General features: G+C 67.3%; 50 protein-coding genes and 1 tRNA gene (1 of these 51 running past the window's edge). 33 read left to right on the plus strand and 18 right to left on the minus strand.

The window, feature by feature from the left end; genetic code table 11:
- Positions 1 to 29 carry the 3' portion of a ferritin gene (locus tag ACFWPH_RS13200; protein WP_378750502.1) on the plus strand. 526 nt of this gene lie to the left of the window's left edge, so 29 of the gene's 555 nt are visible here — the last part of the coding sequence; the start codon falls outside the window, past its left edge; it ends in the stop codon at positions 27 to 29.
- Positions 30 to 121: 92 nt separating this feature from the next.
- The gene (locus ACFWPH_RS13205) at positions 122 to 673 is read left to right on the plus strand and encodes a ferritin (protein ID WP_033243815.1); all 552 of its coding nucleotides are present in this window, start codon (positions 122 to 124) and stop codon (positions 671 to 673) included.
- 271 nt (positions 674 to 944) lie between these two features.
- On the opposite strand, the gene ACFWPH_RS13210 is transcribed toward ACFWPH_RS13205, so the two are convergent.
- From ACFWPH_RS13210 to ACFWPH_RS13225, 4 genes are all read right to left on the minus strand, one after another.
- Positions 945 to 1,865: a DUF5926 family protein gene (locus ACFWPH_RS13210; RefSeq protein ID WP_378750505.1), complete on the minus strand. Its 921-nt coding sequence runs from the start codon at positions 1,863 to 1,865 to the stop codon at positions 945 to 947.
- A gap of 74 nt (positions 1,866 to 1,939) precedes the next feature.
- Positions 1,940 to 2,725 (minus strand): glycerophosphodiester phosphodiesterase, encoded by a 786-nt coding sequence (locus tag ACFWPH_RS13215; RefSeq protein ID WP_378750507.1) that lies wholly within the window; start codon positions 2,723 to 2,725, stop codon positions 1,940 to 1,942.
- On the minus strand, positions 2,722 to 3,774 hold the full coding sequence (locus ACFWPH_RS13220) for a DUF4328 domain-containing protein (protein WP_378750509.1): 1,053 nt from the start codon (positions 3,772 to 3,774) through the stop codon (positions 2,722 to 2,724). The genes ACFWPH_RS13215 and ACFWPH_RS13220 overlap by 4 nt, the downstream gene beginning before the upstream one ends.
- An 18-nt stretch (positions 3,775 to 3,792) precedes the next feature.
- Positions 3,793 to 4,161 carry a rhodanese-like domain-containing protein gene (locus tag ACFWPH_RS13225; protein ID WP_280415898.1) on the minus strand — a complete coding sequence of 123 codons (369 nt, stop codon included), beginning with the start codon at positions 4,159 to 4,161 and terminating at the stop codon, positions 3,793 to 3,795.
- Positions 4,162 to 4,651: 490 nt separating this feature from the next.
- On the opposite strand from ACFWPH_RS13225, the gene ACFWPH_RS13230 reads away from it, so the two are divergent.
- The 3 genes from ACFWPH_RS13230 to ACFWPH_RS13240 all read left to right on the plus strand — a co-directional run bounded on the left by ACFWPH_RS13230 (position 4,652) and on the right by ACFWPH_RS13240 (position 7,012).
- Positions 4,652 to 5,290 (plus strand): hypothetical protein, encoded by a 639-nt coding sequence (locus tag ACFWPH_RS13230; protein ID WP_378750511.1) that lies wholly within the window; start codon positions 4,652 to 4,654, stop codon positions 5,288 to 5,290.
- Between the two features lie 343 nt (positions 5,291 to 5,633).
- Positions 5,634 to 6,257 (plus strand): superoxide dismutase, encoded by a 624-nt coding sequence (locus ACFWPH_RS13235; protein WP_033243809.1) that lies wholly within the window; start codon positions 5,634 to 5,636, stop codon positions 6,255 to 6,257.
- 227 nt (positions 6,258 to 6,484) lie between these two features.
- Positions 6,485 to 7,012: a peptidase gene (locus ACFWPH_RS13240; protein ID WP_378750514.1), complete on the plus strand. Its 528-nt coding sequence runs from the start codon at positions 6,485 to 6,487 to the stop codon at positions 7,010 to 7,012.
- Between the two features lie 84 nt (positions 7,013 to 7,096).
- Here ACFWPH_RS13240 and ACFWPH_RS13245 read toward each other — a convergent pair whose 3' ends face one another.
- Positions 7,097 to 7,471: a hypothetical protein gene (locus tag ACFWPH_RS13245; protein ID WP_378750516.1), complete on the minus strand. Its 375-nt coding sequence runs from the start codon at positions 7,469 to 7,471 to the stop codon at positions 7,097 to 7,099.
- A 540-nt stretch (positions 7,472 to 8,011) separates the two neighbouring features.
- Between ACFWPH_RS13245 and ACFWPH_RS13250 the strand changes: the two genes are divergently transcribed.
- Positions 8,012 to 8,746 (plus strand): TMEM165/GDT1 family protein, encoded by a 735-nt coding sequence (locus ACFWPH_RS13250; protein WP_378750745.1) that lies wholly within the window; start codon positions 8,012 to 8,014, stop codon positions 8,744 to 8,746.
- 110 nt (positions 8,747 to 8,856) lie between these two features.
- A complete protein-coding gene (locus ACFWPH_RS13255; protein ID WP_062971686.1) occupies positions 8,857 to 9,624 on the plus strand; it encodes an SDR family NAD(P)-dependent oxidoreductase in 768 nt (255 codons plus the stop codon).
- A gap of 345 nt (positions 9,625 to 9,969) precedes the next feature.
- Here ACFWPH_RS13255 and ACFWPH_RS13260 read toward each other — a convergent pair whose 3' ends face one another.
- The 3 genes from ACFWPH_RS13260 to ACFWPH_RS13270 form a co-directional block, all read right to left on the minus strand.
- Positions 9,970 to 10,725: a hypothetical protein gene (locus tag ACFWPH_RS13260; RefSeq protein ID WP_378750518.1), complete on the minus strand. Its 756-nt coding sequence runs from the start codon at positions 10,723 to 10,725 to the stop codon at positions 9,970 to 9,972.
- 67 nt (positions 10,726 to 10,792) lie between these two features.
- Positions 10,793 to 12,751, minus strand: a complete 1,959-nt coding sequence (htpG, locus tag ACFWPH_RS13265) for a molecular chaperone HtpG (RefSeq protein ID WP_378750520.1) — start codon at positions 12,749 to 12,751, stop codon at positions 10,793 to 10,795.
- Between the two features lie 15 nt (positions 12,752 to 12,766).
- Positions 12,767 to 14,464 carry a TM0106 family RecB-like putative nuclease gene (locus ACFWPH_RS13270; protein WP_378750747.1) on the minus strand — a complete coding sequence of 566 codons (1,698 nt, stop codon included), beginning with the start codon at positions 14,462 to 14,464 and terminating at the stop codon, positions 12,767 to 12,769.
- 442 nt (positions 14,465 to 14,906) lie between these two features.
- Here ACFWPH_RS13270 and ACFWPH_RS13275 point away from each other — a divergent pair, with 442 nt between their 5' ends.
- The 6 genes from ACFWPH_RS13275 to rraA all read left to right on the plus strand — a co-directional run bounded on the left by ACFWPH_RS13275 (position 14,907) and on the right by rraA (position 19,141).
- The gene (locus ACFWPH_RS13275) at positions 14,907 to 15,545 is read left to right on the plus strand and encodes a DUF6474 family protein (protein ID WP_378750522.1); all 639 of its coding nucleotides are present in this window, start codon (positions 14,907 to 14,909) and stop codon (positions 15,543 to 15,545) included.
- A 322-nt stretch (positions 15,546 to 15,867) separates the two neighbouring features.
- Positions 15,868 to 16,527, plus strand: a complete 660-nt coding sequence (locus ACFWPH_RS13280; RefSeq protein ID WP_378750524.1) for a hypothetical protein — start codon at positions 15,868 to 15,870, stop codon at positions 16,525 to 16,527.
- Entirely contained in the window at positions 16,488 to 17,144 is a 657-nt protein-coding gene (locus tag ACFWPH_RS13285) for a YcnI family protein (RefSeq protein ID WP_378750526.1), read from the plus strand. The genes ACFWPH_RS13280 and ACFWPH_RS13285 overlap by 40 nt, the downstream gene beginning before the upstream one ends.
- On the plus strand, positions 17,141 to 17,683 hold the full coding sequence (locus ACFWPH_RS13290; RefSeq protein ID WP_378750528.1) for a copper resistance protein CopC: 543 nt from the start codon (positions 17,141 to 17,143) through the stop codon (positions 17,681 to 17,683). Before ACFWPH_RS13285 ends, ACFWPH_RS13290 begins: the two co-directional genes overlap by 4 nt.
- The gene (locus tag ACFWPH_RS13295; protein ID WP_378750530.1) at positions 17,680 to 18,606 is read left to right on the plus strand and encodes a CopD family protein; all 927 of its coding nucleotides are present in this window, start codon (positions 17,680 to 17,682) and stop codon (positions 18,604 to 18,606) included. Before ACFWPH_RS13290 ends, ACFWPH_RS13295 begins: the two co-directional genes overlap by 4 nt.
- Positions 18,607 to 18,652: 46 nt before the next feature.
- Positions 18,653 to 19,141 carry a ribonuclease E activity regulator RraA gene (gene rraA / locus ACFWPH_RS13300; RefSeq protein ID WP_280415223.1) on the plus strand — a complete coding sequence of 163 codons (489 nt, stop codon included), beginning with the start codon at positions 18,653 to 18,655 and terminating at the stop codon, positions 19,139 to 19,141.
- Positions 19,142 to 19,153: 12 nt separating this feature from the next.
- Here rraA and ACFWPH_RS13305 read toward each other — a convergent pair whose 3' ends face one another.
- Positions 19,154 to 19,375: an RNA-binding S4 domain-containing protein gene (locus ACFWPH_RS13305; protein WP_280415222.1), complete on the minus strand. Its 222-nt coding sequence runs from the start codon at positions 19,373 to 19,375 to the stop codon at positions 19,154 to 19,156.
- 247 nt (positions 19,376 to 19,622) lie between these two features.
- Between ACFWPH_RS13305 and lysX the strand changes: the two genes are divergently transcribed.
- The 3 genes from lysX to ACFWPH_RS13320 all read left to right on the plus strand — a co-directional run bounded on the left by lysX (position 19,623) and on the right by ACFWPH_RS13320 (position 24,411).
- Positions 19,623 to 22,940, plus strand: a complete 3,318-nt coding sequence (gene lysX, locus ACFWPH_RS13310) for a bifunctional lysylphosphatidylglycerol synthetase/lysine--tRNA ligase LysX (protein WP_378750533.1) — start codon at positions 19,623 to 19,625, stop codon at positions 22,938 to 22,940.
- A 117-nt stretch (positions 22,941 to 23,057) separates the two neighbouring features.
- Complete coding sequence (locus tag ACFWPH_RS13315) at positions 23,058 to 23,552, plus strand: hypothetical protein (RefSeq protein ID WP_378750535.1); 495 nt, start codon at positions 23,058 to 23,060, stop codon at positions 23,550 to 23,552.
- Between the two features lie 244 nt (positions 23,553 to 23,796).
- The gene (locus ACFWPH_RS13320; RefSeq protein WP_378750537.1) at positions 23,797 to 24,411 is read left to right on the plus strand and encodes a histidine phosphatase family protein; all 615 of its coding nucleotides are present in this window, start codon (positions 23,797 to 23,799) and stop codon (positions 24,409 to 24,411) included.
- Here ACFWPH_RS13320 and ACFWPH_RS13325 read toward each other — a convergent pair whose 3' ends face one another.
- The 3 genes from ACFWPH_RS13325 to gltB form a co-directional block, all read right to left on the minus strand.
- Positions 24,412 to 25,311 (minus strand): cutinase family protein, encoded by a 900-nt coding sequence (locus ACFWPH_RS13325; RefSeq protein WP_378750539.1) that lies wholly within the window; start codon positions 25,309 to 25,311, stop codon positions 24,412 to 24,414.
- A gap of 280 nt (positions 25,312 to 25,591) precedes the next feature.
- Positions 25,592 to 27,061, minus strand: a complete 1,470-nt coding sequence (locus ACFWPH_RS13330) for a glutamate synthase subunit beta (RefSeq protein ID WP_378750541.1) — start codon at positions 27,059 to 27,061, stop codon at positions 25,592 to 25,594.
- Positions 27,054 to 31,706: a glutamate synthase large subunit gene (gene gltB, locus ACFWPH_RS13335; protein ID WP_378750749.1), complete on the minus strand. Its 4,653-nt coding sequence runs from the start codon at positions 31,704 to 31,706 to the stop codon at positions 27,054 to 27,056. Before gltB ends, ACFWPH_RS13330 begins: the two co-directional genes overlap by 8 nt.
- A 950-nt stretch (positions 31,707 to 32,656) precedes the next feature.
- Here gltB and ACFWPH_RS13340 point away from each other — a divergent pair.
- The 5 genes from ACFWPH_RS13340 to ACFWPH_RS13360 all read left to right on the plus strand — a co-directional run bounded on the left by ACFWPH_RS13340 (position 32,657) and on the right by ACFWPH_RS13360 (position 38,727).
- The gene (locus ACFWPH_RS13340) at positions 32,657 to 34,303 is read left to right on the plus strand and encodes a DUF4407 domain-containing protein (protein ID WP_378750543.1); all 1,647 of its coding nucleotides are present in this window, start codon (positions 32,657 to 32,659) and stop codon (positions 34,301 to 34,303) included.
- 265 nt (positions 34,304 to 34,568) lie between these two features.
- Positions 34,569 to 35,405: a hypothetical protein gene (locus ACFWPH_RS13345; protein ID WP_378750545.1), complete on the plus strand. Its 837-nt coding sequence runs from the start codon at positions 34,569 to 34,571 to the stop codon at positions 35,403 to 35,405.
- Entirely contained in the window at positions 35,402 to 36,427 is a 1,026-nt protein-coding gene (locus ACFWPH_RS13350) for a DUF4129 domain-containing protein (protein ID WP_378750547.1), read from the plus strand. The genes ACFWPH_RS13345 and ACFWPH_RS13350 overlap by 4 nt, the downstream gene beginning before the upstream one ends.
- Before the next feature lie 5 nt (positions 36,428 to 36,432).
- The gene (locus ACFWPH_RS13355) at positions 36,433 to 37,428 is read left to right on the plus strand and encodes an AAA family ATPase (RefSeq protein WP_378750751.1); all 996 of its coding nucleotides are present in this window, start codon (positions 36,433 to 36,435) and stop codon (positions 37,426 to 37,428) included.
- Between the two features lie 3 nt (positions 37,429 to 37,431).
- Complete coding sequence (locus tag ACFWPH_RS13360) at positions 37,432 to 38,727, plus strand: DUF58 domain-containing protein (protein WP_378750549.1); 1,296 nt, start codon at positions 37,432 to 37,434, stop codon at positions 38,725 to 38,727.
- 113 nt (positions 38,728 to 38,840) lie between these two features.
- Here ACFWPH_RS13360 and ACFWPH_RS13365 read toward each other — a convergent pair whose 3' ends face one another.
- On the minus strand, positions 38,841 to 39,659 hold the full coding sequence (locus ACFWPH_RS13365) for an RDD family protein (RefSeq protein WP_378750551.1): 819 nt from the start codon (positions 39,657 to 39,659) through the stop codon (positions 38,841 to 38,843).
- Between the two features lie 107 nt (positions 39,660 to 39,766).
- Between ACFWPH_RS13365 and ACFWPH_RS13370 the strand changes: the two genes are divergently transcribed.
- Positions 39,767 to 40,762, plus strand: a complete 996-nt coding sequence (locus ACFWPH_RS13370) for a stage II sporulation protein M (RefSeq protein WP_378750553.1) — start codon at positions 39,767 to 39,769, stop codon at positions 40,760 to 40,762.
- 812 nt (positions 40,763 to 41,574) lie between these two features.
- On the opposite strand, the gene ACFWPH_RS13375 is transcribed toward ACFWPH_RS13370, so the two are convergent.
- A tRNA-Leu gene (locus tag ACFWPH_RS13375) sits at positions 41,575 to 41,657 on the minus strand.
- A gap of 249 nt (positions 41,658 to 41,906) precedes the next feature.
- Between ACFWPH_RS13375 and ACFWPH_RS13380 the strand changes: the two genes are divergently transcribed.
- The 8 genes from ACFWPH_RS13380 to ACFWPH_RS13415 all read left to right on the plus strand — a co-directional run bounded on the left by ACFWPH_RS13380 (position 41,907) and on the right by ACFWPH_RS13415 (position 52,199).
- Positions 41,907 to 43,274, plus strand: a complete 1,368-nt coding sequence (locus ACFWPH_RS13380) for an FhaA domain-containing protein (RefSeq protein ID WP_378750555.1) — start codon at positions 41,907 to 41,909, stop codon at positions 43,272 to 43,274.
- Between the two features lie 200 nt (positions 43,275 to 43,474).
- Complete coding sequence (locus tag ACFWPH_RS13385) at positions 43,475 to 43,942, plus strand: FHA domain-containing protein (RefSeq protein WP_033243787.1); 468 nt, start codon at positions 43,475 to 43,477, stop codon at positions 43,940 to 43,942.
- Positions 43,939 to 45,429, plus strand: coding sequence for a PP2C family protein-serine/threonine phosphatase (locus tag ACFWPH_RS13390; protein ID WP_378750557.1), 1,491 nt, complete (start codon positions 43,939 to 43,941; stop codon positions 45,427 to 45,429). Before ACFWPH_RS13385 ends, ACFWPH_RS13390 begins: the two co-directional genes overlap by 4 nt.
- Complete coding sequence (locus tag ACFWPH_RS13395; protein WP_378750559.1) at positions 45,429 to 46,907, plus strand: FtsW/RodA/SpoVE family cell cycle protein; 1,479 nt, start codon at positions 45,429 to 45,431, stop codon at positions 46,905 to 46,907. The genes ACFWPH_RS13390 and ACFWPH_RS13395 overlap by 1 nt, the downstream gene beginning before the upstream one ends.
- Entirely contained in the window at positions 46,904 to 48,370 is a 1,467-nt protein-coding gene (locus tag ACFWPH_RS13400; protein ID WP_280418589.1) for a penicillin-binding protein 2, read from the plus strand. Before ACFWPH_RS13395 ends, ACFWPH_RS13400 begins: the two co-directional genes overlap by 4 nt.
- 37 nt (positions 48,371 to 48,407) lie before the next feature.
- Entirely contained in the window at positions 48,408 to 49,907 is a 1,500-nt protein-coding gene (locus tag ACFWPH_RS13405) for a protein kinase (protein WP_378750562.1), read from the plus strand.
- A complete protein-coding gene (pknB, locus tag ACFWPH_RS13410) occupies positions 49,904 to 51,808 on the plus strand; it encodes a Stk1 family PASTA domain-containing Ser/Thr kinase (RefSeq protein ID WP_378750564.1) in 1,905 nt (634 codons plus the stop codon). The genes ACFWPH_RS13405 and pknB overlap by 4 nt, the downstream gene beginning before the upstream one ends.
- 139 nt (positions 51,809 to 51,947) lie before the next feature.
- The gene (locus tag ACFWPH_RS13415) at positions 51,948 to 52,199 is read left to right on the plus strand and encodes an inorganic diphosphatase (RefSeq protein WP_378750753.1); all 252 of its coding nucleotides are present in this window, start codon (positions 51,948 to 51,950) and stop codon (positions 52,197 to 52,199) included.
- Between the two features lie 46 nt (positions 52,200 to 52,245).
- On the opposite strand, the gene ACFWPH_RS13420 is transcribed toward ACFWPH_RS13415, so the two are convergent.
- Positions 52,246 to 52,890, minus strand: a complete 645-nt coding sequence (locus tag ACFWPH_RS13420; RefSeq protein WP_280418592.1) for an aminodeoxychorismate/anthranilate synthase component II — start codon at positions 52,888 to 52,890, stop codon at positions 52,246 to 52,248.
- Between the two features lie 103 nt (positions 52,891 to 52,993).
- Here ACFWPH_RS13420 and crgA point away from each other — a divergent pair, with 103 nt between their 5' ends.
- Together crgA and ACFWPH_RS13430 are read left to right on the plus strand one after the other, a co-directional pair.
- Positions 52,994 to 53,260 (plus strand): cell division protein CrgA, encoded by a 267-nt coding sequence (gene crgA / locus ACFWPH_RS13425; RefSeq protein WP_280418593.1) that lies wholly within the window; start codon positions 52,994 to 52,996, stop codon positions 53,258 to 53,260.
- An 82-nt stretch (positions 53,261 to 53,342) separates the two neighbouring features.
- On the plus strand, positions 53,343 to 53,804 hold the full coding sequence (locus tag ACFWPH_RS13430) for a PH domain-containing protein (RefSeq protein ID WP_378750567.1): 462 nt from the start codon (positions 53,343 to 53,345) through the stop codon (positions 53,802 to 53,804).
- Positions 53,805 to 53,922: 118 nt separating this feature from the next.
- On the opposite strand, the gene ACFWPH_RS13435 is transcribed toward ACFWPH_RS13430, so the two are convergent.
- Entirely contained in the window at positions 53,923 to 54,801 is an 879-nt protein-coding gene (locus ACFWPH_RS13435; protein WP_378750569.1) for a rhomboid family intramembrane serine protease, read from the minus strand.
- Between the two features lie 194 nt (positions 54,802 to 54,995).
- Here ACFWPH_RS13435 and ACFWPH_RS13440 point away from each other — a divergent pair, with 194 nt between their 5' ends.
- Positions 54,996 to 55,208 (plus strand): hypothetical protein, encoded by a 213-nt coding sequence (locus ACFWPH_RS13440; protein ID WP_378750571.1) that lies wholly within the window; start codon positions 54,996 to 54,998, stop codon positions 55,206 to 55,208.
- A gap of 10 nt (positions 55,209 to 55,218) precedes the next feature.
- Here ACFWPH_RS13440 and ACFWPH_RS13445 read toward each other — a convergent pair whose 3' ends face one another.
- Both ACFWPH_RS13445 and ACFWPH_RS13450 read right to left on the minus strand, forming a co-directional pair.
- Entirely contained in the window at positions 55,219 to 56,031 is an 813-nt protein-coding gene (locus ACFWPH_RS13445) for an ABC transporter permease (protein WP_280464041.1), read from the minus strand.
- 41 nt (positions 56,032 to 56,072) lie between these two features.
- Positions 56,073 to 57,137, minus strand: coding sequence for an ATP-binding cassette domain-containing protein (locus ACFWPH_RS13450; RefSeq protein WP_378750573.1), 1,065 nt, complete (start codon positions 57,135 to 57,137; stop codon positions 56,073 to 56,075).
- Positions 57,138 to 57,671: the final 534 nt, after the last annotated feature.

Here is a 57,671-nt window from a genome sequence, read left to right on the forward strand (position 1 = left end):
AAATAGCCGGAGCCAGCAGAAATAAATAAGGCAACACTATCCTTATTCGAATAAGGCAACACTAGCCTCAATAAGGCTGCACTTGGATGACATAGCCCCTTTGCGGCGTTAATGTCAAGGCATGTCCAATCATCCGGAGAGCCCCCGCAGCAAATTCCACGGATTGCTGCACGATCAAATTCGGCACGAGTTCAACGCCGAGCACCAGTACATCGCCATCGCCGTGTGGTACGACAACGCCGACCTGCCCCAACTCGCGAAGCGGTTCTACGCGCAGGCCGTCGAAGAACGCAATCACGCGATGATGATCGTCCAATATTTCCTGGATCGGGATATCAGCGTCGACATTTCCGGCGTCGATGCAGCAAAGTCGCATTTCGAGAATTCCCGCGAGCCGATCGCGCTGGCACTCGATCAGGAGAAGACCGTTACCGACCAGATTGTTCAGCTGGCGAGCACGGCCCGCGAAGAAGGCGATTATCTGGGCGAGCAGTTCATGCAGTGGTTCCTCAAGGAGCAGGTCGAGGAAGTCGCGAAGATGACCACGCTGCTCACTGTCGCCGACCGCGCCGGTTCGAACCTGTTCGATCTCGAGGAATTCATCGCCCGCGAGATGAGCGACGACCCGACCTATGCGCCGGGCTCGCCGTCGGTGGCCGGCGGCCATATCTGATAACTGGACAGTCCGCCCCGCCGGGTAGCCGCCGCAATGCGGACAGCTCGGACGGGGCTCGTGGACTGTTTCCCGGGTGATGAATTGGGAGCATCGGCCGTCCCGGCCTACTGCGCCGAGGCCGGGCGGCCGATGCTCCAGCACGTCAGCCGGCGCCGGGTCGTGTGTCGGCTGACGTTCGTCGCCGGGGGGTTCCAGAAACGGCGACCCCTGAAACCTAGCGGAGATCAGCTTCGGAAAGAAGGGTTTTTCGGAAATTTCTCCGTTTTATTCAGCGAAGGGTCACCTGACGCGACCGCAGCCCGTCCCGTGAACGCCGCTGCTCCGAGGTCAGCGGGGCGTCGACCGCCAGCGCCTCGGTCAAGCGCTCTCCGAATTCCGTTGCCGGAGTAGCCCATTCGCTCACATGACGGTCCGGGTCGAGATCGAAGACCGGTACCAGCAGCCCGTGCGTACGGAACGAACCGGCAAACCGCGAACCCTCACCGAGATGCAGCCCGCCCGCCGCGTGCAACCTGGCCAGCGCCAGCATCAGATCGTCTTCCGACTCCGGCCGGACCCAGCGCAGATGAGCTTTCTCGCCGGCATCCACCCACCAGGGCGCACCGATCGACGCGGGCCCCAGATCCAGTCGATCCGACGGCATGATGGCCTCTTTGGCCTGCTCGATGGTGGCGGCGATCTGCGGATCGGGCTGCACCCCTTCCGGCACCCACCAATCGAAATCCTGGTGCACCACCAGATCCAGTGCAGCGTCGGCCACGATCACATCGGAAAGCGCGGGCCCGCCCGGCGCGGCATGCGCCACGGCCAGCGAATCACCGGGTTCGGCGGATTGCGCCCAGAGAATCGACGCCGCGATATCCGCGGCCGGATCCGCCGTCGGGGCCTGTACCTGCACACCGATGTATCCGGTCGGTGTATCGGCGGCGCGTACCAGGGCCGCCACCGCACCGGGCAGCACGGTCGCCAGGACTACCGGTCGCTCGGCGGCGACTCCGGGAGCGAGCGCCAACTCGGCGGTCGCCGACGGGACGAACTCGCGCAGCGCGACCAGATCGCATTCCGCGGCCAGTCCCTCGAAAGGACGGGCGACGGCAGTTTCGGCCTCCTGCAACGCCGCCCGCCGCTCGGCCAGACGCTGGGCCCGGTTGCCGCCGGGTTTCGGACTATTGCGTTTGCTCTTACCCACGGCTGGTCAAATTACACGGCATACCGGTCAACCGGCGGCAGGCCACTCGGTTCGGAGCCCGGCGAGTAGCCGCTTCAGCGGTTGGCGAGGACAGCCTTCGCCCGGCCCGGATGGTTCGTCGCCACCCAGCTCACCCCGAGATCCGCGCACAGCGCGATATCGTCGGGTTCGTCGACCGTCCAGCAGTAGGTCGCCCGGCCGGCCGCGGCGGCCTTGTCCACCAGCTCCGGATGTTCGCGCAGTGTTTTCACCGAGGGGCCCACCGCGGTGGCACCCACGGTGGTCGCCGCACTTCCGCCCAGATAGCGGGAGGATTCGCCGAGCAGCACGGTCGGCAGCAACGGCGCCGCCCGCCGAATCCGCCAGACCGCGGTGGCCGCGAACGACATCACCACCGCACGCGAATGGGCCGCCGACGCCGGGGTGGCGATTCCGAAACGCTGTAGTTCGGCCAGCACCTTGTTCTCCACCAGCGACCCGTATCGGACCGGGTGTTTGGTCTCGATGAACAGTTTCGTCGGCCGGCTGCGCCAATCCAGCACCAGGCCGATGAGTTCGCTCAGCGTGAGCACACCGGCCGGGGCTCCGTCACCGAAGTCCAGTTCCTTCAGCTCGGCCAGCGTCAGCTCGCTGACCAATCCGGTACCGCTGGAGGTGCGGTCCACCGTGCGGTCGTGCACGCAGACCAGATGACCGTCGCGGGTGAGCCGCACATCGCATTCGACCCCGTCGGCCCCCTCTTCCAGCGCCAGTTCGTAGGCCGCCAGCGTATGTTCCGGACGCGCGGCCGAGGCGCCGCGGTGCGCGACCACGAACGGCGCACGCGGGCCCTGGACCGACTGGTCGCTGTGCTCGCTCACTGGGCCACAACCTCCTGTGCTGCTCCTCGGTCGGCACCATCCCGGGATTCCGCCGATCCGGCGTCCGGCGCCCTGCTCACCGTAGCGGCACCGCCCGGATGCACCGGTTCGATCAACGGCGTGGCCGGGTCGACGGCCACCACCCAGCGGTGGGCGAGCCGGTCCCGGCCGCGTAGATCGCGGCCCTCGACCGTGCGCACGACCCAGAGTGTCAGCACGGCGACAGCGGCCGCGGCGAGATCGGTCAACGCGGTGAACAGCACGCCGTCGGCCTGGGCCTGCAGCGAGTCGGCGGTCCGCCAGAACAGGGCCCCCACCGCGAGCAGACCGCCGAGAACCCAGACCGCCCACCAGATCCGCACCGCCCGCAACGGGCGCGGATCGCCGCGTTCGGCCAGCACCTCCGAGAGGAAGACGCCTGGCCAGATCAGGTTCACCACCGGAATCAGGCAGCCCAGCGCCAGAATGCGCGGTGAACGCGGGTCCCGGCGGCCGGTCGCGGCGAAGGTGGCGCGACGCACCTCGATCAGCCAGCCCAGCGCGGCCACCGCGGCGACCAGCGCCATGATCAACGCGAACAGCGCGGCAGTGTTCACGAGCGCGTCGGAGAACCACAGCAGCGGCGGTTCGATCAGCCGGGTGCGATTGCGCAGCAGAAGCAGGTATCGGCCGAGTTCGGCCACGGCGGCCAGGCCGAACAGCACCGCGGTGGACAGTAGCGCGGTGTACACCCAGCGGGTGAGCGTGCTCAGCGGACGGGGCTGTTCGCGGTCCTGTGCGGCTACCGGGCGGTCCTGCAGCCCCCAGCGCGGAATCTCGGTATATCGGGGTGTCCCCGCGGAAACCCGGCCCGATCCGGTGACCCGGCCGGAACGGTCGAGGCGACCGGGACGGCGGGCGACCCAGCGGTAATTACGGCGCTGCGGCGGGGCGTCGATCGGGCCCGGGGACAGCAGAACGCCGCGGCACCGCGGGCACCAGTGCATCGGCGTACCCTGCACCGCCCAGCGTGTACCGCAGCGGGCACAAGGCTGCACCACCGTACTCACCGCGCACCTCGCAATTCGTCAGTAGATCGTCGCGGGCCCGGGGCCCTCGCCGGCCAGCGGCCGGCCGAGTTGCTGCCAGGCCACCATGCCGCCGGCCACGTTGACCGCTTCGTATCCGATGTTCACCAGATACTTGACCGCCTCGATCGAGCGTCCGCCCTGCCGGCAGATGACATACAGGTCGGCGTCGGGATCCAGTTCGCCGTAACGCGCCGGGATATCGGACAGTGGGATGTGCACGGCGCCCGGCGCATGGCCGAGCTGCCACTCGTCGTCCTCACGCACATCGAGCAGGACGACGGCAGCCGCCTCCGCCTGCCCGGGCGGCTGATCGAATTCGGCCGGTACGGCCTCGACCGATACCGACGGGACCCCGAAGCTCGTCACGTTACTGATCCTGCCACAACCGCCGGTACCGCCGCCGGGTCCGGGGCGAGCGTCCGCAGGGACGCCCGGTCACCGCCGGCCGATGGTCCGCGACGGTCCGGACCGAACCGACACGCCGGGCGCTGCCGAAAATTCGCCGGATCGGGATAACGCATCGACCCGATCCCACACCGGCCCTGTCCAGAACGGCCGGGTGATGAGTAATATGCATAATTCACACCGTGTCCCGGCGCGATCAGCTACCATTCAGCGCACCATTATCCCAGGTTCCCCGGATCGACGGCTCGACCTGCGGTAACGGTGGATCCGAACGGCCGATCCGGTACTCCCCTCCAAAAAATCCCGGAGCGGCCGTCCGGCCACCGCATCGCGCCGCGCCCCGTCGCGACTCGATAACCAGTTGGACGCCGCCGGCGCCGAATCGGTTCCACCGGAACCGGAAAAATGAAAAATCCCCTGATCCCAGTACTGATCTCGGTAATCTGGCGCCATGACATCGACCAGGGGGTTACTCGACGAATTGGACAAGGCCGGCCTCGACAAAGCACTCTCGGAGGCCGGATGCCTGGGATCGACAGTCGATTCCGAGGCAAAACGACTGGTACTCGACCTCGAGGTGCTGATACTGCCGGAGCAAACCACCGGCATCGCCACCGCCGACGCCGCCCCGGGCGCCCACACGGAACGGGTGCAGCTCATCTTCCACGGGGTCACAAGAATTGCCGCATCGTTGCGGATGCAGCGGTGGGACGATCTGGAACCGCAAATCCTGCCGCTGGAGCTCACCGGCCTCGACGCCGCGGTGGCCAGCTTCGGCGGTAGCCGGCTCCACGGCTGGGAATTCATCGACCTGGACGACAGCAGCTGGACGCTGTGGAGCGAACTGCTCAGTTTCGATACCACCATCGATACCCGGATCTCCCGGCATGTCCTGGAGTTCTCCCAGGAAGAAGGGGTCGATCCGCGCGAACTCGATATCCGGGTCTGGTTCGATTCGGTGACCGCACAGCGCGACGACGGGGAACCCATCCCGCTACCGGATCTGTTCTCCGGTTCGCAACGCTGGTGGGCCGCCCACGACAAGGGCGACCCCCGCGCATCACATCCGGGTATCGCACCGCCGTTGTGAGCCGTCGCCCGGCGGCCCGCAGCGGAGGCCACCGGGAAAGATCTGCCGCACCGCGACTTCCATCGCTCGGAGAGCGCGGCGGGTGGCGGCGGCCGGTGTAGGTGATCTCCGTGCCGGGTCCGGCCGCTATCTTCGCCTTCCGCGCCGGACAGGTCGCGACCCGCATCCGACCAGGTCGGCGCCGGCGGACAGCGGCGGGTGTATCACAGGACCGGAACAAAAATGGTCGGTTTCGGTCCGATGTGGAATGGTGGGGTGTCGGGGCGAGTTGGACCGATCGGGTGTACGAATGGTCGGGAGCATCCCGTACAGGACGCGCTCGACCCGACAAGGAAGGGACATCGTGGCTGAGTACACGCTGCCAGATCTGGATTACGACTACGGCGCCCTGGAGCCGCATATCTCCGGGCAGATCAACGAGATTCACCACTCGAAGCACCACGCGACCTACGTCGCCGGGGTGAACACCGCGCTGGAGAAGCTCGAAGCCGCGCGCGAAGCCGGCGATCACGGCGCCATCTTCCTGCACGAGAAGAACCTCGCATTCCACCTGGGCGGTCACGTCAACCACTCCATCTGGTGGAAGAACCTCTCCCCCAACGGCGGCGACAAGCCGACGGGTGAGCTGGCCGCCGCCATCGACGACCAGTTCGGATCGTTCGACAAGTTCCGCGCGCAGTTCACCGCCGCGGCCAACGGCCTGCAGGGCTCCGGCTGGGCGGTGCTCGGCTACGACACGCTCGGCCAGAAGCTGCTGACCTTCCAGCTCTACGACCAGCAGGCCAATGTCCCGCTGGGCATCATCCCGCTGCTGCAGGTCGATATGTGGGAGCACGCCTTCTACCTGCAGTACAAGAACGTCAAAGCCGACTACGTGAAGGCCTTCTGGAACGTGGTCAACTGGGCCGACGTCCAGGAGCGTTTCGCCAAGGCCACCAGTCAGGCGAAGGGCCTCATCTTCGGCTGATCGCCTACGTCGTATCGCCGGTTTGCTCTCCGGCCGGTGAACGGCCGGCCCCAGGGCCGACGAACGATACAGCGCACCGAGCCCGCGGACCATGGGGTCCGCGGGCATTTCGGTATTTCCAGGTGAACTGGCACTCTCTGGCACTTGTGTGCCAGACGACTTCTGGGAGATGCTCGAAGCGCATAACAGATGGGCAAGGCCGCCCCGGTATCCGTACGGGAGGCATCATGCGCGGCAACGGTCAAATCGGCGTGACGCCATTCCACGCCGGCGGAACACTGCGCGGTTTCGTGATCTCCGGCCGCTGGCCGGACACGACCAAGGAATGGTCACAACTACTGGTGCTCGCGGTACGTGTGGCCTCCATGCCCGGCCTGCTCACCACCTCGACCGTCTTCGGAGTTCGCGAAGACCTACCCGATGATCCGGCACCCGATACGGTCGGGCTGGTGATCGCGGAGGGCCCGGTGCTGGGCGAGGAGGGTGTGCAACCGGGACTTTTCGGCGAGCACACACCGCCCGCCCTGTTCATGCTGCATCCCCCGGCGGAAACCAACCCCTCACTACCGGAATGCACAGGTGCCGCTTCCGGATGCGTACTGCTGCCAGGGCTGCCGCACCTCGGGCTGGAACACCGGGCCGCCTGGGCCGAGGCCGAGGCGGACGGGACGGTTACTTCCCTGGTCAGCAGGGTGGGACTGGACCCGATCAGCGATCCCGATACCGCCGTACTGGCCATGTTGCTCGCCGCCTGATCCGGTGCCGAGCCCGGCAGATCTCCGGGCTCGCGACGATACCGCCATCGGCCGTTCCACAATCGGAGGCGGCCGAACCGCTGGTTACTGCAGCTTCGACAAGATCTCCGCGAGCTTGTCCATGACAGCTTGCTGGCCTTGCTGCAAGGTGGCAACGTCGGCGCGCAGCTCCGCCTGTCCGGTGTCGAGCCGGGCCTGCCCGGTTTCGAGCCGAGACTGCCCCGCCCGCAGCTCCTGAATATCGGCACGCAGCTTGGTCTGCCCGGCTTCGAGCCGAGCTTGGCCGGTCCGCAGATCCTGGACGTCCGCGTGCAGACTGCCGAGCTCCCCCACAACCGCATTGTGGTTGCTATCGATCCGGGCTCGGAGACCCCGGACCGATTCCGGTTCCCGATCGCGCTCGTTGATTATCTGCACAACCTGGGCTTCCAGCACAGCCAAGCGGTTCTCGATCGACATCTGACGTGATCCTCTCGTTGGTCGGTAGTGTACCGAGCGACCGGGCCCATCAGGCTTACGTTCGGTCACACGGCTCACGGTTCTCGGTGATCCGGCCGCTCACCGGCCGGACGCATTTCCCACAACTCGCAAGGACACTTCGGCCACACCTCGGTCCGACCTGGCGAGGACCCCACGCTTCGATTCAGGGCTCGCGATCTGATTGCTGGAGTGATGCCATAAAACCGTTCCGGACGACCGGATAACGGTTATCAGGGTCCCCTAACTATGTCGCTACCTTACCCAAACTTATTGCCGGAAGCCATGTTTCACAGTTGCGTAATTGCGACACCGACGTCGATGCGATAGAGTTGCCGACAGCGAAGGGGAGTAGCCCCCAATCACGCGGTCGACATACTGACCACGCCGCCCCGGGTGGCGGGTCCGGTCGCGTGAACCGGTACCCCGGTGGGCGAGACCTTCGGCCGGACAGCTATCGCGTTGCCGGCCGGAGGCAATCTGTATCCGGCCGGTGAACCGGAGGATCGGGAGCCCCTGGAGATGATCGCCACCATCGGACTCGCCATCGGTATCGTTTTCCTTGCCGAACTGGGCGATAAGTCCCAGCTCATGGCGTTGACCTTTGCCCTGCGCTATCGCTGGTGGGTGGTCCTCGGCGGGATCACCGCGGCGACGGCCGCCGTGCACGTGCTCTCGGTCGCCATCGGCCATTTCCTGGGTTCCGCCCTACCCACGACAGCCATCGCCTGGGTTGCGGCGGTGACCTTCCTCGCAGTCGGTATCTGGACGCTGCGCGAACTTACCGGAGACGATGGCGGCGAACCGTCACCGCCGAGGTTCGCCACCGCCGCGCCCTTCTTCGTCGTCCTCTCCGCCTTCCTGCTGGCCGAACTCGGCGACCGCACCATGTTCGCCACAGCTGCGCTCGCCACCGACAACAACTGGGCGGGGGTCTGGCTGGGCTCGACCATCGGGATGGTCGCGGCCGACGCGCTGGCCATCGCCGCGGGGATTCTGCTGGGCAAACACCTCCCCGAACGGGCCATCGGATTCGGCTCGGGGCTGCTGTTCCTGTTCATCGGCGCACTGACCGCCCTGAACACCGCGGCCCCGGCGATCGGCCTGCTACCGGCGATCGGTCTCGCGCTGGCGGCGCCTGCCGCGGCAGCCCTGACACTGTGGTGGCTGCACACCCGCCGGATGGCCCGGGAAATGGCCGTGACCTCGGCAGACACCGTGGATATCGGCGAGCGACCGGCCGGTGGCCAGCGCTAGCATCCGATGACCGATCGGCGCAAGGGGACCGTCCACGACCCCGGCGCATCCACGGGCTAGGGTGCAATTGACGTTAGGCCAACTGGCTTGTCACGAACGAGAGGACCATCGTGGAGATTTCGGGTTCCGCCGCCATCGTCACCGGGGGCGCGTCCGGTCTGGGCGCCGCCACCGCCAAGCGTTTCGCCGATCTGGGCGCCACCGTCTTCGGGCTCGACGTACCGCAGTCGATCGAGCGCGCCGGCGACAATGTCCCCGACGGGGTCACCCTGCTCGCCGCCGATGTCACCAGCCACGACGAGGTCGCCGCCGCCGTCGCCAAGGTGGTCGAATCGGGTATCCCGCTGCGCATCGTGGTCAACTGCGCCGGCGTCGGCTGGGCCGGGCGCATCCTGTCCAAGAACGGCCCGCACGATCTCGAGCTGTTCCGCACGGTGATCACCGTCAACCTGCTCGGTAGCTTCAACGTCATGCGGCTCGCCGCCGACGCCATCGCCAAGACCGATGCGGTGGACGAGGCCGGACAGCGCGGCGTCGTGATCAACACCGCCTCCGTGGCCGCGTTCGAGGGCCAGATCGGCCAGATCGCCTACTCGGCGTCGAAGGGCGGCGTGCACGGTATGACCGTTCCGGCCGCGCGCGACCTCGCGCAGTTCGGTATCCGCGTCAACACCATCGCCCCCGGCATCATCGACACCCCGATGCTGGCGGGTGTCACCGAGGAATACCGCCAGGGTCTCGAGGCCGGCGTCCCGTTCCCGTCGCGGCTGGGCCGTCCGGACGAGTACGCACAGCTCTCGCAGTACATCGTCGAGCACGACTACCTCAACGGCGAAACGATCCGGATGGACGGCGCGCTGCGTATGGCGCCGCGGTAACCTCCGGCCCGCAATATACGACCGCAACGCCCGCCGCCCGGAAACGGACGGCGGGCGTTGGTTGTACAACGATGGTGTGCAGCTATCCGCTGCCCCCGGCCGGGATCTTCGTCCGCCAGGCGTCACAGGCCGCGCGGAGGGTCAGCCTGCGACACCCCGAGCCGGAGCGGAACCGACTGCGGCACAGCCGCCTCCGGTAGTGGGTACCTCGCCGGACCCTTCAGTTTCTCGTCGGCCGAATCCGCGGTCCTGTATCCGCGTTCGGGTAGGCCGAGGGTCTTGCCCGAGTCGGCACCATCCCGGCCGGAAAGCCGGACGGCGAGCGTTCGCCTTCCAGGTGCGTTACTACAGGAGGCCGGTTCGATCGGCGAAGGGGCCGGCAGCCGCTACGCGTGCCCGCCAGGCATCGCAGATCCGCCGGATTGCCCACTTCTGATCGTTGCCGTCGATACGGCATCCGTCGCGCGTGTAGTCCCACCGGTCGTAACCGTCCTCGTCGTAACCGTCTTCGTCGTAACCCCACGTGTCGAAGCCGTCGCGATCATAGCCTTCGCGGTCATAACCCCACCGGTCGAAGCCTTCCTTGTCGTAACCGCGGTTATCGCGACCGAATCGGTCATAGCCTTCGCGGTCGTACCCCCACCGGTCGTAGCCCTGGCGGTCATAACCCCACCGGTCGTAGCCGGAGGAGTCATAGTCATCGGAGACGGGGGCGAGGTGCGTCGTGATCGGACCGATCCCTGGTTCCGCCGACGCCGGTGCCACTGCCAGGACGGGGGCAGCGAACAGCGCGCCGAGCAGCACGATCCGAAGCGAGGTGTAGCGCAATCCACGGCGCGCCGCAGTGGTGGTCGACATGATCGATCTCCTATCCGGAACACGATTCGCGTGTTCCGGATAATCCATCGCCCGTACCCCTTGACGAATTACAAACCGCAGGTCGAAGTCGGGGCGAAAACCTGTGCGCCCGAAAAGGGTTCGGATGATGTGCCGGTCAGCCCATGCTGCGCCCCGGCCGAACAGAGCCGTTTCCGGTGCTCGACCTCGGGTATGCGATGGCCGCAGCAGCGAAATCGGGAAAGCCGCGTCGTCCTCGGCCACCTCATTCCATGGGTGCCCCTGGGGAATTCGAGAGGAGGCCGCGGGGCACGCCGCGGCCTCCTTCCGGTCAGAGCGTACGCGTCAGCCGGTCGGCGAGGATCTGCGCGAACTTGGCCGGATCCTTCAGTTCCCCGCCTTCGGCCAGCACAGCCGTGCCGTACAGGAGTTCGGCGGTCTCGATGAGCTCGGGGACCTTCCCCTCATCGGCGTCGTCCTTGCGGGTGTCGTAGGCATCGCGAAGCCCGGTCACCAGCGGGTGGGTGGGGTTGAGCTCGAGGATCCGTTTGAACTGCGGCAGTTCCTGCCCCGAGGCCCGATACATGCGTTCCAGCATCGGGGTCATATCGAAGACATCACCGACCAGGCAGACCGGCGAGGAGGTGAGGCGGGAGCTGAGGCGGACCTCTTTGACACTGCCCTCCAGCGTTTTACCCAGCCAGGTCAGCACCTCGGCGAAATCCTTGTCCTGCTGTTCGCGCAGGGCCTCGGATTCCTTCTTCTCCTCCTCGGTTTCCAGATCGACCTCGCCCTTGGCGATCGACTGCAGCGGTTTGCCGTCGAACTCCGTGACCGATCCGACCCACATCTCGTCGACGGGATCGGTGAGGATCAGCACCTCGCGCCCCTTGGCGCGGAACGCCTCCAGATGCGGTGATTTCTCCACCTGTTCCCGGGATTCGCCGGTCATGTAGTAGATCGCGTCCTGGCCCTCGGGCATCCGCTCCACGTACTGCGCCAGTGTGGTGGCCTCGGTATCGGAGTGGGTGGAGGTGAACGACGACACCTCGAGGATGGTGGCCTGGTTGTCGAAATCGGCAAGCAGGCCCTCCTTGAGGACCCGGCCGAATTCCTGCCAGAAGGTGCGGTATTTGGTCTGGTCCTCGGCGCCCTGCAGCTCCTTGACGGTGCTCAGCACCTTCTTGACCAGGCGTTTGCGGATCATCTGGATCTGCCGGTCCTGCTGCAGGATTTCGCGGGACACGTTCAGCGACAGATCCTGCGCATCCACCACACCCTTGACGAAGCGCAGGTACTCCGGCATCAGCTCTTCGCAGTTGTCCATGATGAACACGCGTTTCACGTAGAGCTGCACACCGCGTTTGTGCTCGCGGGTGAACAGGTCGAACGGCGCCTGCGACGGCAGGAACAGCAGCGCCTGATATTCGAAGGTGCCCTCGGCCTTGAGCGGGATGGTCTCCAGCGGCTCGTCCCAGGCGTGGCTGACGTGCTTGTAGAACTCGTGGTACTCCTCCTCGGAGACCTCGCCCTTGGGGCGGGTCCAGAGGGCCTTCATCGAGTTGAGCGTCTGCTCCTCGACGACGGTCTTCTCCTGTTTGTCCTCGCCTTCACCCTCGGTGACGGTCCGCTCGACCTGCATCCGGATCGGCCAGGCGATGAAATCGGAGTACTTCTTGACGATCTCGCGGAGCTTGTACTCCTGCGTGTAGTCGAAGAGGTGATCCTCGGCGTCGGCCGGTTTCAGATGCAGCGTCACCGCGCTGCCCTGCGGCGCCTCGTCGAGGGTTTCGATGGTGTACGAACCGGAGCCGGCCTCGGACTGCCAGCGGGTCGCGGTGGTCTCACCCGCGCGGCGGGTGGTCAGCTCGACCTTGTCGGCCACCATGAACGTCGAATAGAAGCCGATACCGAACTGGCCGATCAGCTCCTCGGCGGCGGCATCGGATTTGGCCTCGTTGAGTTTGCGGCGCAGTTCGGCGGTACCGGACTTCGCCAGGGTTCCGATCAGGTCCACCACTTCGGCACGCGACATGCCGATGCCGTTGTCCCGGACCGTGAGGATCCGCCGATCGGCGTCGACCTCCAGCTCGATATGCAGGTCGTCGGTGTCGACGTGCAGATCCTTGTCCCGATAGGACTCCAGCCGCAGCTTGTCCAGCGCGTCGGAAGCGTTCGAGATCAGCTCCCGCAGGAACGTGTCTTTGTTGGAGTAGACCGAGTGGATCATCAGCTCGAGCAGCTGATGGGTCTCGGCCTGGAACTCGAGTTGTTCGACGTGCTCTGTCACGCTGTCACATGGTAATCAAGCCTGCGCCGGGCTCGGGCTCGGGCTCAGGTCGGTCGGAGCAGTCGGTGCCTGCGCGAAATCCGCGAGCGCGGGCACCTCCCGGTCGGCGCAATGCTCGGTCGGGGTCCGGGGATTCATCCATTCGCGCAGGACAGCGGTCGCGCGGACATCGTCTTCGTTGTATTCGAACAGGCGGGTGCGCTGGGTGAGATCCGGTACCGCGTCGTAGCCGACCGCCCGCCGATACCAGCTCATCGACGCCTCGCCCCCCGCCTCCGGATCGCGCCAGGCGAATCCGGCGACGGGCGCGATCTTCTTCAGCCCTTTACCGCTCGGGCAGATGAACTGATCGGTGACGGCCTGGAACATATCCACCCACTGCGCCGAATCGACGAACTGTGTCACCTGCGCCGCGGTGGGCACCCCTGGACGGCCGGCGAACCGGCGCGCGGACTCGTAGAGCCATTTGTCCTCGGCCGATCGCGAATAGCAGTAGGCGGCAAAAGTCTTACCGGCGGCCATGGCCTGTTCGCGGATCTCCATCAGCCAGGTCCAGAATTCGGCGAAGGACCGGCCCTCGTCCTCGGTCGGCAGCGGATCCCAGGTGACGAACGGCCGGTACTTCCCGTCGAGCAGCGTGCCCCAGAGGTAGGCGCCGTCCTCCTGGTAGCTCTCCAGATCCACATCCACCTCGACATCGGCGCGGCGCACCCACACCCGGTCGGACCGGCGTACCAGCGGTGCGTCCACCAGCCAGGCCCGCGCGGTGACCACCGCCTCTTCGAACGGCCCGTGCTGCCAGTCCTCCGGTTCGGGTGCGGCCCAGGCGGCCAGTTCGTCGATGGTCCGCACACCGTGTGCACGCAGCACCTCGGCCCGCGACCCCGGCGCCACCACACTCACATCACGGTGCTCGTTGAGCCAGGTCTGGCAGCCGCCGGCGGCACCGCGCGTCCACCACGGGCACTGGCGGCATTCGGGAACCTTCGAGGGAACGGTGGCGACCTCGCCGCGCAGCACCGCGATCCGGTCCGCGTAGCGGTTGTCGTAATCGGTGAGCACGGCGGTCAGATCGTGCACCAGGATCCGGTCGAAGTGGAAGCCGATAACGCCGCCGACCGGGGTCGCGGTCGCCAGGCCGAGCCGTTGCAACATTCGGTATACGTGGGCCAGGCGTTGCTGATCGCGGGGTTGCTGGCGGAGTTTGCGGGCCCGGTCGGGTTCGGGGCGCCAATACAGCAGATCCGAGGTCAGCGGGTGGAATTCGGCCGGTTCGGGGCGGCGCGGATCGGTGACCTTGTGGTTGACCACGATCACCGGGATATAGCCGCCGGCCACGTCGCGCAGCAGGATCTCGGCGCCGCCGCGGCGGCCGGTATCGGGTTCCTGCGGCAGCAGCCCACCCCAGATCCGGGCCGCCCCCGCCGCGCACGCCCGCAACGTGGCGTCGGCGCGGACCCGGGCGGGCTGCGCCGGATCGATGATCACCCAGCTGTCGGGGTCCTCGGCGACGAGGGTGTCACGGACCCGGTCGCGATGGGCCTGCGCGGCCGCACGCCGCTGCTGCACCCCGGGATCCTCCCGGACCTCCGCCAGCTGTTCCGGATAGGTGGCGTCGAGCCCGAGCCGATGCCGGCAACCGATCAGCCCGCGGGCATCGAGAAAGACCGTGCGTCCGCGCCCGGCAGCCACACCGGCATCGTCTCCCCCCACGGCAGTGCCCGACCCGGCAACCGGACCGCGGCCTTCGCTACCCGCGTCGACGCCGAACCCGGCAGCCGCACTGCCATCGTCGGCACCTGTTGCGGTGCCGTTCCCGGCACCCACGCGGGCATCGGCGGCACCTATGGCGGCGTCGCTTTCGGCACCCACGTCGGCGCCGGTTTCAGCACCTGCGCCGGCGGGGTCTTCGCGGTCGATACTGCCCGGTTGCACGCAAGCAGTATGGTCTCTACCCCCGACAGTCCGGCGAATCGAGTCCCGTTCGCCCCCTCGCCTACGCCCGAAACGACACCACTGTGCGGTGACCCGGGTGGCGTGTCTCGCCGGTTGGGCGGGGAACCCGATAGGGTGTCGGCGAACCGTGTGACACGGGTGGACGATGCGGTTTCCGTGTCGTATCGCCGCAGCGAACCAGCATGACGGAGGGCCTTCGATGGGGTTGTTCACCAAGCGCAAGCGGCGGCCGAATCGGCGGGCCGAGGCAAAGGCCCTCAAACACAAGGCCGCGATGGAGGCCAAGCTCGGCGCCAAGAACGAGCGCAAACGGCAACGCACCGAGGCCCGCGCCCAGCGCAAGGTCGCCAAAGCGCAGGTCGCGACGCTGCAGGCCGAGGAGAAGGCCGCCCAGAAGGCCGCCGCGCGCGCCGAGCGTGACCCGTTCAGCCCGGGACAGGTCAAGAAGTACATCGGGGTCGCGCGGGTGCTGGTTCCGGTACTCGCCCCGCTGGCCTACCGCGGCGCCACCTATGTGCGCGGACAGCTGGACGCCCGCAAAGCGAAGCAGCTCGGGGTGGGCGTGAACCAGCTCGGCGACTACGCCGGCCACGGGGGCCGGCTCCAGGCCCGGATCACCAATACCGCAGCCGCACTCGACAAGATCGCGAACGGCGACGGGGGCAAGGACACCCAGCAGTTCCTGACCAGTGCCCGCAACCGGCTCGAAGCGCTCGATTCGGCCGTCCGTACCGCCGATCAGATGCCCGCAGCGCGCCGGCGTTCGGTGCACGCGTCGATCGCCACCGAACTGTCCAAGATCGAGGCAGACGTCCTGGCCCGTCTCGGCGTCGCCTGAAATCTGCCACTATCGCCCTCGGCTGCGTCTCGCCCGGACCGCCGACCGCGTTGTTGCTCGGTGAGTGTCGGGGCTCCGCTGGGCCGGCTACGGGGCCGGTCGAGCCGAGCGTTCGGCGTTGCACGGTCGGGCCGGGTCGCCGCCGGTCCCGACGCAGGCTTTTGTTCCAGGAGCGCCGACCGGGCCCACGGACCCGGTGTCGCCGACTCGCAAACCACCGCCTGAACGCCGGGGCCACTGCGGGGGCGGCGTCGCGGCCGAACCGGCCGCCGACGATGATGGACGCCGACCTGCCGTACCCGCGACCTCCCGAAAGTGCTCGATGCCCAGCAACCCGTACACCGGCCCCGCACAACTGCGGGGCTGTGTGGTGGGCGTGGCGACCGGGGCGCTGGCCGTGGCCGCCCACGGCGCGGCGGGTGGCGGGTATCCCACATCGGCCGGAACCGCCCTGCTGTTGCTGACCACACTGGTCACCGGGTGGGTCTCCGGATCGGTCGTCTCGGGGGCGCGCGGCCGGTTCGCGAATCGGGCCGCCGTCCCCGGTCTGAGTATTTTCCTGCCGCTGGCAACGGGCCAGTTCATCGGTCACTGGGCACTGACCGGGCTCACCGGTCACCACACCGGTACGGGTAGCGCGGTCGGTGAATCACCGACCGGCGGCCCGCTCTCCGCGGCGATGTTCGGCGCCCATCTGTTCGCGGTGCTGCTGTGCACCCTGGCGATCACCGTGGCCGAACGGCTGTACCGGGCGGCGTCGGCGGTCTTGCACGTGCTGCTCACACCCGTGCGCCGCTTTCCACCGGCCCCTCGGGTCTGTATCGCGGCGATCGTCGCGACTCCGCGGAATCACGCTCCGAACGGGGCGTCCGGTCCACGCGCGCCACCGCGCCGCGTGATCGCCGACGTTCCCACATCCTTCGGAGAGAAAGTTTTCCGCCCATGTCCCACGGCTTTTCCCCACCCCTGCGCCGCGGTCTGACCGCCGCCGTCGCCGCGGGTTTCCTGCTGGCCGGTGCCGGCACGGCCGCCGCGCATGTCAGCGTAGAGGCCCCGAACGCGACCCCCGGCCGGTCCACCGTCGCGACATTCAGCGTGCCCACCGAATCCGATACCGCCGCCACCACCGCGCTGCGGGTCACCGTGCCGGAGATCGCGACGGCACGCACCGAACCGGTCCCCGGCTGGACCGCGAAAATCGAACGCGACGACGAAGACCGGGTAGTGGCCGTCACCTGGACCGCAAACCCCGGCGGCCCCGGTATCCGGCCGGGTGAGTTCCAGCGTTTCGTGTTGTCGCTGGGCCCGCTGCCCGACACCGATTCGATCAGCTTCCCTACCGAACAGTCCTACAGCGACGGCACCGTGGTGCGCTGGGACGACACCGGCGACCACGATTCGGCGGAATATCCGGCACCCGTCCTGACTCTCGGCGCGGAGAACGGCGACCAGGCAGCCAACGAACACGGCGAGCAAGCCGCGGCCGAACCGGGCGAGGGCACCGATACCACCGCCCGCTGGCTCGGCGGCCTGGGTCTGGCGCTCGCCGCGCTGGCCCTCGGCGCCGGTATCGGCGCAGTGGTCAGGGGGCGGCGATGAACCGCCGGACCCCCCTGATCGCCCTGGTCACCGCACTGCTGTGGCTGCTGCTCGGACCGATCGCCGGTACGGCCGGCGCGCATTCCACCGTGGTGGGCAGCGATCCGGCCGACGGCGCCACAGTCGATACCGGACCGGCGCGGGTGACAGTCAGCTTCAACGAACCCCTGCAACCGAACTTCCCGGCCATGACCGTGGTGGGACCGGACGGGAACCTGTGGTCGAAGAGCGATCCGGTCGTCGAGGGCCGCGATCTCAGTGTGGCGGTCGGCGAACTCGGTCCGGCCGGGGTGTACCGGGTCGCCTTCCGGGTCACCTCGGCGGACGGCCATGTCGTCGACGGCGAACGGACCTTCACGCTGACCACCGCAGGCCAGGGCACTCCCGGTCCGGCGGCGGACGCACAGAGTTCCGGGGACGAATCCGGGGGTGGAGTCCCGGTGTGGGTCTATATCGCCGGTGCGGTGGTCCTGTTCGGGGCCGGTCTCGCCTTCGCACTGTTCGGTTCGAACCTGGGCAAGGGTAAGAACGAGCGGTGAGAAGTGGTCTCCCGGGCGGGCTCGACCGCCGGGTCGCGTTCGGACTCGCTGTTCCGGCGGGCCTGCTCGGGGTACTGGTGGCCTGGGCGCTCGGCGATATCCCGGCGGCCGCGACGGTGCGGTTGTGTGCGGATCTCGCCGGGGCCGCCGTGCTCGGCCTGGCCGCCCTGCCGCGGCTGAACGACCGGCTCGACGTCCCGTGGCGCATGCTTGCGGTTCTGGCCGGGCTCTGGTGCTGCCTCGAATTCGCGGTGCTGGTATTCGCCGCGGGCGATGTGGTCGGCTCGGGCGTGACCGCGCTGACCCCGGCGGATTTCGGTACCTATCTGGTGCGGATCAGCGGCGGTCAGATCGGCTTGGCCATCCTGGCCGGTACGGCGGTTATCGCGGGCTACAGCACGCTCGCCTTCCGCCGGCCGGGCGGGCACACCGCCGATCTGGTGCTGGTGTTCGCCGCGGTCACCGTGACTCTGCGCCCCATCACCGGGCATATGTCGCAGCAGGTGTTCGGTTCGGTTCTGGCCGGGGTGCACGCGCTGGCCGCGGCGATATGGCTGGGCCTGCTGTTGGCGCTGGCGCTGGTGGTGCGCGGGCGCCGCGATTGGGCCGAGACCCTGCCCCGTTACTCCGCGGTCGCCGTACCGATGGTGGCGGCCGTAGCCGTCACCGGAGTGATCAACGGTGTGGTGCGGATGGGCGGGCTCACCCCGTTCTTCACGACCGGTTACGGCCGGATCATGGTGGCCAAATCCGTCCTGCTGATCGTGCTGCTGGCGCTCGGCTGGTGGTGGCGGCGGAGCTGGGTTGCGGCGGCGGCAGCGCATCGGATGAGCGCCGAGGCGTCGTTGCGGCGCGCGGTACTGGAGGTCGCCGTGATGGCGGCGGTGTTCGGGCTCGCGGCTTCGCTGGCCGTTGCCGGATAGCGGGGCCGATGCGGACTGCCATGATCCGAACGGCACAATCAGAAATGTGACTGAATCAGAGCAGCAGGTGGCCACCGCGGATCTCGCCGACGAAATCGGCCCCGATATCCGTAGTTGCGATACCCAGTTCATCCAGTTCGGCGGCCGGCCGGTGTTCGCCGGGCGAATCACCACGATTCGCTGCTTCCAGGACAACCTGCTGGTCAAACAGACGCTGAGCGAGCCCGGTAACGGCGGGGTACTGGTGGTCGACGGTGGCGCGAGCGTGCACACCGCACTGGTGGGCGATATCATCGCCGGCCGCGGGGTCGACAACGGCTGGGCCGGGGTCGTGGTCAACGGCGCCGTACGGGACTCGGCGATTCTGCGCACACTCGATATCGGCCTGAAGGCGCTGGGCACGAACCCACGCAAGAGCACACAGACCGGTTCGGGCGAGAAGGATATCCCGGTGGAATTCGGTGGGGTCACCTTCCGCCCCGGTGAAATGCTCTACAGCGATCACGACGGCGTCGTGGTCCGCGCCGAGGACTGACCCGGGGCCGGGTTATCCTGCGCCCACCCTGGCCTGATGGCCGGCGATGGCCACCACATCGCCCACCTGGAGCTGACGCCCACGGCGCAGTTCGACCTCGTCGTTGACCCGTACCAACCCGGCGGCGATCACTGTCTTGGCTTCCGACCCCGATTCGATCAGATTGGCCAGTTTCAGGAATTGCCCGAGCCGTATGGTGTCATCGTCGATGGGCACATCGATTGGATCCGGCATGGTCTCATGCTTACTCCCCCGGTCAGCGCGCCTTCCGACCGCCCCGCCGAATCCGGCCGGCAACCCGGAACAAACCGGCATACCCGGCATTTCACCGGTATCCTGCGCCACGCCCGGAACCCGGTTACCCATTTCGGTCAACCGCGCCCCCGCACAGGGCAATACGTGCGGATCTCGGGTGATCTGCCACTAACACGCCGGTACACAGCAAGGATTCGGTGCGGGCGGGCGGCAGACTGGAACAGTGATGTCCACGCAGGAACCGCCAGACCCCGAAGTACCCGGCCGGCACGGAACACCCGGACGACTCGCGGCGATACCGCGCGTCCTGGCTCTCGTATCGGGTGTTTTCGCGATGGCCTGCCTGGTGTGGAGTGTGGTGCCGGGGTTGTCGGCTGCACTGCGGATCCCGCGTGACCTTCTCGACCAGTACTACCTGTACGCACCCGCCACCAATCTGCTGTGGGCGGCCGCGGCCGGTCTGCTCGCCGTCGGGCTCTCCCGGCGCAAACGGGTCGCCTGGTGGACTGCGCTGCTCTACCAGGTGAGCTGGCTACCGGTGAATCTGCTCGATATCGTGCGCGAGCAGAACCCGAACGCCGTGCTGGGCCTGCTCGTACATATCGGCGTATTCGCGCTGCTTATCGCCGCGCGCACACAGTTCACGGCCCGGATCCGGCCTTGTTCACCGCGCCCCGCGGCGACCACGTTCGGCGCCGGTTCGGTGGCGGCCGCTGTGACCGGTGCGTGTGTGGTACAGCTGTTTCCCGGATCACTGGCCGCGGGGGCGCCGCGTGCCCTGTTCGTCTTCTCCCAGCTCACCGCCGGCCTGATCGTTCGCCCCGCGCAACTCGCCGGTGCCGCAGCGTTTCCCGCGGCATTTCTGGTCGGCCTGTTCGGCGCACTGGTTTTCGCGGCCACCGTCATGGTGCTGGTGCGGACACAGCGCGCCGAACACGCACTCACCGAAGCCGACGAGGTAGCGCTGCGCGAACTGCTGAACAGCCCGGATCCCACGGGCTCGACCGATTACCTGGCGACCCGCCGCGACCGCGAGATCGTCTTCAGCCCGAACGGCCGCGCGGCCATCGGCTACCGCGTGGAATCCGGTGTCTGCCTGGCCCTGGGCGATCCTCTCGGGGCCCGCGACTGCTGGCCGCAGGCGGTGGAGGCCTGGCAGCGTTACGCGCGGCAGTTCGGCTGGCCTGTCGCGGTGATCGGGGCCGGGGACGCCGGGATGCCGGTGTATCGCCGGGCCGGACTCGACGCCGTGGCCGCGGGTACGGAAGCGCTGCTGGATACCCGGACCTTCGCGCTGACCACCCCGGAACTGCGACCCGTCCGCGACACTCTCACCCGGCTGCGCAAACAGGGTATGACGGTGCGGATCCGGCGCCACCGCGATCTCGGCACCGCGGAATTCGCGCGCCTGGCGGTTACGGCCGAACAGTGGCGGCGCACCGAGACCGAACGTGCCTACCCACTACCGCTGGGCCGGTTCGGCGACCGGCGCGACGGTGATTGTCTACTCGTCGAAGCGGTCGACGCCGAAGACCGCGTGCTCGGCATGCTTTCCCTGGTCCCGTGGGGCCGGACCGGCGCAACCTTGGAACTGCTGCGCCGTGAACCGGGCGCCGCCGAGGGCATCACCGATCTGCTCATCGCGGAATTCGCGCTCCGGGCCGAACAGCACGGCATCGAACATGTTTCGTTGAATTTCACCGTGTCCCGGTCGGTCTTCGAAGCGGTCGGCCGCCGGGGCCGGCCGGGGCCCACCCGCGGTATCCGGGCGGCAGCGGTCGCAGTGCGCGACGGCATACGGGGCCTGCCGCTGTCGTTTTCGCACTGGTGGCAGCTGGACCAGCTGTACCGGTCGGCCATGCGTTATCAACCGCGCTGGTCGACCCGGTACGTCATGTCCGCCGATCCACGAGACCTGCCGCGTATCGCCGTCGCCGCTGCCTTCGCCGAGGGGCTGCTACCCCGGCCGGCCGGTACCGCCGGGGTATTCACCCACACCGGACGTCATCGCGCCGTTCCCGAGCGCACCGCGGTGGCACCGCCCGTGGCCGCCACCACGGCGGAGGCCGATCCGGCGCCCGCGCACGATCTGCGGCCCGAGCAGGTCCGGGTGCGCACCGGCAAACTGGACCGGCTGGCGGGCATACATATCGACCCGTATCCCCCGCCCTTCCCGCCGACCCATACCGTGGCCGCGGCCCGGCGGGTTCCGCGCGGCACCACCGTGCGGATCTCCGGCCGGCTGCTCCGGCTGCGCGACTGTGGCGGTGTGCAGTTCGCGGTGATCCGCGACTGGACCAGCGATATCCAGCTCCTGCTCGACCGGGAACGACTCGGCGCGGCGCGCTGCGCCGAATTCGGCGAACTCTTCGATCTGGGTGATCTGATCTCGGTGAGCGGACAGCTCGGCTACAGCCGGCGCGGCGAACTGTCGCTGCTGGTGGCCGATTGGCGGATGCTGGCCAAATGCCTGCACCCCCTGCCCGATAAATGGCACGGCCTCACCGACTCCGAGGCGCGGATGCGGCGCGGCTACCTGGATCTCATGATCGATCGTGAGGCGCGTGAACTGCTGGCCCGCCGCAGTGCGGTACTGCGCGCACTCCGTGACGCCTTGCACGACGGGGGTTTCCTGGAGGTCGGTTCACCGGTGCTGCAGCCCGGCCCCGGTACGGGAACCGCTCGCAGTATGCGCACCCATATCGACGCCGACAACACCGATCTGCATCTGCGCCTCGGCCCGGAACCGGCGTTGAAACGCTTGTGTGTCGGGGGTGTGGAGAAGTTGTTCGAACTCGGGCCCAGTTTCCGTAATGCGCGCGCGAGTGCCCGGCATCTGCCCGAATTCACGCTCCTGGAAGCCTACGAGGCCCACAGCGACCATCAGCGGATGATGACGCTGTGCCGGCAGCTGGTGCAGCAGGCCGCGCTGGCCGCCAACGATTCGATGGTCGCCATGCGGCCGCGGCCCGACGGTTCCCTCGAAGCCCTGGACCTTTCCGGTGAGTGGCGGGTGCGGTCGCTCTACGAGGCGCTGGGGCAGGAAACCGGCGCCGAGATCACACCCGATACCGCCCTTCCGGAGCTGCGCGACCTGTGCGAGAAAGCCGATATCAGCTGCCGTCCGGGCTGGGACCACGGCCGCACGGTCTACGCGCTCTACCAGCGGCTGGTGGCCGAAACCACCCAGGAGCCCACCTTCTACACCGACCTGCCCAGTACCGTCGCACCACTCGCGCGGCCGCATCGGCGCCGGGCCGGTGTTGCCGAACGGTGGGATCTCGTGGCCGGTGGGATCGAATTGGGTACCGGGCGTAGCGAACTGACCGATCCGGTGGAACTGCGCCGGCGTTTCACCGCGCAGGCGCGTTCCGCCGACGGCGGTCCGGCGATCACGGGGCTGGACGAGGAACTATTGTGCGCCCTGGAACACGGTATGCCGCCGACCGGCGGCCTCAGCCTGGGCGTCGAGCGGGTACTCATGCTGCTCACCGGGCGGACGATGCGGGAAACCCAGACATTCCCGTTGGTCCGGCAACGCTGACGGTTCTCCGGCCAGATCCGGGAACAAGTGGTTTCCCGGCCGCGCAACGGGGAAGTACCGTGTAGCCACCCGGCACCAGGAGGAGGAGCCGGACAACATTCTCGAACGGGGTTGACTTTGAGTTATCTGGATCTGCTCTCCCATGCGAGCCAGGTGGACTATTCCGCCTGGGCCGATACCGATGTGCTGGCCTCCACGGTCGACCTGGAGGCACGGCGGCGGGGCAAGAGCAAAGGCGGCGGGGGCGGTTTGATCTTCGGACTGATCTGCCTGCTGGTCATCGTGGCGATCGTGGTCGCGGTCGTCGTGATGATGCGGAAGAAGAACTCAGGCGGTTCGCCGGGCGGCCAGTTCCCGGGGCAGCCTCCGCACGGCGGATACCCGTCGCAAGGCGGCGGTTATCCCCAGCAGGGTGGTTATCCGCAACAGGGCGGCTACCCGCAAGGGGGTTACCCACAGCAGGGCGGTTATCCCCAGCAAGGCGGCTACCCCCAACAGGGCGGCTACCCGCAGCAAGGTGGCTACCCGCAGCAGGGCGGATATCCGTCGGACCCCAATAACCCGAATCCGCCTCAAAACGGCCCGCAGCAGTACCCACCTGCCGGTCACTGACCCCGGATACTTCCCGCGACGGCCCGGTCCGCCCTATGGCGGACCGGGCCGTTCCCGTTCTTCGTCGGGGACCAGGCGCGTTCAGGCGCGGGTCGGCGGCAGCGCAGCCACCGCGGCGACGGCATGCCGGGAGTGCCGTGCCCTCCGGCTCGCACGACGGTCCGGCGGGCCGGTAGCCGTCTCGGCAGCTCCGACCACCCGGTTCGGTTGGTCGGCCGCAGCGGCGATACGGCAGAGTGGACCCGTGCAGTTGATACTTGTTCGCCATGCCCAGCCCCTCCGGGTCGACAACGCCGGAGAAGCGGCCGATCCGGGTTTGGCTCCGATCGGTGTGGAGCAGGCCGAACGGGTTCCGGCCGCGCTCGATCACCACCGGATCGTCCGGGTGGTCAGCAGCCCGCAGCGGCGGGCCCGGGAGACGGCGGCACCGACGGCCGCGAAACTCGGTCTCGACATGGAAATCGTGGACGGTCTGGCCGAATACGACCGCGAACTACCGTCCTATATCCCGATCGAGGACGCGAAAACGGAATTCCGCGATACCTACAACCGGATCAAGGAAGGCCATCTGCCGCTGCAGATCGATGCCGAGGCCTTCCGGCACCGGGTGCGCGATGCGATCACCGATATCGCTTCCACCACGGCCGCGACCGATACCGTGGTGATCTTCGCCCACGGCGGGGTCATCAACGTGACCCTCCAGGACATCCTGGGTCTGGCCCGGCCGCTGACCTTCCCCATCGACTACTGCTCGATCACCCGGGTCCTGTTCTCGCGCACCGGTCGCCGCAGCGCGGCGACGGTGAACGAGAACGGCCACGTCTGGGAGTTGCTCCCCCGCAATATCTCGAACGGCTGATCAGGCCATACCCGCGATCCAGTTGTGCATCCAGGTCAGCGCGGTCTGGCCGCCGCCCACGCGGTAGCTGCCGTAGGCGTGATGCGATTCGGAACGGTAGAACGTTTCGAGTTCTTTGAACCGCTGCTCGTTGGCACCTTCGGAAAGCTGTGCCTGCAGGGTGGGCACGCCGCCGTATTTCATCAGATCGTTGACGATCGCCGCGGCCTCGAGCTGGTAGCGCCAGAGGTTGGCCGGGTTGGCGTCGGAGCTCTGCGCCAGGAAGCCGGCGAAGCGGGTGACGAAATCGTCCTGCGCCGTCGCGCAATAGAGATCGTCGGGAATGCAGACGGTGCGGGTGCGATCGCTGAGCCAGCCGAAGCCCCCGACCCGTGGCCCGGCAGCACCGGCGCCGGGCGCATGCGGGCCGACCTGGATATCGGCGGCGGCCCGGCGCGGATCGGAGATCAGCCCGACGCCGGAAATCCGTTCCGGCCGGATCGGGCCGAGCCCGGTACCGATCTCGGCCGCGAGATCACCTGCGGCGTGCGCACCTTGGCTGTAGCCGACCAGGGCAACATCGGTGTTCCCGCATCGTGCAGTCATATCGGCGATCAAACCGCGCGCATTGTCTACGGCCTCGTTCTTCGACCGGCCGTAGACATCGCCCTCCCAGGGAAACGCGGTGGCCGCATAGCTGACGTAATCGACCTTCGCGGAGCTCGGTAGCCCGTCGGTCACATCGGCCAGCATGCCCGGTCCGGGGGATTTTTCGTGCCCGGTCTCCCAGGTCCCCGGAATCGCCACCACGTAGAGGCTGGGGCAGCCGGGCGCGGCCGTTGCCGTCGCTCCCGCGGCAACCAGACCCGACGCGACAGCCGCGCACGCGCCCAGCGCTGCGGCAACCCTCTTCAACTGCATACTGCTCCAGTCACCCTGGCCCCGATCATGGGGCGCTCCCGATTCCGCCGTCGCAAGGTGGACGAACCGGCCGACGGCAGCCGATGCATATCAGGTGAGCAACAACTACGCGTCACAAGTACACGATCGGATCACGATCAGGCGCCGGATCACACCGGAGATAACAATAGAGCCACACCGCACCGACCGCCAGCCGAGATCACAAACGCGACCCGGACAAGACAACGGCGCGGCACCTCCGATCAGGAGGTACCGCGCCGTCGAGGGTTCGGTGCCTAGCTCAGCGCTGTGCGACCGCGGTCGGCGGAATGGGCGCCGGCAGGGCGGTTTCGCCCTCCAGGTATTCGTCCACCGCCGAAGCCGCCGCGCGACCCTCGGCGATCGCCCACACGATCAGCGACTGGCCGCGGCCCATATCGCCGGCGACGAAGACGCCGGGGATATTGGTGGCCCACTTCTTGTCCCGCTGGACGTTGCCGCGCTGGTCGTAGCCGACGCCGAGATCGGTGAGCAGACCCGGCTTGTCCGGCCCGACGAAGCCCATCGCCAGCAGGACGAGATCGGCCTCGAGGGTGAAATCGGTGCCCTCGACCTTCTCGAACCGGCCGTTGACCATCTTGACCTCGTGCGCGTCGAGTCCGGTCACCTTGCCGTCGGAACCGGCGAAACGTTCGGTGTTCACCGAGAACACGCGTTCGCCGCCCTCTTCGTGCGCCGAGGAAACCCGGTACATGAGCGGGTAGGTCGGCCACGGGGTGGAGCCGGCGCGTTCGGCCGGCGGCCGCGGCATGATCTCGAACTGGTGCACACTGGCCGCGCCCTGACGGTGCGAGGTGCCCAGGCAGTCGGCGCCGGTGTCACCGCCGCCGATGATGACGACCTTCTTGCCGTGCGCGTGGATCGGCGGCAGTCCCTGCTCGTCGGTCACGTCATCGCCCTGCTGAACCCGGTTGGCCCAGGGCAGGAATTCCATTGCCTGATGGATACCGTCCAGCTCGCGGCCCGGAATGGGCAGATCGCGAGCCTGGGTGGCGCCACCGGCGAGGACCACCGCGTCGTACCGCTCGCGCAGTTCGTCGGCGGTGATATCGACACCGACATTCACCCCGGCCTTGAAGATGGTGCCCTCGGCCTCCATCTGCGCCAGCCGGCGGTCGATGAAACGCTTCTCCATCTTGAATTCCGGGATGCCGTACCGCATCAGGCCGCCGATCCGGTCGGCCCGCTCGAAGACGGTCACGGTGTGCCCGGCGCGGGTGAGCTGCTGAGCGGCGGCCAGACCCGCGGGTCCGGAACCGACGACGGCGACCTTCTTACCGGTGAGCCGGGTCGGGTACACCGGCGCGACCCAGCCCTCGTCGAAAGCGTTCTCGATGAGTTCGACCTCGACCTGCTTGATGGTCACCGGGTCCTGGTTGATACCGAGCACGCAGGATGCCTCGCACGGAGCCGGGCACAGCCGCCCGGTGAATTCCGGGAAGTTGTTCGTGGCGTGCAGCCGATCGATGCCCTCGCGCCAACGGTCCTGGTAGACCAGGTCGTTCCACTCGGGAATCAGGTTACCCAGCGGGCAGCCGTTGTGGCAGAACGGAATACCGCAGTCCATACAGCGGCTGGCCTGCCGCTGCAGGGTTTCGTGCGGAAAACCCTCCTGGTAGACCTCTTTCCAGTCCATCAGGCGCAACGGCACCGGACGACGTTCGGGCAGCTCCCGTGAGGTGTGCTTCAGAAAACCTTGGGTGTCAGCCACGAGCGGCCTCCATAATCGCAGCGTCGACGTCTTTACCGCTCTTCTCGGCCTCGGAGATGGCGAGCAGTACCTTCTTGTACTCGCGCGGCATGACCTTCACAAAGTGGTTCACCTGCTGCGACCAGTCGCCCAGGATCCGTTCGGCCACAGCGGAACCGGTCTGTTCCCGGTGCCGGCCGATGATATCGCGCAGCCAGGTGAAATCGTCACCGGACAGCGCCTCGATGGCGTCCGCCTGTTCCGGGTTGACCCGGCCGCTGAACGTGTTGTCGGGGTCGTAGACGAACGCGATACCGCCGGACATACCGGCGCCGAAGTTCCGTCCGGTATCGCCGAGGATCACGACGCGGCCACCGGTCATGTACTCGCAGGCGTGATCGCCCACGCCCTCGACCACCGCGGTCGCACCGGAGTTGCGCACGGCGAACCGTTCACCCACGACACCGTTGATGAATGCCTGGCCGTTGGTCGCGCCGAACAGGATCACGTTGCCCGCGATGATGTTCTCCTCGGCGACGAACTCCGCCGGGGCGTTGGGCGCGGGGCGCACCACCAGGTGGCCGCCCGAAAGACCCTTACCGACATAGTCGTTCGCGTCACCCTGCACCCGCAGGGTGATACCTGCCGGGACGAAGGCACCGAAGCTGTTACCGGCCGAACCGGTGAGCGTGATGTCGATGGTGTCGTCGGGCAGGCCGGCGCCGCCGTAGAGCTTGGTCACCTCGTGGCCGAGCATGGTGCCGACGGTCCGGTTCACGTTCGTGATCTTGGTATCGATCTTGACCGGTTTACCGAACTCGAGCGCATCGCGGCTCTGCGCGATCAGCTCGTTGTCCAGTGCCTTGTCCAGGCCGTGATCCTGTTCCTTGGTGCGGCGGCGGTCCTGGAACATGAACGCCGTTTCGACATCGTCGAGGATCGGCGACAGATCCAGTTTGCTGGCCTTCCAATGCTGCTTGGCCTTGGTGGTGTCGAGCAGATCGACCCGGCCGACGGCCTCGTCCAGGCTGCGGAATCCGAGTTCGGCCAGCAGTTCCCGGACTTCTTCGGCGATGAACATGAAGAAGTTCTCGACGAACTCCGCCTTACCGGTGAACCGGTCGCGCAGCACGGGGTTCTGGGTGGCCACACCCACCGGGCAGGTGTCGAGGTGGCAGACCCGCATCATGATGCAGCCGGAAACCACCAGCGGCGCGGTCGCGAAACCGTATTCCTCGGCACCGAGCAGTGCCGCGACCACGACATCGCGGCCGGTCTTCATCTGGCCGTCGACCTGCACCACGATCCGGTCGCGCAGACCGTTGAGCAGCAGAGTCTGCTGAGTTTCGGCCAGACCGAGCTCCCACGGCCCACCCGCGTGCTTGAGCGAGGTGAGCGGCGAAGCACCGGTGCCCCCGTCGTGACCGGAGATCAGCACCACATCGGCGTGCGCCTTGGACACGCCCGCCGCGACGGTGCCGACACCGGGCTCGGCGACAAGTTTCACGTGAATCCGCGCCTGCGGGTTCGCGTTCTTCAGGTCGTGGATGAGCTGCGCCAGGTCCTCGATCGAGTAGATATCGTGATGCGGCGGCGGCGAGATCAGGCCCACGCCCGGCGTCGAATGGCGAACCTCGGCGACCCACGGATACACCTTGTGCGCGGGCAGCTGGCCGCCCTCGCCCGGCTTGGCGCCCTGGGCCATCTTGATCTGGATATCGGTGCAGTTGGTCAGGTAGTGCGCCGTGACACCGAACCGGCCCGAAGCGACCTGCTTGATCGCGCTGCGCCGCCAGTCGCCGTTGTCCTCCGGCTCGAACCGGGCCGGCGATTCGCCGCCCTCACCGGAGTTGGACCGGCCACCCAGCCGGTTCATCGCGATCGCCAGGGTTTCGTGCGCCTCGGCCGAAATCGAGCCGTAGCTCATCGCACCGGTGGAGAAACGCTTGACGATATCGGAAGCGGGCTCGACCTCCTCGATCGAAATCGGGGATCGCGCACCCTTCTTGAACTTGATCAGGCCGCGCAGCGAAGCCAGCCGCTCGGACTGGTCGTCGACCAGCTTGGTGTACTCCTTGAAGATCGAGTACTGCCCGCTGCGGGTGGCGTGCTGGAGTTTGAATACCGTATCCGGATTGAACAGGTGGTATTCACCCTCACGCCGCCACTGGTACTCGCCGCCCACCTCGAGCTCGCGATGCGCGCGCTCGTTGCGGTTCTCCAGGAACGCGACCGAATGCCGGGTCGCCACATCGGTGGCGATCTCGTCCAGGCCGATACCGCCCAGATGCGACCGCAGGCCGGTGAAGTATTCGTCCACCAGCTCCTGCGACAGGCCGATCACCTGGAACAACTGCGCACCGTTGTAGGAGGCGACCGTGGAGATGCCCATCTTGGACATCACCTTCAGCACGCCCTTGCTCGCGGCCTTGTTGTAGTTCGCGACCGCCTTGCGGTAATCGGCCGCCGGATCGCCGGTGCTGCCGGGAATGCTCAGCGCGCCCCGCTCGAGCATGTCCTCGATCGATTCGAAGGCCATGTACGGGTTGATCGCGGCGGCGCCGAAACCGACGAGGGTGGCCATATGGTGCACCTCGCGGGCGTCACCGGCCTCGACCACCAGGCCGACCATGGTGCGGGTGCGTTCCCGGACCAGGTGGTGGTGCACCGACGCGGTGAGCAGCAGCGACGGGATCGGCGCGAGCTTCTCGTTGGATTCGCGGTCCGACAGCACGATGATGCGGGCACCGCCGTCGATCGCGGCCGAGACCTGGGTGTTGATGGCGTCGAGTGCGCGGCGCAGGCCGTCACCGCCGGCCGCGACCTCGTACAGGCCGCGCACAACGACCGAGCGCAGGCCGGGGTGGCTGCCGTCGTCGTTGATATGGACCAGCTTGGACAGTTCGTCGTTATCGATGATCGGCTGCTGGATCGCGATCTGCCGGCAGGATTCCGGGCTCGGGTGCAGCAGATCGGCCTCCGGGCCGATATGACGGCGCAAGCTGGTGACGACCTCTTCCCGGATGGCGTCCAGCGGCGGGTTGGTGACCTGCGCGAACTGCTGGGAGAAATAGTCGAACAGCAACCGCGGCCGCGCCGAGAGCACGGCGATCGGGGTGTCGGTACCCATCGAGCCCAGCGCTTCGGCACCGGTTTTTGCCATCGGCGAGATGAGCAGGCCCAGTTCCTCGGTGGTGTACCCGAAGATCTGCTGCCGGATGAGCACCCGGTCGTGCGACATATGCACGTGTGGGCGGTCGGGCAGATCGGAAAGGTGCTTGATCCCGGCGTCGAGCCATTCCCGGTACGGGTGCTCGGCGGCCAGCTGCGCTTTGATCTCTTCGTCGTCGACGATCCGGCCCTGCGCGGTATCCACCAGGAACATACGCCCCGGCTGCAGGCGGATCTTGCGCACGACCTTGGACTGGTCGATATCCAGCACACCGACCTCGGAGGCCATGACGACCAGGCCGTCCTCGGTGACCCAGATCCGGCTCGGCCGCAGACCGTTACGGTCCAGCACGGCGCCGATGACGGTGCCGTCGGTGAAGCACACCGAGGCGGGGCCGTCCCACGGCTCCATGAGCATGGAGTGGTACTCGTAGAACGCCCGGCGCTGCGAGTCCATGTTCTCGTTGCGTTCCCAGGCCTCGGGAATCATCATCAGCACCGCGTGCGGCAGGCTGCGGCCACCCAGGTGCAGCAGTTCGAGGACCTCGTCGAAGCGCGCGGTATCGCTGGCGCCCGGAGTACAGACCGGGAAGATCTTCTCCAGCCGGTTCTTCCCGGCGGAATCCTTGCCGAAGACGTCCGAACGCAGCAGCGCCTCGCGAGCCCGCATCCAGTTCTCGTTACCGGCGACGGTGTTGATCTCGCCGTTGTGCGCGACCCGGCGGAACGGATGGGCCAGCGGCCACGACGGGAAAGTATTGGTGGAGAACCGGGAGTGCACGATGCCCAGGGCGCTTTCCACCCGGTCGTCCTGCAGGTCCAGGTAGAACGCGCGCAGCTGCGGTGTGGTGAACATGCCCTTGTAGACGAAGGTCTGCCCGGACAGGCTCGGGAAGTACACCGATTCTCTACCGACCGCGCCTTCGCCGGCGCCGGCCTTGCCCAGTTCGTGCTCCACCCGCTTGCGGATGACATAGGCACGCCGTTCCAGGTCCATCCCGGTCAGCGGTTCTTCGGCGCCCGCGGGCGAGCCGATGAAGAGCTGCCGGAACAGCGGCATGGCATCACGGGAGAGCGCACCGAGCGACGATTCGTCGATCGGTACCTCACGCCAGCCGAGTACCGCCAGGCCCTCCTCTTTGACGATCTTCTCGACGCCGTAGGAAGCCCGCGCCGCCTCGCGCCGGGCCTGCGGCAGGAAGGCGATACCGGTGGCATAGGAGCCCTCCGGCGGCAGCTCGAAATCGACGACTGCACGGAAGAAGCGGTCGGGAACCTGGATCAGGATGCCCGCGCCGTCGCCGGAGTTCGGCTCGGCGCCCGCGGCGCCGCGGTGCTCGAGGTTCAACAGGGCCGTAATGGCCTTGTCGACGATGTCACGGCTGCGGCGGCCGTGCATATCACCGACGAACGCGACACCACATGCGTCGTGCTCGTGCGCCGGGTCATAGAGCCCGATGGGTCCGGGGGACCTGTGGCCAGGTAGTTGCGTCATGCCTCTGCCTTCGAGAAAGTCGACCTCGACGTGGGTGCGGCCTGGAGAGAACGCCCTGTCGAACGCCGGTACTGTCGAACGCTCCCTAAAGGACTGCGTTCGTACGTTGGCCGACACCAGCCGCGCTGATGGTGTTCGGCGTGCAGTCACGTCTGAAGTTGTTTCCACCTGCGGTTGTGCGCCGGTGCCCGCCGGTAACGAAGCGCTTACGCGCTCGGAACCCGGATACGGGTTTCGCCCGCTAGGCTGGCCTTGCCGATAGGTTGCCCGAACGTGCTTTCGGCCGGACATCGGTATGTGCGGCGTAAGAGCAAACGATAAGCCAGGCTCGGAACCCAACCAACCAAGGCTGCCCTAATAAATTGGGCTGCCAGGCCTTGAGCTGGGCTTCTTCATTCATTCCTCCACGTATGCGCGTTTCCTAGTGTAAAGCAGCGTTCCGGCTGAAATCGATTCCGGATCGACCCTCCGAACAGCGGCGATCCACCCGTCCGGCTCATTTCCCGATGCGCCGTCGCATCCGCCGAACACACGCTCACCTGCATCGAAGATGAATTCCCGGCGGCGGCCATCGGCAAACCCACCCACCTGCGGCTAACTGTCACACACCGCGATGAGATGTTCGTGACAGCGTCGTGACAAGCACAGAACATGATCCGACCGTCCGGACTGTTTTACGTTTCCAGTGGTACAGCACACGGACAGCAAACGGCCATTTCAGTGGTTCACGCCACATTTACAAACGGCGATCGCGGCTCTTTCCCGTTGCGGGAACGCAGAATTCGGCCAGGCCACACGCTCCGCCGGACCCGGACGGCAGGCCTCGGCACGACATGCTCAACGTCGCCTGTGAAGATGGCCACACCAGCGCGCGAGGGCTCGATGGACTGCCGTGCCGCCTGTCACGCTGAGACAACGAATCGATGACAGCTGCAGAGGTTATGGGTCCCATGAGCGTCACCGGCATGTTCCTCTGGCTCGGCGGCGGACAGCCCACCGAGACCACCGACGGATATGAGCGCACCGGCTATATCGTCACCGGCACAGGTGTGGCGCTGTTCGCCCTGGTCTCCGCGGGAGTCACCGGAGTCGCCCTGGGGTACGGCGAGTGGCCGGCCGGCGCGGTGCTGCCCACGGCATTGATCACCGGCCTGCTCGTGGGCCTGGTGGGCCGCGCCCTGGCCGGTGCCCAACCCGCCGCCCGGCCCGACCGGACCGCGGGCACCTCCGATGTTGCGGCAGTGGCGACCCGTCTCGGGGTGACGACGCTGACCGGCCTGATGGTCGCCGAACTGGCCACCACCGTGTTGTTCGCCGGCTCGGTCGACCGAATCCTCGACGAACACGCAGTGGCCGCGGCCACCACCACTCCGGCAGTGCGCGCCGCCCAGGACGAACTGGACCGCGCCGCCGCCGACCGCATCGCACTGGACCGCGATATCGCCGAGGCCTCGGCCGATATCGACAACGCTCTCATCGTCGCCCGATGTGAGTTCAATCCCGGACCGGGCTGCCCACAGACGAAGATCACCGGTGTGCCGGGCCGGGGTCCGGAGGCACATACCGCCAACGACATGCTCGACGATGCGCGCACCGCCCTGTCGGCCGCACAGAGCCGTATCGCTCCGCTGGACGTGCGCGTGGACGACGCACGAACCGCCCTGGACGACGCACGAACAGTGGCCACGGCCGAGGGCGATCGCGGTATCGGAGCCCGCTGGGCGGCCATGCACGAACACACCACCGGCCAGACCGGCGCATTCCTGTTACGACTACTCACCTGGGCCGTCTTCATTCTGCTGGCCACCCTCCCGCTGATACTGCGCCGATGGCGCGGGGAGACCATGCAGGAGCGACGGCGCGCGGCCGCGGCGGTGGCCGACCGAGCCGAACGTGCCGCCGACGCGGCCATCGCGGAGAAAGAGGCAGAAATCCGCGCCGAAACCGCCGCCGTGAAGGCGGACCGGCAGCTGGCCGCGGCACGGCTCGAAGCCGAGGCCGATACCGCGATCGACCGGGAACGCCAGCGGACCCGAGTGATCGCCGCGCTCGGCGGGCTGGAGATCGGGGTCACCGAGCGCACCCCCGAACCGGCCGAACAGACGGCACTACCGGCCGGGACGGGATCCGGCCTGCCGGTACCGCTCGAGAAAAGCCCCGCCCGACCGTCCCGCGGCCTGGAACTCCCGCTGGTCGGCGCGGTTCCGTTCACCGATACCGCCGCCCGCTGGATCGGCCCGCTGGTACCGGGCTTCGTGAGCTCGGCGATCGAAGACGCCCTCGACACCGCGAGCCGGCCGCTGCGAACCGCCCGCCACGTCTTCACCGAAGCCGAAGAGATCACCTTCACCCTGCGCCGGACCCGCAACGTCACGGTCGACGACGTGGCCGCGGAAGCACAGACCGGACGCGACCGGTCACGCGACAGCGCGTCGCCACGGAACACTGTGGTGGACGCCGAACTGACCCTGGAACCCGATGCGATCGTCTCGTCGACAACCCGGCTGGAACCCGCGACCGGTACCGCACTGCCGGGACGCGCACCGGGAGAGCTGCCGGAAGGACGCGCCCCTCGGGAACTGCCTCCCGGCACCTGAACGGCGTCCCGCGCGGACCCGGACCGGGTCCACAGGGGTCGCGCCGCAGAGCGCGGCGCAACCGGTTCGAAGACCCGCACCACCGCCACAGGCACCTCGGAGACCGAATCGCGACTGTGGCCGGCCCGGTACGCAAGTGCGGCCGAATCATCCCCGGCCCGCACCCCGCCTACCGGTTAGACTCGGCCGCGTGCAGCCTGCCGCCCCAACGGCCGGCTCCGTCGGGGCGGGAGTAGATCCGGAACACCGAGCCCGGAAAGCGACGGTGCCGATCCGTCCGCTGAGTTTCCGGGAACTGCTCGATGAGCCGTTCGCGCTGCTGCAGGCCGATATCCGGGTGGTTGCGGGGTGCGCCGCGCCACTGCTGGTGGCCGGTGGATCGGTGGTGGCGGCGATCATCGGACTCGTCTCCCACCTGACCGGCGGATCCGACGACGGCACCGCGCTCGCCGCCCTGTGCGCGACGCTCGTCGTCGCCTGGATTATCCGGACCGTCCTGCGCGCGGTCACCGTGACGACGGGTCTCGCCCGCGCGGGCGGCGCTCCGATCGGGGCGCGGACGGCAATGCGGCAGACCGGGCAGCGCCTGGGTCCGCTGCTGCTGACCCAGGTGTCGTTCACCGCGATCGGTCTCGCCGTGCTCGCGCCGAGCATGCTGTTCCTCCCGTTCGGTGTCATCGGCATCGTCTGGTTCCTGCTCGTCTACCCCTTCTCCTGGTTCGGCCTGGCGTGGTTACGAGCGCGGCATCTGGTGGCGGCACCGGTTCTTTACGCCGAAAAGGCCCCGGCCCGCACGGCACTCGCGCGCGCCGGGGCGCTCACCGGCACGCTGCGGATGCAGCGAGCCGGTGTCTGGATCTGCCGGCAGCTGCTCTACACGGTGCTGACAGCTCCCCTTCTGGGTCTCGCACTGTTCGTCAGCGATATCTCCGGCACCCATCGCTGGCCCTTCCTCGTCCTGATCACCGGTACCGGGCTGCTGCTGGCGGCCGTCACCGAGATCGTGGAATCCAGCGCCCGGGTGGTCGGCTATCTCGATCTCCGATGCCGCCGTGAGGGTATGGATATCCGGATTCCCGTCGCGAGCAGAGGCTCTCGGTGACCGATCCGCATCGCGCCGTCCCGGAACGGCCATATCTCGATAGCGCGGACACCCACCGCGCCGCCGCCGAACACGCCGCGGCCCAGGGCGATTACGACACTGCGCTCCGTGAGCGTTTCCGCGCGGTGCTGCGCGGGCTGGAACAGCGCGGCGTGCTCGAAGTGCGTCGTTCTCGCACTGCCCGCGAGACTTCCCATGAGGTCGCGGCGGCGCTACCGTCCGAACTCTCCGGCGAAATCCCCCCGGCCGCCGGTGCCTTCGACGAGGTCGTCTACGGCGGCCGACCCGCAGCGGCGGACGAATACCATCGGCTGGCCCGGGCCGATCGGTTCTCCGCCGCCGCGCCGCCCCCCGCAGCCGATCCGGTGGAAGTGGAGACCGCCGAGAGCAGATCCCGGTCGCGGCGCGGCAGCCGAGAACTACCCGCGATACTGCGCGACCCCCGCTTCTGGGCGACGCTGGCATCGACGGCGGTCGTGCTGCTGGTGCTCTACGCGATACTGCAGGGCTGCAGCGGGCCCAGCGCACCGGATACCCCACCGATCGATCCGCCGCCCATCGACCCACCGGACGACTACGATCCCGACCTCCCCCGCCCGACCGGTGACGATTCCGTCTTCGCCGGCCCGGCCCGGCTGGTCTTCGGCCTCCTGCAATTCCTGATCGCCGGCGCAGTACTCGTGTGGTGGCGCGCGCGCCGCCGCGGCGCGGTGGTCGCCGAGCCCCGGCCGGTGGAGGTGGCCGCCGGCGAACTACTGTCCGGGCAGGCCGGCCTGTACCGCCGCTCCGGCGACCACGCGCATATCGCCGGGGTCCTGCGGGCTGCCACGCTGCGCCGCCTGCGCCGTGCCCTCGGCGTCGACGCCGGCATCTCCCTGGATGCCCTGGTGGCCGCGGTGGCCACCAGGATAGGGGCCGACCCGGACACTGTCGGCGCCGCACTCTACGGAGACGTACCGGATGCATCGAGCCTGGAACTCGTTGCCGCGCAACTCGAATGGATCGAAGCGGAGGTCGGATGACCAGCATTGACACCAGTAAGGACGGTCCCGGCGGTCCGGCGGCGCCCACGGCCGGTGCGGCCGCGGCGGCGTTCGCCGCCCTGCGTACCGAGATCGGGAAGGCGGTCGTCGGTAACGACAACGCGGTCATGTATCTCGTGCTCGCCCTGCTGTGCCGCGGCCACGTACTGCTCGAGGGTGTACCCGGGGTGGCGAAAACGCTGCTGGTCCGGGCCCTGGCCACCGCCCTGGAACTCGACCACAGCCGGGTCCAGTTCACGCCCGACCTGATGCCCGGCGATGTCACCGGCTCGCAGATCTACGACCCGCATTCGGCCGAGTTCACCTTCCGCGACGGCCCGGTTTTCACCAACCTGCTGCTGGCCGACGAGATCAACCGCACGCCACCGAAAACCCAGTCCGCGCTCCTGGAATCGATGGAGGAACGCCAGGTCTCAGTAGACGGACGGCCCCGCCCCCTGCCCGACCCCTTCGTGGTGGTCGCCACGCAGAACCCGATCGAGCAGGAGGGCACCTACCCGCTACCCGAGGCCCAGCTGGACCGTTTCCTGTTCAAGGTGGATATCCACCTGCCCGAACGCGACGACGAATTCCGCATCCTGCAGCGGCATGCCGAGGGCTTCGACCCCCGCGACCTCGCCGCCGCCGGATTGCGCCCGGTGGCCGGTCCCGCGCATATCGCCGCGGCCCGGGCCGCGATCGCGGAAGTCGCGATCCGTCCGGAAGTGCTCGCCTACATTGTCGACCTCTGCCGCGCCACCCGGACCGCGGCGGCCGTCGCGCACGGCGCCTCCACCCGCGGTGCGACCTCGCTCATGGCCGCAGCCAGGGCTCTGGCCTGGTTGAACGGACGAGGTTTCGTCACCCCCGACGATGTGAAAACCGTTGCGGTGGCCGTCCTGCGGCACCGGCTGCAGCTGCGTCCTGAGGCCGAGATCGACGGGATCACCGGCGAGCAAGTCCTGGCCGGCCTGCTGCAATCCGTTCCGGTTCCGGTGTAGTCCGTGGTCGTCACGGGCCGGTTGTTCGGGATCGCGGTCGCGGCGGCGGTTTTTGTCACGATGGTGTCGCCGTCGTGGTTCGGGGTTCTCTTGACGACCGCCCTACTGTGCGCACTGGCCGCGACCGATCGCGCTCTCACCGCAGGTAGCGCGGACGTGGTGCTGGATCGGCCGGAACTCACGGTTCTGCGATTGGGCGCCGCGACCGAGGTCGAGATCTCGGTAACCAATACAGGTCCCCGCGTGGTCCGTGGCCGGCTGTGGGACGACTGGCCCGGCAGCACCGGCGCCGCCGGCCGGGAACACCGGCTGAACCTTCCACCCGGCCACCGTGTCCGCGTGCGCACGACACTCACGCCCACCCGCCGCGGTGATCGCGCCGCCGGTCCGGTCACCGTGCGCCTGTTCGGCCCGCTGGGGCTGGCCGGTCACCAATTCCAGCGGGTTGTGCCTGCGCGGGTGCGGGCGCTGCCGCCGTTCCACAGCGAACGATTGCTCGGCGGCAAGATCAAGCGATTGCACCATCTGGAAGGCCGGAATCTGGCGGATCTACGCGGCCAGGGCACCGAATTCGATTCGTTCCGCGAATACGTGCCGGGCGACGATGTCCGCACCATCGACTGGCGGGCGACCGCGCGGGCCACCGATGTGCTGGTGCGGACCTGGCGCCCGGAACGCAACCGGCAAGTGCTGATGCTGCTGGACACCGGCCGGATCAGCGCTGCCCGGGTGGGCGGCGGCACTCGCCTCGACAACGCGATCGAGGCGGCCCTGCTGCTGGGCAGTCTGGCCGCCGCGGGCGGCGATATGGTGGGCCTGCTCGCCTACGACCGCGAGGTACGCGCCGAGGTACGCACCGGAGTCGGGCGCGGTGTGCAGCCGAAGCTCATGCACGCGCTGGCCGGAGTCACCCCGGCACTGGTCGATACCGATTCGGAAGGCCTGGTGCGGGCCACGATCCACCGGGCCCGCCGCCGCAGTCTCATCGTCTGGTTCACCGGCCTCGACAGCGCGGCAGTGACCGAGAACCTGCTTCCGGTGCTGCCGGTGCTGGCCGAACGCCACCGGGTCCTGATCGTCTCGGTCACCGATCCGGAGATCGCCGCCGCGGCCGCCGACCGCAGTGATCTGCGTGCGCTCTACCGCGCGGCGGCCGCCGAGTCCAGGCTCGCCGAACAGGCGGTAGTCCAGGAATCACTGCGCCGGATGGGCATCGCCGTGATCGCTGCCGCCGGACCCGACCTGCCGGGCGCGCTGGCGGACGAATATTTGGAGCTCAAACGATCGGCGGCCCTGTAATCAGAACACGCGCGGAGTAGGTTCGCGGCGGACTCGGTCTCCACGGAGCCTGCAACGCTCAGTACTGCGCAGCGGATAGGAACAATCTGCGCAACAGACCTCGACGCGACCACTCAATCGATGTTGGCGCCGACGCGGAAGCCGGAAGAACCGCGCGCCGGGGCGTAGCTCATCGGCGGCAGCGGCACCGCGGGTAGCGAACGCCGCTGACGTTCGGCGATCACACTGCCGAGTATCTGCACGGGCGGATAACCGCTCGGCACCGGGGACCCGATCCGGGCGCAGACCGCCGTAACCAGCGCCTGACCGATCTCATGCTGCGCGCCCGGGGTGAGCGAGTCGACGCGGGTCAGGTACTGACGCACGGCGAGCGCCAGGTCCTCGGGCAACCCGGTGAGCTCGAGTCCGGCCGACCAGCCGGTGAGCCAAGCCGGTGGTATCGCCAGCGCCGGTAGGGACAACTGCTGCCGAATATGCACGACCACCGTTCCGGCCAGGACATCACCGACCCGGCGCGCATGGGGTGAGCACACCGAACTCGCCACCGCGATCAGGCCGAAGAGCCCGAGCATCCAGAAATCGACGATCGCGCCCGTCAGGCCGCGGGTGAGCGCATGGCGGAAATCCACAGGGCCGCCGTCGGCCCGCACCACCCGGAGCCCGAGCGCGAGTTTGCCCGGAGACGCGCCGCGCAGCACGGTTTCCCAGAACACGGGATAACCGACCAGCACGGTGACCAGCGAAACCAGCATCAGTGCGGCGAACCAGGGGCTGCTGTCGTCTCCGCGCGTCACGAGCATCACCACGATGAGCAGCACGATCCCGAGCACGATCTGCAAGATCAGATCGAGCACGAATGCCGCGGCGCGGGTCGGGATCCGGGCGACCGGCAGCTGGAGCGCCACCGCTTCGCCCGTCGTGAATTCAGCCATATCGCATAGCATTCTTTCACGGCGACCGGGGTCGTAACCGGCTTCGCCGAACGCGGGGGGTACATCACCGGGCGCAGCGGCGGAACGGCGGAGCGGGAGGTAAGCCGATGGATGTGGACGCCTACAGCACGAGGCATCGCCAGGCCTGGGCCAGGCTGAACTACCTGACCGGCCGGCGTGCCCTGACCGGCGCCGAGGCCGATGAACTGGTGCGGCTCTACCGGCAGACGTCCCAGCAGCTGGCTCGGTTGCAGACACACAGTCCCGAACCGGAACTCGTCGCCGGATTGAGCGCCGTGCTCGCCCGGGCGCGCGGCAGAATCGTCGGGAGCTCGCCCGATACCTGGACCGAGATCCGGCGATTCTTCACCCATCGGTTCCCGGCCGCGGTCTACGGGGCCTGCGGCTGGTGGCTCGCCGTGGCCGTCGTATTCCTCACCGTGGTGGCGGGCTTCACGACGTGGATCTCGGTGGCGCCCTCGGCGCGTAGAAGCCTTGGGCTGCAAGAGGACACCCGGGCAGTCACCGCCCCCGGCGGGGCCTTCGAAACCTATTACACCGAACATCCGAACGACGCATTCGCCGCATTGGTCTGGACCAACAATGCCTGGGTCTCCGCCCTGGCGCTGTTCCTCGGCATCCTGATCCTGCCGGCGCTGTACCTGCTGTTCATGAACGCGCTGAATATCGGCGTGACAGCCGGCCTGATGGCCGATGCCGGCCGGCTGGATTCGCTGTTCGGCTTTCTACTGCCCCACGGGATGCTGGAGTTGACAGCGATTTTCATCGCCGGTGGCGCCGGCCTGAAACTCGGCTGGACCCTCATCGATCCGGGACATGCGAGCCGCGCCGAAGCGGTGGCCCGGCAGGGCCGCACCACCGCCACCATCGCGCTGGGCCTGGTCCCGACACTGCTGGTAGCCGGCCTGTTGGAAGGTTTCGTCACGCCGAGCGCATTACCCACACCCGTGCGGATCGCCTGCGGCCTGCTCGCCGAGACACTGTTCCTCGTCTATATCTTCACCGCCGGGCGCAGGGCGAGCGCCGAATCCGAGACCGTTGACGCCCGGCCGGCCGTCGGCGGGCAGCGGAACCACGAATAGACAACGCCGAGCACACAACGGCGGACACCGCATTGTGAGGTGACAGCAACGTGGCTTCGGTGATCAGTGCGAATTCCCCCATTGAATTCCGCTGGCCGCAGCGAGTCGCCGCTCTAGCTGCGGCCAGCGTTACCGTCGACTCTACACAATCGTTATGCCTACGCAACCCATTGCGTAAGAGGTCACAGGTATAAGTTCGCACCCAGCAAATCCGCAGACAACCCCCATTCGACCCCAGGCCAGCTAACTTCCAGCAGACCCGCACGGCCTTACAGCGGTGCTTTCATTTGCAAGTACATTTGGTTTTTACTGGTCACGGCCATATCCGTTACCGGGGTTACGCGCAACCGGAATGCGGCCCGCGGCAACCACAACACGAACCGCCGTTAACTCGGCCGACCCATCGGCGACCAGGGCATTCGCGAAGGATTAACACGCGCCTCGGGCGGGTCGCCGAGACAAAAGAGACCCCAGGTCGGTTTATTCGCCTCAAACCTTCATGAACCCCGTATTCACCCCCAGGGAAGACCTGCGCATTGTTAACCAGCATGGTTCCGGGACGTGAACTGGGTCACCGAGCGCTCCGAATTAGGCAAGCCTCAGCACTAGGGCCGCAACCGAAAATTGGTGGTGTGACCTTGGTCTCATTCCGGCATACGACGAGTACGGGACTCGAAGCGGCCGCGAATCGGCCCATTCCACTCGACTCGGCTCACCTGCGCCCACAGAGGCGGCATCGCTATCCGGGATGCGGCCCGGCCCCCGGCATCGGACATGAAAAAAAGCCGTAGACATGGTCTACGGCTTTTCAGTGGGCGAAGGGGGACTTGAACCCCCACGTCCCGAAGGACACTGGCACCTGAAGCCAGCGCGTCTGCCATTCCGCCACTCGCCCGAGCGACGGAAAAGACACTAGCACGGAGAAGACCGCGGGGCGAAATCACGTGGTCAGCGGCTTGCTGGACAGTCCTGTGACGTGGATTTCGCGGCCCGTTCACACGCGCGGGGAACTCCGTCGCCATTACGGTAGTTACAGGTATAGCCGATCGTGGATATCATGCAGAGAACGTGCTCGTAGAACGACACGCCGCATTCGCGTGTCGTCGTAAAGAATGAGGAGAGACTCACCGAAGGGAGGGCCCAGATGGGGATCGTCTCGAGATTCGAGCGCCGCCTCCAGGGCGCCGTCGGTGACGTCTTTGCCCGGGTCTTCGGCGGGAACGTCGTTCCGCAGGAGGTCGAGGCCGCGCTGCAGCGTGAGGCCGCCGATAGTGTCCAAGATCTCGGCGGTGGGCATCTGCTCGCACCCAACAGCTATGTGATCACCATCAACTCGTCGGACCACCGGCAATTCGATGCCGATCACGACCTCACTACCCGCGCATTCGCCAAACATCTGCAGGATTACATCCGGGAACAAGGATGGCAGACCTACGGCGAAGTACACGTGGTCTTCGAGGCATCCCCTACGCTGCACACCGGAATGTTCAGGACGAGCGGCCGCGTCGACCCCGACGCCGGTCGTGGAGCTGCCTCGGCTCACCGCCCGGAACCGCTACAACGACCCGCTAACCCGCAACCAGGAGCTGGCCCCATGACGCAGAACTCTGGCTACGACCCGAGCCGTGAGCACGCGGAGTCCGATCCACGCAATCGCGGGTACGCTCCCGGACCCGCGGGACGCGGGCCGCAGAACGGCGCGTACCCCGAGGACTACGGTCCCGGCGCGCAGTACAACGGCGCCCCCGATTATCAGAACGGCTACGAGTACCAGCAGGGCGGCGCCGCCTACGACCAGCAGGGGTACGGCGGCCAGCAGGGTTATGACCAGGGTGGGTACGCCCAGCAGCCCGGCTACGACCAGGGTTACGACCAGCAGGGGTACGCCCAGCCCGGTTACGACCAGCAGGGGTACGCCCAGCAGCCCGGTTACGACCAGGGCGGGTACGCCCAGCCGGGTTACGACCAGGGCTACCAGGGGCAGCCCGGCTACGACCAGGGTTACGACCAGCAGGGCTATGCCCAGCAGGGCGGTTACGACCAGCAAGGCTATGCGCAGCCCGGCTACGACCAAGGTTACGACCAGCAGGGGTACGCACAGCCCGGCTACGACCAGGGTTACGACCAGCAGGGCTATGCCCAGCAAGGCGCGCAGGGGTACCCGCCGGCCGCCCAGCAGGCCCCCTACGGCGCCCAGGGCGGGTACGCACCCGCGGCCGGCCCCGGATTCTCCGCCACGCTGGCACTCGACGACGGCAGTGGCCGCACCTACCAGCTCCGCGAAGGCAGCAATATCATCGGCCGTGGCCAGGACGCCCATTTCCGGCTCCCGGACACCGGTGTCTCCCGCCGCCATATCGAGGTGCGATGGGACGGCCAGACCGCGATGCTCTCCGACCTCGGCTCCACCAACGGAACCCTCGTCAACGGTTCACCGGTACAGGACTGGCAGTTGGCCGACGGCGATGTGATCCGTGCCGGGCATTCCGAGATCCTCATCCGTATTGTCTGATGCCGTAGGCTCGCCGTGCGGATCACGGGACGGCTCTCGCATAATAGGGCGGTCCAATCGTGATCGGTCTCGTCCGACGGTCCTATGATGTGCCGACACACGCGCGGCTCCGCAAAGCGGGCCGCCGGGACGAGCACGGCCAAGGGGTGGGTCACCACGCCGACGGCACCGGCACACGGTCGAACAGGAGGTGGAGCGCCGTGCAGGGATTGGTTCTGCAGTTGACCCGTGCCGGGTTCCTCCTGCTGTTGTGGCTGTTCGTGTGGGCAATCCTGCGTACCCTCCGCAGTGATATCTACGCGGCCTCCGGCATACGGCTCCAGAACCGGGGACCGCGCGGTTCCGCGGTACTGCCGTCGATGCGCCGAGGCCAGAAGGGCGCCAAATATCTTGTGGTGACTCAAGGTTCTCTTGCCGGTACCCGTATCACACTGGGTACCCAACCGGTATTGATCGGCCGTGCGGACGATTCGACGCTGGTCCTTACCGACGATTACGCCTCCACCCGACATGCCCGGCTGTCCCTACGCGGTGACGACTGGTACGTCGAAGACCTCGGCTCGACCAACGGTACCTACCTCGATCGCGCCAAAGTCACCACCGCAGTCCGCGTTCCGCTCGGCACACCTGTCCGGGTCGGCAAGACAGTGATCGAGCTCCGATCGTGACACTTGTTCTCCGCTACGCAGCGCGCAGCGACCGCGGCCTGGTCCGCGCAAATAACGAAGATTCCGTCTACGCGGGTGCCCGATTGCTGGCACTCGCCGACGGTATGGGCGGGCATGCCGCCGGTGAAGTCGCGTCCCAGCTGATGATCGCCGCATTGGCGCATCTGGACGACGACGAGCCCGGCGAAGACCTGCTGGGCAAACTGAACCGGGCCACCCATTCCGGTAATTCCGCGATCGCCGAACAGGTCGAGGAAGAACCCGAACTGGACGGGATGGGTACCACGCTCACCGCCATCCTGTTCGCGGGCAAGAAACTCGGCATGGTCCATATCGGCGATTCGCGCGCCTACATGCTGCGCGACAGCGAACTGGCCCAGATCACCCGCGACGATACCTTCGTCCAATCGCTGGTCGACGAAGGCCGGATCACCCCGGAACAGGCGCATACCCATCCACAGCGCTCGCTGATCATGCGTGCCCTCACCGGCAACGAGATCGAGCCCACGCTGGTGATGCGGGAGGCGCGCGCCGGGGACCGCTACCTGCTGTGCTCGGACGGCCTCTCCGATGTGGTCAGCGACGAGACCATCGCCAACACCATGCGCGAGGGCAGTACCGACGAATGCGCCGATCGGCTCATCGAACTGGCACTGCGCAGCGGTGGCCCGGACAATGTGACCGTCGTCGTCGCCGATGTGATCGACCTCGACTACGGCCAGAGCCATCCGATCGTCGCCGGTGCCGCCTCCGGTGAGGCCGAGGACAATCCGCCGCCGAATACCGCCGCCGGCCGCGCCGCCGCCATGCGCCCACCGGCCGCCGCGCCGCGGCGTACCGCCAGCGAGCCCGAGCCGCCGCCGAAGAAATCACACAAACTGCGCTGGTTACTGCTCGCGGTGGCGCTGGTGTTCGCGGTGGTCGTCGGGCTGGTCGTGGGCTACAAGATGATCCGGTCCAACTACTACGTGGGCGCGGACAACGACAGTGTCGTGGTCATGCAGGGCCTGCCGGGGTCGATTCTTGGTTACTCCATCCACGAGGTGAACCTGGTCGGCTGCGTCACTGCCGAGGGCGAGCTCACTCTCGCCGACAACGGCGCTCCCCTGCCGGAGGGCTGCAGCCCCTTGAAGGTCAGCGATCTCGAGCAGACCGGACGTGATCAGGTCGAGCGCGGCCTGCCGCCGGGCACCCTGGACAAGGCACGGGAGCAGATGCGTGTCCTGGCCGATCGCGAACTGCTGCCGGTGTGCAAGAAGAACGGTTCCGCCGCCCAGCCGGGCGTCGTGACCACTACTCCCACACCGCCGCCGCCGGCGGCCCCGCCCATGCCCACCGAAGCAGCCCCGCCGGCGCCCGCCACACAAGCACCCGGCCCCAACGGTGAGAATCCGGCACCGCCGGCGCCGCCGACCACCTCCGCGCCGGCGCCGACCACCACCGCTGTGCCCCAGACGCCGGGGGAGAACTGCCGGGTGACGGACTGATGTCCGCACCGGCAGCACCGTCCGCCGGGGCTTTTCCGAGTCCCCCGGGCGGTTTCGCGGCAACGCCGCCACCGACCTCGCGGCGCAATACCGAGCTCCTGCTGCTCGGTTTCGCGGCGTTGATCACCACGGCGGCGTTGTTCCTGGTGGAAGCCAGCCAGGAACAGTCCGTGACCTGGGATATCGCGAAGTACGGGCTCGCCTATCTGGGTCTGTTCGCTGTAGCGCATCTGGCGGTCCGGCGGTTCGCGCCCTACACCGATCCCCTGCTGCTGCCGATCGTGGCGCTGCTCAACGGGCTCGGCCTGGTACTCATCCACCGGCTGGACCTCGCCGACCAGCAGACCGCCGCCTACAACTCCTGGGATATCCCCTCCCCCGATGCCAATTCCCAGATTCTGTGGACCGCTCTGGGAATCGTGCTGTTCGTCGGGATCCTGGTGGTGTTACGGGATTACCGGACCCTGGCCAAGTACTCCTACACACTCGGACTCGTGGGGCTGGTCGCGCTGGCGATCCCGGCACTGCTGCCCAGTTCGTTCTCCGAGGTCAACGGCGCCAAGATCTGGATCCGGTTGCCCGGTGTGAGCCTGCAGCCCGGCGAGTTCGCCAAGATCCTGCTGATCATCTTCTTCGCCTCGGTCCTCGTCTCCAAACGGGAGTTGTTCACCGCGGCCGGCCGGCATTTCCTCGGAATGGAATTTCCGCGCGCCCGGGATCTGGGCCCGATCCTCGCGGTCTGGATCGTCTGCATCGGCGTACTGGTCTTCGAGAAGGATCTCGGTACCTCGCTGCTCATCTTCGGCACCGTGCTGGTGATGCTCTACATCGCGACCGAGCGGGTGGGCTGGCTGCTGATCGGCGGCGGCCTGCTCATGGTCGGATTCTTCTTCGCCTACCAGATGTTCGGGCATGTGCGGGTCCGGGTCGAGACCTGGCTGCACCCCTTCGACGACTACAACAACACCGGCTACCAGATCGTGCAGTCGCTGTTCGGCCTGGCCACGGGCGGGCTGGCAGGTACCGGACTGGGCAGCGGCCGGCCTTCACAGGTGCCGTTCGCGAAAACCGACTTCGTCGTCACCACCATCGGCGAGGAACTCGGGCTCATCGGCCTGACCGCCGTCCTGCTCCTGTTCCTGATGCTCATCCTGCGGGGTATGCGGACCGCACTGGCGATCCGTGACAGTTTCGGCAAACTGCTCGCCGCCGGGCTGGCATTCACCCTCGCCATCCAGATCTTCGTGGTCGTCGGCGGGGTGACGAAACTGATCCCGCTCACCGGCCTCACCACGCCGTTCGTCTCCTACGGCGGTTCCTCCCTGCTGGCGAACTACATTCTCCTGGCCCTGCTCATCAAGATCTCCGATGCGGCACGCGCACCCGCCCCGGCCCGGCGCCGGGAACCGGCGCCCGCACCGCTGGCGGAAGCGCAGACGGTGATGGTGTCACGACGGCAAGGGGGTCAGCAGCGATGAACACACCACTACGCCGAGTGGCCATGGCGGTCATGGCGATGATCGTGGCCCTGCTGCTCAATGCCACCTATATCCAGGTGATCAAGGCCGACGACTACCGAGCCGATCCACGCAACTCCCGGGTCCTGCTCGACGAATACTCCCGCCAGCGCGGGCAGATCTCCGCGGGTGGTGCCGTGCTGGCCAGTTCCGTCGAAACCGACGACCGGTACAAGTACCTGCGCGTCTACCCCACCGACCCGGCCGCGTTCGCGCCGGTCACCGGCTTCTATTCGATGCAGTACGGCAGTACCGGGCTCGAACGGGCGGAGGATCCGGTGCTCAACGGTTCGGATGCGCAACTGTTCGGCAGCCGGCTGGTCGATCTGGTCTCCGGGCGCGACCCGCGCGGCGGCAATGTCGTCACCACGATCGACCCGATGATGCAGCAGGTGGCCTACAACGAGCTCACCAGCAAGGGCTACACCGGCTCCGTCGTGGCCATCGAACCCAGTACGGGCAAGATTCTCACCATGGTGTCCACGCCCAGCTACGACCCGAATCAGCTGTCCGGGCACGACGGTGCCCAGGGCACCCAGGCCTGGGAGAGTCTGAGCGCCGACGAGAACCAGCCGATGCTCAACCGGGCGATCTCGCAGACCTACCCGCCGGGCTCCACCTTCAAGGTCGTGGTCACCGCGGCCGCACTGTCCAACGGCGTGGCCGACCCGCAGTCCCAGTTCACCGCGGCACCGAACATCACCTTGCCCGGTACGAGCACCACCCTGGAGAACTACAACGGCACCAACTGCGGGTCCGGCGCCACCGCGACCCTGCACGAGGCGTTCCGCCGGTCCTGCAACACCGCGTTCGTCGAACTCGGGGTCGATGTCGGCGCGGCAGCGCTGGAAGACGAGGCGGCCGCGTTCGGTATCGGCCCGCATCGCGGTATCCCGATGCCGGTTGCCGAGAGCACCATCGGCAATATCCCCGACGACGCGGCGCTCGCGCAGAGCAGCATCGGCCAGCGTGATGTGGCGCTCACCCCCCTCGACAATGCCGTAATCGCGGCTACCGTGGCCAACGGCGGTGTGCGGATGGAACCGTATCTGGTCGATCAGTTGCAGAACCCGGACCTGAGCGAGCTGTCCACCACCGAGCCGGTGTCCGTGGGGCAGGCCGTGAGCGCCGATGTAGCGTCTACGCTGACCGATCTGATGGTCGCCTCGGAGGAGAACACCGCGGGTAGCGGCGGGTCGGGCTATCGGATCGCGTCCAAGACCGGTACCGCCGAACACGGCGCCGATCCGCGCAACACACCACCGCACGCCTGGTACATCGCGTTCGCGCCGGCCGAGAACCCGAAGATCGCCATCGCGGTCATCGTGGAGAACGGCGGCGACCGCGCGCTGGCGGCGACCGGTGGATCGGTCGCCGCGCCGGTTGCCCGGGCGGTTCTGGACGCGGGTCTGCGAGGTCGGTGAACGAGATGGATATGCGAGTGAATCTGCGGGGAACCCGATGCTGACAAACGGCGCGATGATCGCGGACCGCTACCGGCTGCAGCGCCTGATCGCCACCGGTGGGATGGGTCAGGTCTGGGAAGCCCTGGACACCCGGCTCGATCGCCGGGTGGCGGTGAAGGTACTCAAATCGGAGTTCTCCGCCGATCCCACGTTCCGGCACCGGTTCCGCACCGAGGCCAAAACCACCGCGCAGCTCAACCATCCCGGTATCGCGGGAATCTACGACTACGGCGAAACCTACGATCCGCAGGGCGGGGAAACCGCCTACCTGGTGATGGAACTGGTGCAGGGCGAGCCGCTCAACACCGTGCTGAACCGGCTCGGCCGCCTGTCGGTCGTGCAGGGTCTGGATCTGCTGGAGCAGACCGGTCGCGCCCTGCAGGTAGCGCATCGGGCCGGTGTGGTGCACCGCGATGTGAAACCGGGAAATATCCTGGTCACACCCACCGGACAGGTGAAGATCACCGATTTCGGCATCGCGAAGGCGGTTGATGCCTCGCCGGTCACCAAGACCGGGATGGTGATGGGCACCGCCCAGTACATCGCGCCGGAACAGGCGGTCGGCGAGGATGCCACGGCGGCCAGTGACGTGTATTCGCTCGGTGTGGTCGGCTACGAGGCCCTTGCCGGTCAGCGCCCGTTCACCGGTGACGGCGCCCTCACCGTCGCGATGAAACATGTGCGCGACGTACCGCCGCCGATGCCGACGGATCTCCCGCCGAATGTGCGCGAACTCGTCGAGGTGACCCTGGCCAAGGATCCGAACCACCGGTACACCGACGGCGGCGAGTTCGCCGAGGCGGTCGCCGCGGTGCGGTCGGGCCGGCGCCCACCGCCACCCCGTAATCTCGCCGCGGCCGGTGCCACCAGTGTTATCGCAGCGCCGCCGCCGTCGTACGACGACCCGGCGACCGTCCGCTACACCACCCCGGCCACTGCTATGGCCGGACCGGCGACGGCGATGGACCACCACGGCGCGCACGAGGCCGACCCGGGCGATTACCGCGACGGCACCGGTGGTGGTGGTCTCGGGAAGAACCAGAAGTGGATGATCGCGCTGGGTATCGGCGCGCTGGTGCTCGGTGGGGCCGTGCTGTGGCTGCTCTTCGGTGGCGATACCAATCCGGCGAGCACCCCCGGTGAGACCTCGTCGACGGCTCCGACCACACGACCGGCGCCGCCCCCGATCACCACCACCTACGAGGTGACCGAACCCCCCGTCTGGACACCCACGCAGGAGTACACCACCACCCAGCCACCGGCGACCACCACCACCGAGTCGCCCGCACCGACCACCACGACCCCACCGCCGACCACCACCACCGAGACCACCACGGCCCCGCCGACCACCACGGAATCGACGGGCAGCGAGGAAACGGCCACCACTACGCGGTCTTTCCCGGTACCGGATATCGATCTGCCGGGGATCGGCGACAGCTCCCGTGACGACGACAGCTCTCCCGACGTGCCGAGCCACCATCAAGGACAGCCATGACGACCCCGAAGAATCTCTCCTCTCGCTACGAGCTGGGCGAGATCATCGGATTCGGTGGCATGTCCGAAGTCCACCGGGCACGCGACCTCCGGCTCAACCGCGATGTCGCGATCAAGGTGCTGCGGGCCGATCTGGCGCGCGATCCCACGTTCTACCTGCGCTTCAAACGCGAAGCCCAGAACGCGGCGGCCCTGAATCATCCCGCGATCGTGGCGGTGTACGACACCGGTGAGGCCGAGGTGGACGGCGGACCGCTGCCGTTCATCGTGATGGAGTACGTGGACGGCGATACGTTGCGCGATATCGTGCGCAACGAAGGTCCCCTGCCGCCGCGACGGGCGATGGAAGTCATCGCCGATGTGTGCGCGGCGCTCGATTTCAGCCACCAGGCCGGGATCGTGCACCGGGATATGAAACCCGCCAACATCATGATCAACCGCGCGGGCGCGGTGAAGGTGATGGATTTCGGTATCGCCCGGGCGATCGCCGATGCCGCCAATCCGATGACCGCGACCGCCGCGGTGATCGGCACCGCCCAGTATCTGTCGCCGGAGCAGGCGCGCGGTGAAACCGTGGACGCGCGATCGGACGTCTACTCGGTCGGTTGCGTCCTGTTCGAAATCCTCACCGGAGAACCGCCGTTCACCGGTGATTCCCCGGTCGCGGTCGCCTACCAGCATGTGCGCGAGGATCCGCGGCTGCCTTCACTTGTACACGACGGTGTTCCGCGGGAGCTGGATTCGGTCGTGCTCGAGGCCATGGCCAAGAACCCGGCGAATCGTTATCAGAGCGCGGCCGAGATGCGCGCCGATCTGATCCGGGTGCTCGGCGGCCAGAAACCCGGCGCGCCCATGGTGATGACCGACGAGGACCGCACCACCATGCTGGGTCCGGCGCAACCAGCCGCGCGTGGCTATCACCGCCTGGACGACGACGATATCGACGACTACGGCGATGGATCCGGTGGTACTCGCCGCCGGGCATATATTGCCGCCGGGGTGGTGGCCGCGGTGGCCGTGGCCTTCGGCCTGTTCTGGATGCTGATCGGCCCGGGTAGCCGGCCCGATCAGGTCGCGGTACCGGATCTGTCGAACCTCTCGGCCAGCGAAGGGGAACAGAAACTGGATTCGCTCGGCTTCGACGTCGCCATCCAGGAGAAGCCCGACGGCCGGATCAGCGCCGGTAACGTCATCGCGACCCAACCACTCGGCGGGTCGCGGGCCGACGAGGGCAGCACGATCACCATGCAGGTTTCCACGGGCCCGCAGCAGGTGCCGATCCCGCGCGTCGTCGGGCTGAGCCAGCAGGAAGCCGCGCAAGAGCTCACCAATGCCGGGCTGCAGGTCCATCCGGATGTCAAGCGCGGTCCGTCCAGTCCCGAGGACAAGGACAAGGTGATCGCCCAGGATCCGTCCCCGGGATTCGAACTGGATGCGGGCAGTCAGGTCACGCTGACCCTCGGCGCCGGCCCGGAGCAGGTGTTCGTACCGGATGTCGTCGGTCAGTTGATCGACCGCGCCCAGCCGAATCTGGAGGGCGCCGGGTTCAAGATCGAGATCCGCGAGGTGCAATCCGCGCGGCCACGGGGCGAGGTGCTGTCCACCAGCCCCGCCGGCGGTTCGAATGCCGACAAGGGGTCGACTATCACCGTGCAGGTCGCGCAGAGTGATCGGATCTCCATGCCGAACCTCGTCGGTCTCACCCCGGGCGAGGTTGTGGACACACTGCGCGAAAGCGGCTGGCAGGGCAGCGTCAACCAGGTCCGCCAGATCACCCAGATCACGCTGAACTCCGATCAGGCGGGCAAGGTGCTCAGCCAGCAGCCGTCGGCCGGTACCACCGTGCCCTCGTCGACGACGGTCACAGTCAACACGGGCGTCCTACCTCTCGGCCCACCCTGATAGCTGCCGCTCGTCCGGACGAACCACCGCCCGCAGGCCCCTCACCACTGTGCTGGTGAGGGGCCTGTGTGGTGCAGGAGCGTACGGGCAATGTGACGTCGCCCGTGGGCGAGCAGCCGCGTAATGCGGATTCCCTTACCTGGCCAATTACGGCTACGTCCCCGCCACACTCGCGCCCGACGGCGAGGAACTCGACGCCTACTACCTGGGCCCTTCCGAACCGATGACCTCAGCACACGGCACCTGCATCGCGATCGTCCACCGACTCCACGACGATGACGACAAACTCGTCGTCGTTCCCGGCCCCGCCACAACCCTCGACGACGCGGCTATCGCCGCGGCTGTCGAGTTCCAGGAGACTGCCGGGCACTACACCGTCATCAGGCACTGACCAGGACGCCCCGGCAGCAGACTCGGCGGCAGTGCTACGAACCGGTTCAGTGGACCGAAAGTCCCGCGACTTCCGCCTCGAGCATCTCCACAAGGCCCTCGGCGGGGCGCTCGCCGCAGATTTCCAGCCAGTTGGCGAGCATCCGGTGCCCGCCCTGGGTCAGCACCGATTCCGGATGGAACTGCACGCCGTGGATCGGCAGTTCGTGATGGCGCAGCGCCATTACGATGCCGCTCTCGGTACGCCCGATCACATCGAAACCGGCCGGCAACGTACTCTCCACGACGGTCAGCGAGTGGTATCGGGTGGCGGTGAACGGGTCGGGCAATCCCGCCAGGACACCCGTGCCGATATGGAACACCGAACTCGTCTTACCGTGCAGCAGTTCGGGGGCCCGGGTCACGGTGGCACCGAACGCCGCGCCGATCGCCTGGTGGCCGAGGCAGACGCCGAGGAGCGGGGTGGCCTGCTCGGCGCAGGAACGCACGATATCGATGCTCTTGCCCGCACGGTCCGGCGTGCCGGGGCCGGGACTGATGAGGATGCCGTCGAAATCCCGGGCGACCGCGTCGGTATCGGTGAGTTCCGGATCGTCGTTGCGCCAGACGACCGCCTCGACGCCGAGCTGACCCAGGTACTGGACCAGGTTGAACACGAAGCTGTCGTAGTTGTCGACGACCAGAACTCGCATGCACAAAGACTACGTGGCCGATCGCCGGATACGGGGACATCCCCCCTGATCACCTGGTGGGATAGCCTTGGAACACGACCTGCACGCTGAACACGAGGACATCATGCCCAAGTCGAAGGTCCGCAAGAAGACCGACTACACGATCAACCCCGCCAGCCGCACGCCGGTGAAGGTGAAGGCGGCGGGTCCATCGCCCGTCTGGTACGTCACCATCATGCTCGGCTTCATGCTGGCCGGGCTGGTCTGGCTGCTGGTCTACTACCTGGCAGCCGATCAGATCAGCTGGATGAGCGATCTCAATGCCTGGAACTTCCTCATCGGATTCGGGCTGATGGTGGTCGGGCTCATCATGACCATGCGGTGGCGCTGACCAGGGGATTACACGGGTGTAATTAATGCACACCTGTGGATAAACCTGTGGATAACTCTCGAGACGGATTGGGGAACACCGCGTGCAGCCCGAGAGCACACAACCACGCCTGGCCTGGTCGACCCCGCTGCCCGCGTTGGTCGCGGTCGCGATCGGGGGTGTGGTTCTCGCGGTCGCGGCGCTACTGACCGCCGAGGTGCCCGGCAAATTCCTGCTCGGTGTCGCCGCCCTTGTGCTACTGGCCCTGGCTGTACTGGGTATCCGCCAGCGACCGCGGTTGTCGGTTGTCCCGGGTGAGCAGCCGCGGCTGGTCCTGCGCGGTCTCACCGGCGCGACCGAATACACGCGGGACCAGATAATGCGGGCACGGATCGTGGGGTACCGCCGCCTCGGCCGTAAATCGCCCATGCTGGAAATCGATGTCGATCACCTGGGCACCGAGCGATTGCTGATCTTCGGCCGGTGGGACCTGGGTACCAGCCCGGAAGACGTCTACGAAACACTGCGTTCGGAACTGCGCCTGCGCGGCGATTCGGCCCGCTGAACCCACTTCGGCGCTGCTGGTCTCCATCCCGGTAGATGTTTCACGTAAAACATCCGAGCCAGGCTTCGTCGAGGCAGCGGCAGGCCCTGTCCCGGACATCGGCCGACAGCGCCGGCGATCAGCGCAGCGACGCAGTCGCGACTCCGATCACGGCCAATGCCGCCAACGCCACAACCACCAGCGCGATCACACCGATCGTCCGGGCCTGCTCCGGTGTCCGGGCCCGCAGCCATTCGGGCAGAAACATCACGCCCAGCGTGGCGAGTGTGCCCGCGGCCAGCCCACCGAGATGACCCCACAGCGAGATACCGGGCAGCGAGAAGCTGATGAACACATTGATCCCGATCAGGATCAGCATGCTGTTCGGGTTCTGCCGCAGCCGGATGAGTACCACGGTGATGGCCCCGAACAGGCCGTATACGGCCCCGGACGCGCCGGCAGTCAGGCTGTCCTGCGCCAGCAGCATCACCGCGGCCGAACCGCCGAGCAACGAAATCAGGTAGACCGCGAGGTAACGCGCCCGGCCGAGGACCAGTTCGATATCCCGTCCGACGACATAGAGTGCGAACATGTTCAGCAGCAGGTGGATCAGGCCGTAGTGCAAGAAGCCCGAGCCCAGCACTCGGAGCCATTCCCCGGCGGCGACCGCCGGCGGATACATGACCCAGTCGATGAACAGGGCCGACCCCCGCTCATTGGCCATCAGACTGCGCGACTGTGCCGCGGTGATCGCGTACACCACGACGTTGAGAGCGATCAGCGCATAGGTGACGAACGGCGTGGCAGAACGGGTGGCCACCGCCCCCGACGCGGTGCGGACCTTGCGTGTACTGCGCTGATCGGTGCGGACACAGTCGACACAATGCTGACCGACCGACGCGGGACGCAGGCACTCCGGGCAGGCCGGGCGGCCGCAACGAGTGCAGGCCAGACCGGTGGGCCGGTCGGTATGCCGCACGCATACCTGCGCCGGTGGCGAGGGTGGCTGCGGGTTCACCGGAAATCCCGGTCCGAGGACGGCTGAATGGTCCGGCCGGGTTCTTCCGGCCCGGTACGACGTGTCGCGCTCACCTACCCATCGTGCCATGTGCCCCTTTTGTCCGGTGTCTACCGCCGAGCTCCACGCCGACGCCGGCCGACCCGTTGACCTGCCGGTCTGCGCAGCAGGCGCGGCTGTGCCAGAGTTGAGCCATGAGCTCGAACCCACTGCGTCCCTCCAGTCGTTCGCGCTATCGGCTGCTCGCCGCCGCCGCGGTAGCCGCGGCAGGCGGTACCGCATGGCTGGTGCGCAGTAAACGCCCGCAGCCGCCCGAGCCGGCTCCCGCTCCGCCGCGTATCGGCCAGACCCGTACCGGCGCCGCCGCGGTCACCACGAACGGTGCCGCCGCGACCCCGGAGAGCTGAACCTGCGCCGTCAGCGGCTGACGGTCTTGCGGTACTGCCGCAGCGCCAGCGGGACGAAAACCGCCAGGATGATCACGACCCAGATCAGGGTCGTCGCCACCGGATGCTGCAGCGACCACGCGTTCGATTCGTCGACCACGGGCGAGGAGTTACCGAACAGGTCGCGGGTCGCCTGGGCCAGCGCCGATACCGGGTTCCATTCGGCGAAGATCCGCAGCGGTGTCGGCAGATCCTGCAGCGGTACGAACGTGTTGGCGAGGAAGGTGAGTGGGAAGATCACCATGAAGCTCGCGTTGTTGAACACCTCGGGCGTGTGCACCAGCAGGCCGACCACGGCCATGATCCACGAGATCGCGTACGCGAAAAGCAGCAGGAGCGCATAGGCCAGTACCGCGTCCAGTAGCGATCCGCGGATGCGCCAGCCGACCACCAGGCCGGTCAGCGACATGACCACCAGGCTCACCACATTGATCACCACATCGCTGACGGTGCGCCCGATCAGCACCGACGACGGTGCCATCGGCAACGAGCGGAACCGGTCGATGATGCCTTTCTGCATATCCTCGGCGAGGCTGAGACCGGTGAACGTGGATCCGAACACGACGGTCTGCACGAAGATGCCCGCAATGAGGAATTCCCGGTAGCCGCCTTCGAGGCCTGGAACTTTGATCGCGGTACCGAAGATATAGGCGAACAACAGGACGAACATGATCGGCGAGAGCGTGCTGAAGATCAGCACATCGGGCACTCGCTTTATCTTGATCACATTGCGCTTGGTGACGGTCAGGCTGTCGCTGACCACCATGGACAGTCGCTCACCCATACCGAGTGATTCCGCCGGAGCGCCGGCCGTTGCCACCGCGGTCATCTGCTCTTTCCTTCCATGACTTCGAGTTCGCCGGTGTTCCGCGATATGCCTGCCGCCGAGCTCGGGGAGCCGGGGTCGTGTTTCCGGTCGCCGGATTCCGCCTCCGTCTCGCTCGGCTCGCCGGCCTCGTGACCGGTGAGCGAGAGGAAGACATCGTCGAGCGAAGGGCGGCGCAATCCGACATCCTGGATCTTCACCCCCTGCTCGGTGAGCCTGCCGATGGCGGCCACCAGCGCTTGCGATCCGTCGCTCACCGGTACCACCACGCGTCGCAGGCCCGGCTCGATGTGGATATCCCCGTCGGCCAGCGGACTCAACGCCTGCTGGGCGACCGCGAGATTGTCGATATGGTCGACCGTCAGCTCGATCCGATCGCCGCCGACCGTGCTCTTCAATTCGTCCGCCGTACCGCGGGCGATCACCTGACCACGGTCGATCACCGCGATGGCATCGGCCAGCCGGTCGGCCTCCTCCATGTACTGGGTGGTCAGCAACAGCGTGGTGCCGGCGGCGACCAATTCCTCGATCACATCCCACAGATCCAGCCGGGCCCGCGGATCGAGGCCGGTGGTCGGTTCGTCGAGGAACAGCACCGGCGGGTTGGCGACCAGGGCGCCGGCCAGGTCCAGTCGCCGGCGCATACCACCGGAGTAGCCGCGCACCGGCCGATCGGCGGCCTCGCTGAGCCGGAATCGTTCCAGCAGTTCACGGGCGCGTTCCTTACTGCGCCGCGTCCCCATGTGATAGAGCCGCCCGACCATTTCGAGGTTCTCGAAACCGGTCAGGTACTCGTCGACGGCCGCGTACTGACCCGACGCGCCGATCCGGGAGCGCAATGCCCGCGGCTGGGCGAGCACATCGATCCCGGCCACCGTCGCTCGCCCGGCGTCGGGTACGAGCAGGGTGGTGAGTACCCGGACGGCGGTGGTCTTCCCGGCGCCGTTGGGCCCCAGCAGAGCGGTCACCGTACCTTCGGGCACTGTCAGATCGAGGCCGTCCAGGGCGCGGACTCGTGGCCCGTAATGTTTGACGAGACCCTCGGCGACGATTGCGTCGGGCATGATTCTCCTGATTCGAGTGATTGTGCGGGGTGGAGTCGGTGTATCGCCGATGGCGGCAGCGGGCCATCGACCGGAGCGCATGCGGCGAACGGCCGTATATCGGGCCAGTATTGTCGCGGGCCGCGGGGTTTTCATCCGATTTATCCGGTTGCCCGGCTGCGTTCGGGGCCCGGTGTGTCCGGACCCGAATCGGCGGTGCCCACACAGAAAGAGGGCCGCACCCCGGCCCGGCTGTGCTCGGGGTAGCCGGTACAGGGTGCGACCGGTTTCTATAGTCGTCGCCCCGGTCGGCCCGGTCGTGCGTAGCGGACTACCCGATTCGGCGGGTAGCGGTACTCGGATCCGCGCGGCGTCGCCGAAGCAGTGTGGGTGTCGAGGCTCACGGCCGGGAGTCACAGCCGCATAGTGGCATCGACCTCCGACAAATCCGGCGACTCCGGCGGTCACGCCGCGGTGGGTGGCAGGCCGGATCGGTTGGCTCGTCCGGCACTGTGTGGCCACCGCAAAGCACTGCAGAGCAGCACTTTCGACAGC

Origin of the sequence: Nocardia sp. NPDC058499, assembly GCF_042719915.1 — a bacterium.
Lineage (GTDB): Bacteria > Actinomycetota > Actinomycetes > Mycobacteriales > Mycobacteriaceae > Nocardia.

What these genes read in the sequence shown, in the direction of transcription:
- ACFWPH_RS13205 (WP_033243815.1), top strand. Translation starts at nt 122, where the DNA reads ATGTCCAATCATCCGGAGAGCCCCCGCAGCAAATTCCACGGATTGCTG.
- ACFWPH_RS13230 (WP_378750511.1), top strand. Translation starts at nt 4,652, where the DNA reads ATGACATCGACCAGGGGGTTACTCGACGAATTGGACAAGGCCGGCCTC.
- ACFWPH_RS13240 (WP_378750514.1), top strand. Translation starts at nt 6,485, where the DNA reads ATGCGCGGCAACGGTCAAATCGGCGTGACGCCATTCCACGCCGGCGGA.
- ACFWPH_RS13245 (WP_378750516.1), bottom strand. Translation starts at nt 7,471, where the DNA reads ATGTCGATCGAGAACCGCTTGGCTGTGCTGGAAGCCCAGGTTGTGCAG.
- ACFWPH_RS13250 (WP_378750745.1), top strand. Translation starts at nt 8,012, where the DNA reads ATGATCGCCACCATCGGACTCGCCATCGGTATCGTTTTCCTTGCCGAA.
- ACFWPH_RS13275 (WP_378750522.1), top strand. Translation starts at nt 14,907, where the DNA reads ATGGGGTTGTTCACCAAGCGCAAGCGGCGGCCGAATCGGCGGGCCGAG.
- ACFWPH_RS13280 (WP_378750524.1), top strand. Translation starts at nt 15,868, where the DNA reads ATGCCCAGCAACCCGTACACCGGCCCCGCACAACTGCGGGGCTGTGTG.
- ACFWPH_RS13285 (WP_378750526.1), top strand. Translation starts at nt 16,488, where the DNA reads ATGTCCCACGGCTTTTCCCCACCCCTGCGCCGCGGTCTGACCGCCGCC.
- ACFWPH_RS13290 (WP_378750528.1), top strand. Translation starts at nt 17,141, where the DNA reads ATGAACCGCCGGACCCCCCTGATCGCCCTGGTCACCGCACTGCTGTGG.
- ACFWPH_RS13305 (WP_280415222.1), bottom strand. Translation starts at nt 19,375, where the DNA reads ATGCCGGATCCAATCGATGTGCCCATCGACGATGACACCATACGGCTC.
- lysX (WP_378750533.1), top strand. Translation starts at nt 19,623, where the DNA reads ATGTCCACGCAGGAACCGCCAGACCCCGAAGTACCCGGCCGGCACGGA.
- ACFWPH_RS13325 (WP_378750539.1), bottom strand. Translation starts at nt 25,311, where the DNA reads ATGCAGTTGAAGAGGGTTGCCGCAGCGCTGGGCGCGTGCGCGGCTGTC.
- gltB (WP_378750749.1), bottom strand. Translation starts at nt 31,706, where the DNA reads ATGACGCAACTACCTGGCCACAGGTCCCCCGGACCCATCGGGCTCTAT.
- ACFWPH_RS13340 (WP_378750543.1), top strand. Translation starts at nt 32,657, where the DNA reads ATGAGCGTCACCGGCATGTTCCTCTGGCTCGGCGGCGGACAGCCCACC.
- ACFWPH_RS13365 (WP_378750551.1), bottom strand. Translation starts at nt 39,659, where the DNA reads ATGGCTGAATTCACGACGGGCGAAGCGGTGGCGCTCCAGCTGCCGGTC.
- ACFWPH_RS13370 (WP_378750553.1), top strand. Translation starts at nt 39,767, where the DNA reads ATGGATGTGGACGCCTACAGCACGAGGCATCGCCAGGCCTGGGCCAGG.
- ACFWPH_RS13380 (WP_378750555.1), top strand. Translation starts at nt 41,907, where the DNA reads ATGGGGATCGTCTCGAGATTCGAGCGCCGCCTCCAGGGCGCCGTCGGT.
- ACFWPH_RS13395 (WP_378750559.1), top strand. Translation starts at nt 45,429, where the DNA reads ATGTCCGCACCGGCAGCACCGTCCGCCGGGGCTTTTCCGAGTCCCCCG.
- ACFWPH_RS13400 (WP_280418589.1), top strand. Translation starts at nt 46,904, where the DNA reads ATGAACACACCACTACGCCGAGTGGCCATGGCGGTCATGGCGATGATC.
- ACFWPH_RS13405 (WP_378750562.1), top strand. Translation starts at nt 48,408, where the DNA reads ATGCTGACAAACGGCGCGATGATCGCGGACCGCTACCGGCTGCAGCGC.
- pknB (WP_378750564.1), top strand. Translation starts at nt 49,904, where the DNA reads ATGACGACCCCGAAGAATCTCTCCTCTCGCTACGAGCTGGGCGAGATC.
- ACFWPH_RS13420 (WP_280418592.1), bottom strand. Translation starts at nt 52,890, where the DNA reads ATGCGAGTTCTGGTCGTCGACAACTACGACAGCTTCGTGTTCAACCTG.
- crgA (WP_280418593.1), top strand. Translation starts at nt 52,994, where the DNA reads ATGCCCAAGTCGAAGGTCCGCAAGAAGACCGACTACACGATCAACCCC.
- ACFWPH_RS13440 (WP_378750571.1), top strand. Translation starts at nt 54,996, where the DNA reads ATGAGCTCGAACCCACTGCGTCCCTCCAGTCGTTCGCGCTATCGGCTG.
- ACFWPH_RS13445 (WP_280464041.1), bottom strand. Translation starts at nt 56,031, where the DNA reads ATGGGTGAGCGACTGTCCATGGTGGTCAGCGACAGCCTGACCGTCACC.
- ACFWPH_RS13450 (WP_378750573.1), bottom strand. Translation starts at nt 57,137, where the DNA reads ATGCCCGACGCAATCGTCGCCGAGGGTCTCGTCAAACATTACGGGCCA.